Source organism: Methylobacterium sp. WL6 (assembly GCF_008040095.1).
Classification (GTDB): domain Bacteria; phylum Pseudomonadota; class Alphaproteobacteria; order Rhizobiales; family Beijerinckiaceae; genus Methylobacterium.
On sequence record NZ_VRVH01000016.1, the window covers coordinates 1 to 43,784 of the forward strand.

39 protein-coding genes, 1 tRNA gene and 1 pseudogene are annotated in these 43,784 nt (G+C 68.2%); 28 read left to right on the plus strand and 13 right to left on the minus strand.

All coding sequences use genetic code 11. The features are described from left to right. Positions 1-186: 186 nt before the first annotated feature. A complete protein-coding gene (locus FV230_RS04295) occupies positions 187-399 on the minus strand; it encodes a hypothetical protein (protein WP_147841400.1) in 213 nt (70 codons plus the stop codon). Between the two features lie 464 nt (positions 400-863). Between FV230_RS04295 and FV230_RS04300 the strand changes: the two genes are divergently transcribed. The 3 genes from FV230_RS04300 to FV230_RS04310 are packed head-to-tail and all read left to right on the plus strand — an operon-like array spanning position 864 to position 3,825. Continuing rightward, positions 864-1,808, plus strand: coding sequence for an ABC-three component system protein (locus FV230_RS04300; protein ID WP_147841401.1), 945 nt, complete (start codon positions 864-866; stop codon positions 1,806-1,808). Further along, entirely contained in the window at positions 1,805-2,050 is a 246-nt protein-coding gene (locus FV230_RS04305) for an ABC-three component system middle component 6 (protein WP_147841402.1), read from the plus strand. Before FV230_RS04300 ends, FV230_RS04305 begins: the two co-directional genes overlap by 4 nt. An 8-nt stretch (positions 2,051-2,058) precedes the next feature. Next, positions 2,059-3,825 (plus strand): DUF2326 domain-containing protein, encoded by a 1,767-nt coding sequence (locus FV230_RS04310; RefSeq protein ID WP_147841403.1) that lies wholly within the window; start codon positions 2,059-2,061, stop codon positions 3,823-3,825. 237 nt (positions 3,826-4,062) lie between these two features. Here the strand turns inward: FV230_RS04310 and FV230_RS04315 are convergent, their stop codons facing one another. The 3 genes from FV230_RS04315 to FV230_RS04325 form a co-directional block, all read right to left on the minus strand. Continuing rightward, positions 4,063-5,229, minus strand: coding sequence for a DUF2235 domain-containing protein (locus FV230_RS04315; protein ID WP_246694729.1), 1,167 nt, complete (start codon positions 5,227-5,229; stop codon positions 4,063-4,065). A 55-nt stretch (positions 5,230-5,284) separates the two neighbouring features. Beyond that, positions 5,285-6,508 (minus strand): DUF4062 domain-containing protein, encoded by a 1,224-nt coding sequence (locus FV230_RS04320; RefSeq protein ID WP_281408250.1) that lies wholly within the window; start codon positions 6,506-6,508, stop codon positions 5,285-5,287. 118 nt (positions 6,509-6,626) lie between these two features. Beyond that, on the minus strand, positions 6,627-6,806 hold the full coding sequence (locus tag FV230_RS04325; protein WP_348642121.1) for a hypothetical protein: 180 nt from the start codon (positions 6,804-6,806) through the stop codon (positions 6,627-6,629). Positions 6,807-7,335: 529 nt separating this feature from the next. Between FV230_RS04325 and FV230_RS04335 the strand changes: the two genes are divergently transcribed. The 3 genes from FV230_RS04335 (at position 7,336) to FV230_RS04345 (ending at position 10,409) form a co-directional block, all read left to right on the plus strand. Then, positions 7,336-8,418: a catalase family protein gene (locus FV230_RS04335; RefSeq protein ID WP_147841405.1), complete on the plus strand. Its 1,083-nt coding sequence runs from the start codon at positions 7,336-7,338 to the stop codon at positions 8,416-8,418. Between the two features lie 102 nt (positions 8,419-8,520). Then, on the plus strand, positions 8,521-9,327 hold the full coding sequence (locus tag FV230_RS04340) for an SDR family oxidoreductase (RefSeq protein ID WP_147841406.1): 807 nt from the start codon (positions 8,521-8,523) through the stop codon (positions 9,325-9,327). A 527-nt stretch (positions 9,328-9,854) separates the two neighbouring features. Beyond that, positions 9,855-10,409 carry a metallophosphoesterase gene (locus FV230_RS04345; RefSeq protein WP_147841407.1) on the plus strand — a complete coding sequence of 185 codons (555 nt, stop codon included), beginning with the start codon at positions 9,855-9,857 and terminating at the stop codon, positions 10,407-10,409. Positions 10,410-10,493: 84 nt separating this feature from the next. Here FV230_RS04345 and FV230_RS04350 read toward each other — a convergent pair whose 3' ends face one another. From FV230_RS04350 to FV230_RS04365, 4 genes are all read right to left on the minus strand, one after another. Further along, positions 10,494-13,226 carry a PAS domain-containing protein gene (locus FV230_RS04350; protein WP_147841408.1) on the minus strand — a complete coding sequence of 911 codons (2,733 nt, stop codon included), beginning with the start codon at positions 13,224-13,226 and terminating at the stop codon, positions 10,494-10,496. Positions 13,227-13,395: 169 nt separating this feature from the next. Next, positions 13,396-15,138, minus strand: coding sequence for an HWE histidine kinase domain-containing protein (locus tag FV230_RS04355; protein ID WP_147841409.1), 1,743 nt, complete (start codon positions 15,136-15,138; stop codon positions 13,396-13,398). Positions 15,139-15,256: 118 nt separating this feature from the next. Then, the gene (locus FV230_RS04360) at positions 15,257-18,598 is read right to left on the minus strand and encodes a PAS domain S-box protein (protein ID WP_246694730.1); all 3,342 of its coding nucleotides are present in this window, start codon (positions 18,596-18,598) and stop codon (positions 15,257-15,259) included. Further along, the gene (locus FV230_RS04365) at positions 18,595-19,419 is read right to left on the minus strand and encodes a Crp/Fnr family transcriptional regulator (protein WP_147841410.1); all 825 of its coding nucleotides are present in this window, start codon (positions 19,417-19,419) and stop codon (positions 18,595-18,597) included. The genes FV230_RS04360 and FV230_RS04365 overlap by 4 nt, the downstream gene beginning before the upstream one ends. 323 nt (positions 19,420-19,742) lie before the next feature. Between FV230_RS04365 and FV230_RS04370 the strand changes: the two genes are divergently transcribed. Further along, positions 19,743-20,237 carry a hypothetical protein gene (locus FV230_RS04370; RefSeq protein ID WP_147841411.1) on the plus strand — a complete coding sequence of 165 codons (495 nt, stop codon included), beginning with the start codon at positions 19,743-19,745 and terminating at the stop codon, positions 20,235-20,237. A 254-nt stretch (positions 20,238-20,491) separates the two neighbouring features. Here the strand turns inward: FV230_RS04370 and arsH are convergent, their stop codons facing one another. Then, on the minus strand, positions 20,492-21,238 hold the full coding sequence (gene arsH / locus FV230_RS04375; protein ID WP_147841412.1) for an arsenical resistance protein ArsH: 747 nt from the start codon (positions 21,236-21,238) through the stop codon (positions 20,492-20,494). Positions 21,239-21,285: 47 nt separating this feature from the next. On the opposite strand from arsH, the gene FV230_RS04380 reads away from it, so the two are divergent. The 18 genes and pseudogenes from FV230_RS04380 to FV230_RS04465 all read left to right on the plus strand — a co-directional run bounded on the left by FV230_RS04380 (position 21,286) and on the right by FV230_RS04465 (position 39,964). Further along, complete coding sequence (locus tag FV230_RS04380) at positions 21,286-21,633, plus strand: metalloregulator ArsR/SmtB family transcription factor (RefSeq protein WP_147841413.1); 348 nt, start codon at positions 21,286-21,288, stop codon at positions 21,631-21,633. After that, entirely contained in the window at positions 21,633-22,058 is a 426-nt protein-coding gene (gene arsC / locus FV230_RS04385; RefSeq protein ID WP_147841414.1) for an arsenate reductase (glutaredoxin), read from the plus strand. The genes FV230_RS04380 and arsC overlap by 1 nt, the downstream gene beginning before the upstream one ends. 36 nt (positions 22,059-22,094) lie before the next feature. Further along, positions 22,095-23,390: an arsenic transporter gene (locus FV230_RS04390; RefSeq protein ID WP_147841415.1), complete on the plus strand. Its 1,296-nt coding sequence runs from the start codon at positions 22,095-22,097 to the stop codon at positions 23,388-23,390. 7 nt (positions 23,391-23,397) lie between these two features. Continuing rightward, positions 23,398-24,561: an MFS transporter gene (locus tag FV230_RS04395; protein ID WP_147841416.1), complete on the plus strand. Its 1,164-nt coding sequence runs from the start codon at positions 23,398-23,400 to the stop codon at positions 24,559-24,561. A 168-nt stretch (positions 24,562-24,729) separates the two neighbouring features. Then, on the plus strand, positions 24,730-25,245 hold the full coding sequence (locus FV230_RS04400; protein ID WP_147841417.1) for a hypothetical protein: 516 nt from the start codon (positions 24,730-24,732) through the stop codon (positions 25,243-25,245). Between the two features lie 4 nt (positions 25,246-25,249). Next, positions 25,250-26,122 (plus strand): Kiwa anti-phage protein KwaB-like domain-containing protein, encoded by an 873-nt coding sequence (locus tag FV230_RS04405; RefSeq protein WP_147841418.1) that lies wholly within the window; start codon positions 25,250-25,252, stop codon positions 26,120-26,122. Between the two features lie 504 nt (positions 26,123-26,626). Next, positions 26,627-26,767: pseudogene (locus tag FV230_RS04410) on the plus strand (thioredoxin-disulfide reductase); the annotation flags it as partial. Between the two features lie 288 nt (positions 26,768-27,055). Further along, positions 27,056-27,946 carry a LysR family transcriptional regulator gene (locus FV230_RS04415; protein ID WP_147727817.1) on the plus strand — a complete coding sequence of 297 codons (891 nt, stop codon included), beginning with the start codon at positions 27,056-27,058 and terminating at the stop codon, positions 27,944-27,946. Between the two features lie 290 nt (positions 27,947-28,236). Further along, positions 28,237-29,661, plus strand: coding sequence for a cytochrome ubiquinol oxidase subunit I (locus tag FV230_RS04420; protein WP_147841420.1), 1,425 nt, complete (start codon positions 28,237-28,239; stop codon positions 29,659-29,661). A 5-nt stretch (positions 29,662-29,666) separates the two neighbouring features. Further along, the gene (cydB, locus tag FV230_RS04425; RefSeq protein WP_147841421.1) at positions 29,667-30,674 is read left to right on the plus strand and encodes a cytochrome d ubiquinol oxidase subunit II; all 1,008 of its coding nucleotides are present in this window, start codon (positions 29,667-29,669) and stop codon (positions 30,672-30,674) included. 8 nt (positions 30,675-30,682) lie between these two features. Next, positions 30,683-30,790: a DUF2474 domain-containing protein gene (locus tag FV230_RS04430; protein ID WP_147727815.1), complete on the plus strand. Its 108-nt coding sequence runs from the start codon at positions 30,683-30,685 to the stop codon at positions 30,788-30,790. 6 nt (positions 30,791-30,796) lie between these two features. Then, positions 30,797-31,369 (plus strand): GbsR/MarR family transcriptional regulator, encoded by a 573-nt coding sequence (locus FV230_RS04435; protein WP_147841422.1) that lies wholly within the window; start codon positions 30,797-30,799, stop codon positions 31,367-31,369. A gap of 257 nt (positions 31,370-31,626) precedes the next feature. Continuing rightward, positions 31,627-32,904, plus strand: coding sequence for a glycosyltransferase family 1 protein (locus FV230_RS04440; RefSeq protein WP_147841423.1), 1,278 nt, complete (start codon positions 31,627-31,629; stop codon positions 32,902-32,904). A 102-nt stretch (positions 32,905-33,006) separates the two neighbouring features. Beyond that, positions 33,007-33,327 carry a rhodanese-like domain-containing protein gene (locus tag FV230_RS04445; RefSeq protein ID WP_147841424.1) on the plus strand — a complete coding sequence of 107 codons (321 nt, stop codon included), beginning with the start codon at positions 33,007-33,009 and terminating at the stop codon, positions 33,325-33,327. A gap of 118 nt (positions 33,328-33,445) precedes the next feature. Further along, on the plus strand, positions 33,446-34,579 hold the full coding sequence (locus tag FV230_RS04450; RefSeq protein ID WP_147728428.1) for an efflux RND transporter periplasmic adaptor subunit: 1,134 nt from the start codon (positions 33,446-33,448) through the stop codon (positions 34,577-34,579). A gap of 110 nt (positions 34,580-34,689) precedes the next feature. Then, the gene (locus tag FV230_RS04455; protein ID WP_147841425.1) at positions 34,690-37,899 is read left to right on the plus strand and encodes a multidrug efflux RND transporter permease subunit; all 3,210 of its coding nucleotides are present in this window, start codon (positions 34,690-34,692) and stop codon (positions 37,897-37,899) included. A 120-nt stretch (positions 37,900-38,019) separates the two neighbouring features. Continuing rightward, positions 38,020-39,030 (plus strand): SDR family oxidoreductase, encoded by a 1,011-nt coding sequence (locus FV230_RS04460; RefSeq protein ID WP_147841426.1) that lies wholly within the window; start codon positions 38,020-38,022, stop codon positions 39,028-39,030. 67 nt (positions 39,031-39,097) lie between these two features. Continuing rightward, a complete protein-coding gene (locus FV230_RS04465) occupies positions 39,098-39,964 on the plus strand; it encodes an MBL fold metallo-hydrolase (RefSeq protein WP_147841427.1) in 867 nt (288 codons plus the stop codon). Between the two features lie 42 nt (positions 39,965-40,006). Here FV230_RS04465 and FV230_RS04470 read toward each other — a convergent pair whose 3' ends face one another. Then, positions 40,007-40,711: a glutathione S-transferase N-terminal domain-containing protein gene (locus FV230_RS04470; RefSeq protein WP_147726072.1), complete on the minus strand. Its 705-nt coding sequence runs from the start codon at positions 40,709-40,711 to the stop codon at positions 40,007-40,009. A gap of 260 nt (positions 40,712-40,971) precedes the next feature. On the opposite strand from FV230_RS04470, the gene FV230_RS04475 reads away from it, so the two are divergent. The 3 genes from FV230_RS04475 (at position 40,972) to FV230_RS04485 (ending at position 41,683) form a co-directional block, all read left to right on the plus strand. Then, entirely contained in the window at positions 40,972-41,205 is a 234-nt protein-coding gene (locus FV230_RS04475) for a hypothetical protein (protein WP_147841428.1), read from the plus strand. Between the two features lie 61 nt (positions 41,206-41,266). Then, a tRNA-Pro gene (locus FV230_RS04480) sits at positions 41,267-41,343 on the plus strand. A 28-nt stretch (positions 41,344-41,371) separates the two neighbouring features. Continuing rightward, positions 41,372-41,683: an ETC complex I subunit gene (locus tag FV230_RS04485; RefSeq protein ID WP_147841429.1), complete on the plus strand. Its 312-nt coding sequence runs from the start codon at positions 41,372-41,374 to the stop codon at positions 41,681-41,683. 24 nt (positions 41,684-41,707) lie between these two features. On the opposite strand, the gene FV230_RS04490 is transcribed toward FV230_RS04485, so the two are convergent. The 3 genes from FV230_RS04490 to FV230_RS04500 form a co-directional block, all read right to left on the minus strand. Then, positions 41,708-42,172, minus strand: coding sequence for a nucleoside deaminase (locus FV230_RS04490; protein ID WP_147726082.1), 465 nt, complete (start codon positions 42,170-42,172; stop codon positions 41,708-41,710). Between the two features lie 65 nt (positions 42,173-42,237). Then, positions 42,238-43,305, minus strand: a complete 1,068-nt coding sequence (locus FV230_RS04495) for a spore photoproduct lyase family protein (protein WP_147726083.1) — start codon at positions 43,303-43,305, stop codon at positions 42,238-42,240. 52 nt (positions 43,306-43,357) lie between these two features. After that, on the minus strand, positions 43,358-43,784 hold a 427-nt coding region (locus FV230_RS04500; protein ID WP_147841430.1), incomplete at its 5' end, for an SHOCT domain-containing protein.

Consider the following 43,784-nt stretch of genomic DNA (forward strand, 5'->3'; position numbering starts at 1 on the left):
GATCCGCATCCATGCGGCGGTGACGGGCTCGGCTTTTTTTTTTTTTGATACGGCGAGCTCCGTGTTCTTCACGTAAGGTGTCGTGGGGAGCGTCAGATGTGTATTAGAGTCTGGTTTGGTTTTCGCGGTTTCATCGGGGGTCGCCGGATAAGGGGGCCGTCATGTTGGGGAGGGTTTTCGCGGTCGTCAGCGCGTGGGCTTGTTGGCCGCGGTCATGCGGTGATCCAGTGTCGCGAGGACGGCCTGCAGAGCGCCGGCGAGGCCATCCTCGTGGCGTGCGCCGACCTCGAACAGCCGTCGAACCACCCTGCCGAGCAGGGCGTCGGTGCAGACCGCGCGCGGGGGCGGGTCCTCGAACGAGGGGTAGGTACGAACGGGTCGATTTGGGATGTCGGGCATGACGGTCGCCTCGGGACGGAGGCGAGCGGGCGCAGGGGCGCCGGTCAGGCCTCGTCGACGGAGAAGTGAAGCGGGTGGCTGCCCAGGGCGGGCACGCGCGTCATGGCTATGAGGCGACGGTCGGTATGCATGATCTCGTCCTCCTCCATACATTTCGTCGACTGGGCGCCGACGAGCTTGATGACGGGAACGACATAAGAACGTCCAAGTGTTCAAGCAAGCTTAAATCGATCTGCCACGGTCCAAAAAAGCGAAGGCTGTGGATCCGGTGGAGATATCGCCCCGGTGTCGTTCATGGACGCGACCGTTCGGCCGCTCGCCGCGGACCCGAGAGCGGTTGATCCGTCGCGCTGTCCTGGATCTTGTCGCCTGGGCCTTTCGGGCATCGATGCTAGGGTTCACTCAGGCTCGTCCGGCAGAAGACGTAAGCTGGCTTCGACGGACGGCGCGCAAAGGGGGGCAAATTGGGACTGACGGCACCGAAGCGGAGGGCGTTCCTGAACACACTGGAACTCAGGTTGCGGCGGAGCTATGGCGCCGACCTGCAGAGGTTTTTCGGCGCGTTGATGTCCAGGGTGCATAGAGAAAACTTTGAGGCGGCCGGCACTGATTACTCGCGCGGCGACCTCCAGTGCGATGGCCGCCTCGTGGACCCCGAGACGATCTTTGCTTGCTACGGTCCCGCGAACGCCGGAGCGAACGCGACCGAGGCTTCCATGAGGACCGCGGTGGCGAAGGTCCGATCCGATTTCGAGGGTGCCATGAGGAACTGGCCGGGCATGACGGCCTGGGTTTTCGTGACGAACTACCTCGAAACCCCGGCGCAGATGCTCAAGGAGGTCGCCGCGCTGCGGGACGCGTTTCCCGCGATCAAGATCACGACGTTCGCGAAGGACTCGTTCGAACGTGTCCTCCTGAGCCTCGAAATCGATGAGATCGAGGACCTCTTCCTGGGGGATATGACCGACGAGGATTTCCGCAACATCGAGGCCAGGGACATCATGGCGGTGGTGAGGGACGTGATGGCGAACGTCGGCGTTCGCCATGAGCTCGACGAGCCGCCCAAGCCGGTCCCTGAGGGAAAGCTGGAATTCAACGAGCTCTCGTCGCTGACCCGGGACCGCATCGCGAAGGGCTTCGCGGGCGTCCCGATGGTCAAGCGGCTGTTCGCCGATTATCCGGACCCGTTAGTCCCGCCCGATCTCGCCGCCGCCTATCGCTCGAAGTACCAGGAGCTTGAGCTGCAGGGGTTGGCGCCGGGCGACATCATGGACGGGCTCTACTTGTTCACGATCAACGGACATCCCGCGACGACGTCGCGCGAGGCCGCGGTGTGGACGGTCATCGCGTATTTCTTCGAGGCCTGCACCATCTTCAGGGAACCCCCCGTCGCGGAGAAGGCGGCGTGATCCTCCCCGGCAAGCACCTGCGTCCCGACCGCGCCCTGCTTTCGGTGGGTGGGGACATCCTGTCCGTGCTCTCGGCGCCCGCCCCGGTCTCCGAGATCTGGGAACGTGTGCTGGCGGAGCGGGCGACGCGCGAGAACGCGTCGCCGTTGCCGTTCGACTGGTTCGTGCTGGCGATGTCGCTGCTCTATGCGATCAAGGCCGTCGATCTCGTGGATGGGCTCGTCGTGAGGGCAGGTCCATGATCAGGGCCGTGACCTCGACCATACCGACCTTCAAGTCGCTGGCGTTCCATCAGGGCCTGAACGTCCTCCTTGCGGACGTCACGCCCGCATCGACCGACAAGCAGACGCGCAACTCGGTCGGCAAGACGAGCCTCGTAGAGGTGATCCATTTCCTCCTGGGCAGCAACGCCGACAAGTCCTCCACCTTCAAGAAGCCCGGCATCGTGGAGCATTCCTTCACGGGCGTGATCACCGTGCGGGGACGCGATCTGCGCGTGACGCGATCCTGCGGCGAGGACCGGAACGTCAGGTTGAGAGACGTTACGGACCTGCCGCTCGCCGAGGCTGTCTCCGATGACTACGACGGGCCCTCGCGGGTGGTCGCGCTCGAACAATGGCGGACGGAACTCGGGCAGGGCTGGTTCGGGCCCCCGTCCAATGGATCGAACCGTGGGTTCGAAAGCGGCTTTTCGCCCACCTTCCGGTCGATGATCGGGTATTTCATCCGGCGACGGAAATCCGGCGGCTTCAACGCCGTCGAGAAACAGAACTTCGATCAGCAGCCCTGGGACTGGCAGGTGAACCTGTCGTACCTCCTCGGCCTGGGCTGGGAAGTCTCTCGCGAGTTCCAGGAGTTGCGATCGCGCAAGAAGCTGACGGGTACGCTGAGGCAGGCGATCAAGGAGGGCGAGCTCGGGTCGCTGTTCGGAACGGTGGGCGAGATCAGGCCCGAGCTCGCCAGGACCCAGGAGCAGATCTCGAAGCTCAAGGTGCAGGTCGACACGTTCCGGGTGCACGAGAGCTACCGGGAGCTGGCCGACCGCGCCGGGCAGTTGAAGGACGCGATGTCCGATGCGGCCGTCGAGCTCGCGTCGCTTGAGGAGACCGTCACCTTCCTTCGGTCGGCCATGCTGGTGGAGACCCCGCCGGCCCACTCCTCCGTCGAAAGGTTGTACGGGGCGGTCGGGATCGAGCTGCCGGGCGTCGCCCTGCGGCGGTTCGACGAGGTCGAGAGGTTCCAGGCCTCGGTGACCGAGAACCGTCGCCATCATCTCTCGGGCCAGGTCGAGGAGGCCTCAGCGCGGAAGGTTGCGGTCGATGCCGCCCTGGGCCGGTACGACGAGGAGCGGTCGGAGATACTGAGAACGCTGGAGGGCAAGGGCGCGTTCGAGGACCTGATGCGGTTGCGCGAGGATCTTGGTCGGCTGACGAGCCGTGAGGAGACGCTGTCGAGCAAGCTGCAGCACGCCCTGATGCTGGAGAACAGCGTGAGCCAGCACAAGCTGGAAAGCGCCGCGCTGGAGCTGCGTCTGCAGGACGACCTGGCGCGGCACGAGGCCGTGATCCGGAAGGCGATGCTCCTGGTCGATGAATGCATCGGTGCGCTCTACGACGATCACAAGGGCAACCTGATCGTATCGGCCTCGAAGACCGGGCCGAAGCTGGAGGTCACGATCTCGGGCGGGGGCAACCTCGGCGGCATCGACATGATGAAGATCTTCTGCTTCGACATGATGCTGTTCCAAGTCGCATCCGCACGCTTTGCCGGCGGACCCGGGTTCGTCTTCCACGACAGCCATCTCTTCGACGGCGTCGATGCCCGGCAGGTGAAGGCGGCCATCAAGTTCGGTGCTACCGTCGCCGGCCGGGTCAGGGGCCAGTACCTGGTCGCGATGAACAGCGACGAGTTCAACCGCACCGGCCTCCAGAACGACCCTGCGGTCGCGAGCGCGATCCTGCCGGTTCGCCTGACGGATCACGAGACGGGTGGCCTCTACGGCTTCCGGTTCGATTAGGTACCTCGGACTGCCGCGAGCGGCTTCGGAGGCGCATGCAATGCGACTCCATGGAAAGCGGAAAGCGGTAAGCGCTTCCCCTCGTCCGCATTCCCGAAATTAAGGAGTCCTTGACCATGATTCCGCATGGCTCCCGTGATCGGCAGGGAACCAGGAAGCCATCGGAGCATCGCCTCAGGCACCGAATGCTTGCCGGGGCGTCGAGCGCGGTACCCATCTACACGGGCACCTGCTCCCCTACATTATGGCGGCAACGGGCGAACCCGTGCCACCGTCGATCCGCGTACCATCCCATGCCCGGACGGGCTCCTTGAGGGACGCCGGATCGATCTTCAGTCGCTCGGCCCAAGCCATCAGGCCCGGGGGCCGGTATGACGGGTTCTGCCGCCACCGGTCGAACACCGACCCATCGATGGTCTCGTTGATCCGCGCGGTCGTGAACTTGGTGCCGGTCCAGGGAGGCGGCCCCACCGGCCGATGGAACCGCTTGCTGATCGGACGAAGCCACCAGGGCGTGAAATTCGCGTAGGAGTCGGCGATCTCAGACTCCGGGTTTGTCGGGTCCGTCCCGAAGCCGGATCGGAACGCCAGCCCGTGGAGGGCGGCCTTCTCCATGAGCCAACGAAGGGGCGCCTGGGCGAGGATGTCGCTGGCGTACCCCCCGCCGACGTTCGCGTGCGCCCCGACGAACCAGCGCTGCTCGACCGCGTCGAGGGACCGGCCGGATGTGGCGGGCGCTCCTTTCTCGGTGGTGACCGTCCAGAAGGTCGGCTCGAACGTTGCCCGGTGCTCGTCGAGGGCGACGGCGTGGAAGGCGTGGAGGTTGGACTTGCGCAGGTGGGTATCCAGGAAGCGATACTTGGCCACCTTCGACCGCATGCTCGCCACGGGATTGCCGATTGAACCGACAGTGTCCCAGACGCCGACGAACTTGATGTCCGCCGCCACTGCGTGCGCGATCAGCCAGCGTTCCTCGATGTCCTTCGGAGGACCGCCATCGCCGGCCCGAAGGTCCCGTATGGTCCGGTCCTTGGCCCGGCGGTAGCGGGCGTAGAGCTGCTCGATGGACAAGGGCGCCCCCGGCCTCAGCACCCCGCACTTCGCGATCAGGCCAGAGAGGCTTCGCGCGGCGTAGGCCCCTCGGCTGAACCCGAAGATGAAGATTTCGTCGCCCTCGTCGTAAGCCTGGGCGAGCCAGGCGTAGGCGTCGATGATCTCGTTATCGAGCCCGTAGCCGCCAAGGCCGCCGCGCGCCTTCTCGCCGAAACGGGTGCCGACGCCTTGCCCGTAGTAGACCATCTGGTCCTTAGCCAAGGGATCGCACAGCGACTTCAGGCGCCAGACATTCGTGTTGTTGCCGAGCGTGTTCCAGGTCCCGTCGAGGAAGATGGCGAGGCGCTTCAAGTTCGATTTCCCTCCAAAGGCCCACCATCACGGAGGCCGCCGCGCGTCCGGGGCGTCAGTTCGCGTTGCTGCGGTATTCCCGGCGCAGCAGCGTGATGAAGTCCTCGACGAGGTCGACGGCGTCGTGGGTGAGGGCCGAACGGGTCCGTAGGGCCGGCGTCAGCCTCACGGGTCCAGGCTCGTCCCGACCCATGCCGTAGCTCATGCTGCCGCGATTGCGCGACGCTTCCGCCCGGGTCTGCCAGGCCAGCATCTGCGCGTCGCCGATGGACGCGACCGGCACGACGTGGGTGATCTTTTGGGTGGGGTCCACCCTGTCGAGCACGGACACGGCGAACCGAAGCGCCTGACGCAGGAGGTCCGCGATATCTTCCTCGATCACGCCGCCCATCATGTCGTCCGCCCGCGGGATCGGAAGCGCGAACAACAGGTCGGCCTGAGGTGTAAGGGTGAAGGAGGTCTCTCGCTCCTGGCGGATGACGAGCGATCCGTCCTCGACCGCTTCCTTGACGCCTTTGGTCCGGTCGAGGATGCGCAGGGGACCGAACATGGCGGCCTGCGACAGCTCCTCGGCGAGCGTGCGGTCCTCGATCCGGCTCGGGCGAAGGATCGCCTGGGTGGGCCCGCAGGCGAAGGCGACGTTCAGGTTTCGGCCCATCGACGAGTAGCCGCGCCGTTCCTGGGGCAACATGGACAGCGCCCGTTCGACGAGGCTGCCCTCGTTCACCGGCCCCGCGGCGCGGGAGAGCATGACCTCGTGGATCGCGCGCCCGATCTTGGCCTGGAGTTCCTCCGGGGTCGTGAAGCCCCCGCGAAAAAGGCCGCCGACCCATTCCTGCGCCTCGGTCACGAATGCCGCCTCGTCGGCATCGCGGTCGACGCCATCCTGGACGAACGCGATCACCGGGCGGGACTGGCGGGCTTCCCGGTATTCCTCGTGGGTCGCCGAGAGGCCGGAGGGCTGCTTGGCCCCGTAATCCTTGCCGAGGATCAGCACGACGATGCCGGCCTGCCTGATGCCTTCGAGGCAAGCGACCTGCGGCGAGGTCGGCATGGCCCCGAAGTCCTCGGCCATGATGACCTCGTGACCGAGGCCGACGACGGCGGCCCGCGCCGCGGTCCGTATCGGACCCATGCCACCGATCAGCGAACTGATGAATACCTTCAAGGATGCCCCCTGCAACGATCCGGAGCAGAAGCTCCAGCTGGGTGGGCCGTCGATCAAGTCGACGTGGACACGGGCCAAAGCCGAACCTGGGCGCGCAGGCCCTCGGCGCACCGCTAAGCCAACGTGCCCGCCTAATGGACGTTCCTAATCTGTTCCAAACGAGTCGGTTGGGAGTTGCGCCTAGAGCATCGAGCCTTCCCCGCGCGAATGGCGGACAGACAAAGCTGGATCAGGCGGTTCCCTCGATCAGGCTTCGGATACGGCTCGCGAGGGCCTCCAGGGCGAAGGGCTTCACCAGGATCTCCATGCCGGGGGCGAGGTGGCCGTGGTTGAGCGCGGCGTTCTCGGCGTAGCCGGTGATGAACAGCACACGCAGGCTCGGGCGCGAGACCTTGGCGGCGTCGGCCATCTCGTCGTGACCTCGGGGCGCCAGCGTTTCGCCGACGGGGAAATCCCGGACCACGGCCTGTTCGTGCCCAAGCCCTACAGCGCGGACCAAGTCATCGACGCGATCCACGACGCCGTCTGAGCGACGTCCGGGTCCTTCGTCCGCTGGTGGCCAATCATCGAGATCCGATCGGTGGCAGCCGCCGCGAACGCCCGTGACGGGTGGTTATGCGTTCGGACGCTTTCGAATGACGAGACATCGAAGCGGACACCGTCGTCGTACCAGCCGATAGCCCAGCGGTTGTGCGGGACTTTCCTGCGTCTGGGCTCGTGTTCCATTCGGTCGTCCGTGAAAGGTCCGTCGGGAAAGACCGAACCGTCCGGGGGGTGTCAGAGAACCGATCTGCCTGAGTCGCATTCACGACAGTAAGGCCCAGCCAACGTCCGAGGAGCGCTTGCTTCCGGGCGGGTCCGGCATCGGGAGACGGCTGGGCGGCAGCCTGACTCAGCGAGTGACCAAGCACGGTCGAGGCTACAACCGAAGGATAAGCATGACCTACCTGCGCTACGCCCCCGACATCGAGCAGCCCGCTCCGGACGAGCAGGAGACCATCGACGGCATCATCAAGGGCATGACCCAGCAGTCGGAGACGGTCGAGAAGCGCGAGCACCACGCGGTCCGCGCCAGCCACGCCAAAAGCTCGGCTTGCGTCACGGGCGAGCTGACGGTCGCTGCCGGCCTGCCGCCGGAACTGGCGCAAGGGCTGTTCGCCACGCCTGGTAGCCATCCCGTCGCGGTACGCTTCGCGCAGGGCCCGGGCGAGACGCTGGGCGACCGGGTGTCGACCCATCGCGGCATGTCCATCAAGGTCTTCGACGTTCCCGGAGAGAAGCTCCCCGGCCATTCCGTCGACACCCAGGACTTCGTGCTCGCAACCGGCACGACCTTCCCGTCCGGCACGGCGGCCGGCTTCCTGCGCGACGGCACGGTCATCGGCAAGTCGACCGGCCTGCCGGAGGGCGTGAAGAGCGCGGTCTCCTCCACCATGCGCAACCTCAACAAGGCGCTCCATGCCTTCGGCACCGAGAGCGCGCTCGCCGACTTCTTCGGGCACCCCTACAGTCACCCTCTGGCGGACAGCTACTTCAGCCAGGCGCCGGTGCGGTACGGCGATTACGTGGCCAAGCTCGCGGCCGTTCCCACGGCCGAGGCCCAGCGCGCGCTGTCCGAGTGGAGGCTCGATCCGCACCAGGACGAGGACGGCTTCCGGCACGCGACGGTCGCCTTCTTCCGAGAGAACGAGGTGGTGTTCGAGCTGAGGGCGCAGCTCTGGGCGGATGCCGAGCGGCAGCCCATCGAGGACGCCTCGGTCGACTGGCCGGTCTCGGTCAGCCCCTACCGGACGGTGGCGACGCTCCGCCTTCCGCGCCAGGACGCCTACTCACCGGAGCGGGTGCGCTACTTCGACGAGGTGATGACCTTCCGCCCCGCGCACAGCCTCGCTGCGCACCGGCCGCTCGGATCGGTGATGCGGGCGCGGTTGCGGGTCTATCGGGCACTGAGCGACTTCCGTCACCGCGAGAATGGCGTGGCGGCCGAGGACACCGCCGGCATCGACCGCATCCCAGCTTGAGGAACGGCGCGATCAGCGCATCCACAAAAGCCGTGCAGTTCAGAGTGGAAGCCCCAGCGCTCGGTGCTGGTCATCCTCACACCACTTCCTCCGGAGGCATTTATGGATCTCGGCATCAAGGGGCGGGTCGCCGTCGTCACGGGGGGCAAGTCGGGCATGGGCCGCTCGACCGCCGAGCACCTGTTGCGGGAGGGCGTTCACGTCGTCCTGACTGACAAGGAAGGCCCGGAGTTGGAGGCGACCGCCGCGGAGCTGTCCGCGCTGGGACAGGTTCGCGCCGTCCAGGCCGACCTCAGCGAGGCCAAGGGCATCGAGGTGCTCGCCGCCTTCGCCAACATGGCCTTCGACGACAAGCCGACCATCCTCGTCTGCGCCGCCGGCATCACCGGGGCATCCGGGGATTTCCTCGAACTCACGGACGACGACTGGCTGGAGGCGATCCAGACCGACCTGATGGCCGGCGTGCGTGCGACCAGGGCCTTCATCCCGCACATGCGCAAAGCCGGCTGGGGCCGCGTCGTGCTGTTCTCGTCGGAAGACGCGGTCCAGCCCTACGTCGAGGAGCTTCCTTATGCGGCCGCGAAGGCGGGCGTCCTGAACCTCGCCAAGGGTTTGTCCAAGGCCTACGGGCCGGACGGCGTACTCGTGAACGCGGTCGGGCCGGCCTTCATCGCCACGCCGATGACCGACGCCCAGATGGAGAAGAAGTCGAAGGAGAAGGGCATCTCCTTCGACGAGGCTGTCCAGAAGACGCTGGATGAGGAACGTCCCGGCATCGTCGCCAAGCGGCGCGGCAAAGCCGAGGAAGTCGCCGCAGCCGTGACGTTCCTCTGCTCCGAGCAAGCCAGTTTCATTACCGGCGAGTTCCTGCGGGTCGATGGGGGGTCGGTGATGACCATGGGAGCCTGAGACGCCGGACGGTAACTCATCCCAAGTCAGGGGAGCTCAGGCGTCGCCAAGGTCGCCTGACGATCGCGATGCCGGGGCGGCGTTTGGCATCCCCGGCGCTCAACCGGTCCCAACCGCCATGGCGGGCGGACCGACAGGCGATGGCGAGGGCTAGGTCTGGAACGGGACCGGTCGGTCACGAGCGGATCTTCGTCCTCGCAGGCAGGGTCGTTCTCGACTCCGAGGGAAGCGGGACGCGGGATGCGCTTCCCGTTGCTCATTTCTGGAATCAAGGATTCCTTAACCATGAACGGCTGCACCTCGTCGAGGCTGCCCTTGAGGAGGCGGTGATCGTGCGAAGGTCCGCTCGGAGACAGACTTTGCCGGTGGATCCCGTTCGCCTGCCGCTTGCGGCAGGGACGGAAGCGATGCGATCGACACGTCACACAAGGAGCGCGCGACCGATGAAAGCCAGGGACCACAATCCGATCCCCTGACCCCGGAGCGCCGCGCATAGCGAGAAAGCCTCCGTCATTCCGGAGGCCCAAATGCCCAGAACCCTCTTCTCCGCCGACACCCATTTCGGCCATCGCAGCATGCTCAGTCCACGCATGCCTCGACCCCGTCCGTTCGAGACCATCGAGGCCCACGACGAGGCCCTGGTCGCCGCCTGGAACAAGGCTGTCAGACCGGACGACATCGTCTGGCATCTCGGTGACTTCGCCTACAAGTGCGGCCTGAGTTACGCCGCATCCATCAAGGCGCGCCTGCACGGCCGCATCCACCTAATCCGGGGCAACCACGATTTCGGACTTGGTGACCGCCTCGAATGGGCGGGACCCGTCGTCGACGTGCAACGGGTTTTCGTCCAGGACCCGGGCATGCCCGAACGCGTCGCCCTTTGGGCCAGCCACTACGCGCACGTGACGTGGCCCAATGCCTGGCACGGCGACCTCCACGTCTACGGCCATTCGCACGGCGGCATTCCGGCCACCCGGACGAGCCTCGACGTCGGCGTCGATTGCTGGGAATGGCGTCCCGTGACGTTGGGAGAGATCATGGCGAGGATGGCGGAAGCCCCTTCCCCCGACCCGTCGCGTTGAGGCCGTTGCTGCGATGCCCGTGAGCCGGCAGCGCTCACAGCCCGATTTTGAACCATGACGCCGAGACCATGGGCGGGGCTGGTTTCAGGGAGCCGGCGTATCCTCGGCCTGCAGTCCCCTGAGGGGCGCATCAATGGTGCAGGCGACGCCGGTTACCGGATAGGACAGGTCGACCTCGCCGCCGAAATTCCCGGCCAGGCCCCGTCCGATCAGCCGCGTCCCGAACCCGGTGCGTGTCGGCGGTACCACGGCAGGCCCGCCCTCCTCCAACCAGCGCAGAACGCAGTGGGGCTCGCCTTCCACGTCTCGAAGTCGCCAAGTGATCGATACCTGACCGTTCGCCGTTGAGAGCGCTCCGTACTTGGCGGCGTTGGTCGCGAGCTCGTGGAGCATGAGCGACAGCGACATCGCCGCCTTGGCCCCGACCGTGAACGTCGGTCCCTCAAGGACGAACCGCTCCGGATTGTCCTCGTGGGTTTGCAGGGCGCTCCTGATCAGGATTTCGACCGGGGCTGCGCCGACCGCGCCGCCGAGCAGCAGGTCATGCGACTTGCTCAGAGCGATCAGGCGGCCTGCCAGGACCTCCTTGGCGGTATCCAGGTCGGTGGCCGTACGCATGGTCTGGGTCGCGATGGACTGGACCATGGCCAGCATGTTCTTCATGCGGTGGCTGAGTTCCAGGTTCAGCGTCCGCTGCCGCTCCTCCGCCTCGATCCGGGCCAGGGCCGCGCGGGTCCGGTCCGCGACGTTGTTGGCGAAGCTGATTTCCTCGGGCTTCCAGGCGTAGGGGACATCCTTGAGGGCGTAGAGCATGGCGACGAACCGGCCGTGCTCCATCAGCGGCAGGTTGAGGAGCGAGCGCACGTGGAGGGCCGCCAGGGCCCCGGCATCGGTGGCAGTCCGAGGATCGTCGGTGACATCGTCGATGATCACGGCGTGACCGCCCTTCAGGGCGTCGATGTACGAGCCGTAGTCCCGGAAGCCGTGAACGCCCCCGATGCCGGGAATACCCGCGGCCGTCCATCCCTCGCCGATGGCGATGCTCTCCCTGTCGTGGTCGACCGTCCCGTAGCCGGCGTGGGACAGACCCAGCGTCCGACCGAGGATCTCGGCTGCGAGCCTCGCAATCTCGGCCGGATCGTTCGTGTTGCGCAGCCGATCGCCGAGTTCGACGAGGGCCGTGCGGCGCGCATCCGCCCATTTGCGGTCGGAGACGTCGATGAACATCGCGGCGAAGCGTCGTTCCGTCTCGCGGTAGGCGCGGACCTCGAACACGCGTCCGAGCTCGGGCACCGCGATCTCGAAGACCTCCGGCATCCCGGTCTCGACCACCCGTGCGTAGGTCTCAATCGGCCAGTTGGGGATGTCCGGGATGAACTCGCGGATAGTGCGCCCCACGGTCTCCACGGGCAGGCCGGACTGCGCGGCGAAGGCCGGATTGATCTCGACGAAGCGGTAATCGAATGGTTGGCCCGCCTCGTCGCGGATGATCTCGCCGCTGAAGAAGCCCTCCTGCATGCCCTCGAAAAGGCCACGCCAGCGCTTCTCGCTGTCGGCGATCAACTGGTCGGAGGCGCGTTGGACTGTGACGTCGCGCGAGACCACGAGCAGACGCTCGGGCCGTCCATCGGCGTCGCGGATCGGCGTGACCTGTACGTCCCACCACTTCGGGGTGCCCTTCAGCGTGTCGGCCTGGCCCTGGAAGTGGCCCGTCCCGCCGGCCAGCGCCGACCACAAGGCGGTCTTGGCGTCCGCCCGAGCCTGACCCTGCCAGAACGCGGTCCAATCGCGGCCCATCAGCTGGTCGAAGTTGTCGGCCTCCATCACGGCGAGGCCGCCCTCGTTCATGAAGGTCAACCTGGCGTCGGGATCGAGCACCTTGATGCAGTCTGCCGAGGAGGACAGCACGCCGCGCATGAACGCGGCGTCGGCCTGCTCCTTGGCGGCGGCGTTCCTCTGCTGCGTGCGGTCGCGCAGGATCTTGAGGAAGCCCTCGTGCCGGCCTTCCTCGTCCTTGAGCGGCATCATCTCGCCGTTGGCCCAGAACAGGGCGCCGTCCTTGCGCAGGTGCCAGCGCTCGTCGGTGCCACGTCCTTGCATCAGGGCCGAAGCCATCTCCTGCTCGGGGATGCCCTTCGCGACGTCCTCGTCGGTGAAGAACACGTGGGCGGGCTTGCCGCGCATCTCGGACTCGTCCCACCCGAGGATGCGCTCGGCCCCGGGTGACCAGCTCGTTACCATGCCCTCCATGTCCATCGAGACGATGGCATAGTCGACCGCGCTCTCAAGGATGGCCTTGTTGCGGCGGTCGCCCTCCTTGCGCAGCCGAAGCGAGCGCCGCAGTTCCAGGGTGGTGACGACCTGATGCGCCAACGTCCGCAGCACGAACGCCTGCGCTGGCGTGAGCCTGTTGGGCTTGGTGTCGAGGACGCACAGCGCACCGAGGGCCACGCCGTCCGGGGTCTTGAGTGGGGCGCCGGCGTAGAACCGGACCTGGGGCCCCTCGGTCACCAGGGGATTGGCTGCCGTTCGTTCGTCCAGGGTCAGGTCCTCGATCTCGAAGACGTCGTCCTGTTGCACGGCGTAGGCGCAGATCGACTGGGACAGGGGTGTCTCGGACTGGCCGAAGCCCGTCTCGGCCTTGAACCATTGCCGGTCGCCGTCGAGGAGCGAGATCAGCGACACCGGCATGCCGCAGGCATCGGACGCGACCTTCACGATGTCGTCGAACTCGGACTCCGCAGGCGTGTCGAGAATGGCGTAGCTGGCCATCTCGGCCTGCCTACGCTTTTCGACCTGCTCGTCCCGACCGAACATCAGCCCGCCCATCGTTCCCTTAGTGCCACTCCGGATACGAGGCCGGCTTAGGAGGGGTTTGCCCGCATTCGTCAGAGCCTACAATGGCATGCCGTCCACCAGCCCGGCCGGATCCCCATTTCATGGGACCGGACCGCGGCACGCCTCCGGTGGAAAGACCTTCGTGCGGTCAGGCGGTACCGACAGTTCGGGCGCCGTCGGCCTCGTTGAACGAGGTGAAGCGGTCCGATCCGTCGAGGGGGACGTCGAGGCTGCAGCGTAGCCCTTCCGCGGCGAAGTCGAGCCGGACCTTGCCGTCGAGCTCCCGGCTGACCCCACCCGTGATGAGGCGGGTGCCGAACCCACGCTTGCCTGGCTCCTGCACCGGCGGCCCCCCGCTCTCCCGCCACTCCAAAAGGAGGCGCTTGGCCCCGCTTTCCCCGGTGACGACGTTCCAGGAAACGTCGACGCGCCCAGCCTGGGTCGAGAGCGCCCCGTACTTGGCCGCGTTGGTGGTCAGCTCGTGCACCGTCATGCCGAGCGCCAGGACGTAGCGCGGCGGCAGGTCGAGGTCGGTCCCCTCCAGGTCGAAGCGGTGGTCCTGGTCGTCCCGGAAGGGGGAGAGCTCGTTCTCCAGCACCGTGCGCAGCGAGGCGCCGCCCCAATCGTCGCGCGAGAGCAGGTCGTGGGTCTTGGACAGGGAGAGGATGCGCCCCTCCAGCCGCTCGCCCCGGTCGTCGTCGCGGCGGGTCTGCCGCGCCAGCGACTGCACGGTCGTAAGGGTGTTGCGGACGCGGTGGTTCAGCTCGTGCAGCATCATCGTCTGCCGCTCCTGCAGGACGTGGCTGCGGGCCACCTCCTCGCGCAACTCGCCCTCGTGGCGTTGCAGCGAGGCAGCCATGGCGTCGAAGGCCTCGCCGAGCTGACCGAACTCGCCGGGTCCGGAGATCCCGGTCCGGGTCCCCAACTCGCCGGCACGCCAGGCACTGGCCGCGGCGAGCAGGCGGCGGACGGGCCGACGGATGAAGGCCCGACCTGCCATGAGCGCGGCCACGACCGCCAGGATCGCACCGAGGCCGATCAGCACGATCCCGCGCCGGGTCGCGGCATCGATGTCAGCGAAGGCCGTGACCGGCGACAGGCCAACCGCCACCGTCAGGGAGTCGAGATCCTCCGGCGAGGCTGGGGCTACCGCCGTGATGCGGGTGTCGCCGAGCAGGCCGGGCAGATCGGCGACGCCGCCGCGGTGGTCCGTCAGCGCCTCCCATAGGCTCGGGGGAAGCGGCTTGCCCGCCCACGCCTCGTGGTCCGGCAGTCGCACCAGGATCGTGCCATTTCGGTCCGCGACCGTGAGTGCGGCATTGGGCGGCAGCCCGGCGGTGGCCTGTCGCGCCGCGAGGTAGGATAGGTCGACGCTCGTGATGACGACGCCGTCCGGGAGACCGTCGCCGTCGTTGTCGGCAATAGCCTGCGCGAACTGGATGGTCGGCCGGCGGGTGACCCGGCCCATCACCACGTCCCCCGTGGCGAACCCGCCCGTGCGCATCGCATCCTTGAAGTACGAACGGTCCGCGACCGTGTAGGCACCCACGGGAGATCCGAGGGTGTTGCATCGGATGCGTCCGTCCGCATCGATGACCCCAAAGAAGATCGAACCGGGCACCTGCCCGACCACCGTGGCGAGGTAGGCCGTGCAGGCCTGTGCATCCTTGCCGCGGATCTCCGAAAGGCCGGCAAGGATGCCGAGCACCTGCCGCGCCCCGCGGCCGAACTGCCCGAGGTCGGCCGCGACGCTCCGGGCCGCACGCATCGCCTCGTTCCGGACGGCCTCGGCGCGGGCGGCGCGCAGCGCGTACTCGTTGTAGCCCTGGACGGCCAATGCCGGGATGAGGGCCAGGACGACCAGGCCCACGATCCGCTTCGTCAATGACATCGAGAGCTTCGTCCTGAGCCTAGGTACCCCCGTCGCGCGTCTCGGGATCTGCCCATTGAAGTAGGCAGGGCTCCCGGGATGGCCATGGCGATCCTGCCGATCCGTGAAGGACGCGGCCTCACGTGCGCTCCGCCGGCTCCTTGCGCCCCTCGATCATCGAGCGGATGCGGGCGGCCATAGCCTCTATCGGGAACGGCTTGGTCAGGACTGCCATGCCGGGTGCGAGTTGCCCGTTCCCGAGGATCGCGTTCTCGGCGTAGCCGGTGATGAACAGGACCTTCAGGTCGGGCCGCGACACCCGGGCGGCATCGGCCATCTGCCGGCCGTTCATCCCGCCGGGCAGGCCGACGTCGGTCACCAGCAGGTCGATGCGCACGTTGGACTGCAGCACCTTGAGCCCCGCCGCGCTGTCGCCCGCCTCGATGGCGGTGTAGCCGAGCTCCTCCAGGATGTCGGTCACAAGCATCCGCACGGTGGGCTCGTCATCGACCACCAGGACGGTCTCGCCCTGCTCCGAGCGGGGCAGCGGGTCGATCCCGGCAGAGCCTTCCTCGTCCTCGACCTCGCCATAGTGGCGGGGGAGGTAGATGCAAACGGTCGTACCCTGGCCTACCTCGGAGTAGATCCGCACCTGTCCGCCCGACTGCTGCGCGAACCCGTAGATCATCGAAAGCCCGAGCCCCGTGCCCTCGCCGATGGGCTTGGTGGTGAAGAACGGCTCGAACACCCGTGCGATCACCTCCGGCGACATGCCGGTGCCGGTGTCGGTGACGGAGAGCGACAGGTACTGCCCCGCCGGGATGTCCTGCTTCCTGGCGGCCTGCTCGTCGAGCCACTTGTTGGCGGTCTCGACCGTGATGCGCCCGCCGTCCGGCATCGCGTCGCGGGCGTTGATGCACAGGTTGAGCAGGGCGTTCTCAAGCTGCGACGGATCCACCAAGGTCGGCCATAGGCTGGACGCCCCCACCACCTCGACGGGAATGCCGGGGCCGACGGTGCGCTGGACCATCTCCTGCATGCCGGCGACGAGCTTATTCACGTCGGTCGGCTTGGGGTCGAGGGTCTGGCGGCGCGAGAAGGCGAGCAGGCGGTGGGTCAGGGCCGCGGCGCGCTTCGAGGCGCCCTGGGCGGCGGCCATGTAGCGTTCGATGTCGGTGAAGCGCCCCTGCTGCATGCGGTTCTGCATCATCTCCAGGGAGCCGCAGATGCCGGCGAGAAGGTTGTTGAAGTCGTGCGCCAAGCCGCCGGTCAACTGGCCGACCGCCTCCATCTTCTGGGATTGCCGCAGCCTCTCCTCGGTCTCGACCAGGACGGCCGACCGCTCGGCGACCCGCTGTTCGAGCGTATCGTTCAGGCTCCGCAATGCGGCGAGGGCGCGGTCGCGCTCCGCCTCGACCGTGCGGCGCGTCTCGACGTCGAGGAGGACGCCCGGGAAGCTCTGGGGCGTGCCGTCCGGTGCGTGCTCGACGCGCCCGTTCGCCTCCAGCCAGTAGTATTTTCCGTCTGTGCGCCGGACCCGGTACTGGTGGGCGTAGGCGCCGCCCCGGGCGATGACCTCGTCGATGGCTTCGGCGAGGCCCGCCTGGTCGTCGGGGTGGACGGTTGCCACGATCTGCGCCAGCGGGATGCCGTCCCTGCCGAGCGCCGGGTCGAGACCGAAGGCCTCGGCGAACGCCTCGTCCACCGTGAAGCGGTCCGTCGTGAGGTCCCAGTTCCAGGTTCCGATGATGGCGCCCGCCGCGAGTGCGAGTTGGACCCGCTGGATGTTCTGCCGGGCCAAGGCCTCGCTGGCGCGCAGGCGTTCCTCGGCCGTACGACGCTCGGTGACGTCGTTGAAGATGATCGCGATCTGCCGGTCGGCCGCGTCCCCGACCGGGACGGCCCGGACGTCGAACCAGCGTCCGAACGCCTTGGCGTAGCTCTCGAAGTTCTCGGGCACCCGGGTCCTGGCGACGCGGCCGTAGGTCTCGAACCAGAAGCGCTCCAGGTCGGGGGCGAACTCGGTGACCCACTTGCCGCGCAGGTTGACCCCGGCCTCGCGCTCGAAGGCGGGATTGGCCTCAACGAACAGGTAATCCACCGGCACGTCGTCGGCATCGAACTTGACCTGCACGATGGCGAAGGCGGCCTGCACGGTGTCGATGATCGTCCGGAAGCGCTCCTCGCCCTTCCGTAGCGCGTCCTCGACCCGTCGCCGCTCGGTTTCGTCCCGGGCGATCTTCAGAAAGCCCAGCTCCCTTCCGTCCGCGTCGCGCAGCACCCGCAACGACCCGTTGAGGAAGACCCTGCCGCCGTCCTTGCGAGCGTGCCAGCGGACGTCCGGCGACTGGCCGTCCATGCGCGCGCGGACCAATTCCTTGGCCGGTTGGCCCGCCAGGATATCCTCCGGCGTGAACAGCACGTCGGCGCTCCGCCCCATGATCTCCCCGGCGTCGTAGCCGAAGATCTCCGCGGCACCGGCCGACCAGCTCGTGACGGCCCGCTCGCCGTCGAGGGTCAGGATGGCATAGTCGGTGGCCGCCTCGACGATGAGGCTCAGGCGCTGCTCGCGCTCGCGCAGTTCCTCGGTTGCCGCGTGCATCTCGGTGACGTCGTTGCCCTCGACGAAGATGCCGGTGACGTCACCAGCCCCGTCGCGGATCGGCTGGTAGATGAAGTCGATGATCCGGCGCTCGCTCGGCCCCCCGGGCGTACGCTCCAGCCAGATCTCGACGCCGCGTCCGATGAACGGCTCCCCGGTCGTGTAGACCCGGTCGAGCAGGTCGAAGAACGGCTGGCCGTCGATGTCCTTGAGGGCTTCCCGAACGGTGAGGCCGATCACGTCGCGGTCGCCGATCAGGCGCCGGTAGGCGTCGTTGGTCAGATCGAAGCGATGGCTCGGCTCGCGCACCACCGCCATGAAGCTCGGGGCCTGCTCGAACATCTCGCGCAGGCGGTCCCCCTCGGCCCTGAGGGAAACGTTGATCCCTCGCAAGCTGCCCTCCAGCGCCTTGCGCTTCGTGGTCTCGGTCAGGATCGAGATGACCCCGCCTATACCATTCGATGCGGTGTCGTCGTCGATGGGGCTGAAGCCATAGGTCCAGTAGGCGTCCTCAAGCCGACCCTGGCGCAGGATCGGCACGTGCTGGTCCTCGTACCAGGTGTGACCGCCGCCCTCGCGGACCTTGTCGACCTCGGAACCGATGACGGGCCAGATCTCGCCCCAACTCTCGGCAGCCGGCCGCCCGAGGGAGGAGGGATGGCGCTCCGGACCGGCCGAGGGCACGAATCCGTCGTTGTAGAAAAAGATCGCCTCCGGGCCCCAGAAGATCTGCATGGGGTGGTGGCTGTTCAGCAGCAGCCGAACCGCGGTCCGCAGGCCAGCGGGCCAACCCTCCGGGCTGCCGAGCAAGGTCGTCGTCCAGTCGAAGGCACGCATCCGCGTCGCCATCTCACCGGGGCCGCTGAGGAAGGACATCATCGGCCCGTTCCCCGGGCTTCGGGCAGGATGGCATCCGGCCGTGCCTTCGGCGGCGTGCCGGGTTCGGTCGCCTCGACGGCAACGATCTTGCCGTCCTTCGCGTAGGTCGCTCCGAGAACGGTCCGGAAATGCCTACGCACCCGGGCATGGCAATCGCAGGCGGCGGCCTCGGTCCGGGCCCTGTCGAGCATGTGGATGCGGCCATGCCCGAGATGGATCAGTCCCTGGCGTTGGAGCTCGGCGAGGACCGCGGCGATGTGCGAGCGCCCGACCCCCAGCATGCTGCCCACGACGACCTGCGTGACCGGCAGTGCATCGGTCCCGAGCCGGTCCTGAAGGCCCAAGAGCCAGCGCAGCACCCGCTGCTCGATGGGATGGCCGGCGTTGCAGGCCACCGACTGCAGGACTTGGGCAAGCATGCAGTCGGCGTAGCGCACGAACAGGTCGTTCAGCGTCGGCGATGCCTCCTTGGCCTCGCGGAGGCGATCGGCATCCATGCGGAGGGCCGAGCCCTCGACCAGGACGACGCAACGGGTGAAGGCCGGCAGGTACCCCTGGCTGACCACCCCGCCGATGGCGCCTTCGTGCCCGACCGTGGCGGTCTCGACGGTGCGGTCCCCGCCCATCCGAACGACAAGGGTCGCCACGGTCTGGTCGAGGGGGAACGTGACGTGCGAGACGTCCTCGTCCACCTCGAAAAGCGTCTCACCACGTGAATGGTCGCATCGCACGACATGCGGTTCGAGCAGCGCCGTGTCCGGGGCGCCGAGCGCCGACAGGAGCAGGTTTCCCTCGAAGAGATGAGTTGGATGGCTCGACATGCGGCTTGGTGTTCGTAGCCGGCCCATGCGCGTCCGGTGGACGGCGTATGCCACGCCAATCGACTGTCCACAATCGGACGATTGCCTGCTTTCGTGAACGTGATGCTATTTCTGCCATTGTCACGCGTTCGACGGTTGGACGCTTGGCTGCGTAAGCCGAAACCGGCCCCCAGGGACCACGCACTTTGCGGACGGCGTTTCGCTTCATCATCACCGGGATATCGCAGCCACCTTCGAGACGTCCGGCTGGATCTGGTCGGAACACGCGGAGGCACCGCCGCCTTGCCCCGGTGGGGCAAGTCTCAAGCGCAAGGGCATCCAGGATGCAGGGCTACGTAACTTCTTTCGGTCTGGGCTTCGTTGCGGGGATGCGCAACATGACGGCATGCGCTGCCTTGGCCTGGGCCGCCTCCGAGGGTCGTACGCGCGGTAATCTCATCCCTGCCGGTCCCGGTGCCCGCATGCTCGCAACGGGGGCGGCAATCGCCGAGATGGCTGGGGACAAGATGCCGTTCGCTCCGGATCGGCGCATCCCGCCGTCCTTCGCGTTACGGATCGCCGTCGGCGCGTTCGGTGGGTGGGCGTTGGCCGGGCAGCGTTCGTCCCCCGAGGTCGGGGCCTTGGCCGGCATTGCCGGTGCTGTCGCCGGAACGCTCCTCGGACGCGCCGCCCGGGGCCCCGACTCCCGCACGACGCCCGGCCGCGCCAAGGGCCTCGCCGAAGATGCCGCCGCCGTCGGACTTGCCGTCCTGGTGATCTCCTCGGCCGGGCGCCAACCCCGGACGACCGATGCGATATTCCGAGCCCGCGGCACCTAGGACCACCGTGCCTTGCGTGCTGGCGCATGCCCCTCATCGTGGAGGGCGGACGCTACCGTGTCAGGTCGCCGAGGATAGACGCCTCGCACGGTTCGAGACGAGCGAGGCGACCAATGGCATTGGGTCGCCTCGTTTTACGCTAGGTCGATTACGCACGAAACCTTAGGTTGGCTTTAAGGGGGGTGGAGCCTTCGGTAAGCCTGCGTCCGTTGGCGTAGGGACCGTTAAACATTCGCCCGCCGATGGGCGATGGATCATCGCCTGACGAACCCGATGTCGACGGCGACCTCCCTGAGCCGCTCGGGCTGCCGTTCCTTGCGCTCGGAATATCGGTCGACGAGGTAATCGGATCGCTCTCGCGTCAGAAGCGTGAACCTGAACAGTTCCTCGCAGACGTCGACCACCCGGTCGTAGAGCGGTCCCGGCCTCATCCTGCCGGCTTCGTCGAACTCCTTGTAGGCCATCGGGACCGAGGACTGGTTGGGGATGGTGATCATCCGCATCCAGCGCCCGAGCACGCGCAGGCCGTTGACCGCGTTGAACGACTGCGAACCGCCCGAGACCTGCATCACCGCCAGGGTCCGCCCCTGCGTCGGGCGCACCGACCCTTCCGACAGGGGAAGCCAGTCGATCTGGCTCTTGATGACCCCGGTCATGGCGCCGTGGCGCTCCGGGCTGACCCAGACGTGCCCCTCCGACCAGATCGAGAGGTTCCGGAGTTCCTGGACCTTCGGGTGATCGGCCGCGGCGTCGTCGGGCAGCGGCAGGCCGTGCGCGTCGTAGATCCGCACCTCGCCTCCCATCGCTTCAAGCAGGCGCGCGACCTCGTAGGCGAGGAAGCGGCTGAACGAGCGCTCCCGGAGCGAGCCGTACAGGATCAGGAAGCGCGGGGCGTGGGTGAACGGCGTCGCCACCTGCAGGTCGGCTGCCGTCGGGACCACGAAATGCCCTTGGCTGAGGTTGGGCAATCCATCGGCGAAGGGCTGTCGGGGCTTGTCCAAGGAACGTCTATCCTCTACGTTTCAACAATGGTTGAGATATTGACAGTATGATGGACGAACGGCAAGCCGTCGCTGCCTTCGCGGCCCTCGGCCAGGAGCATCGGCTGCGCATCGTGCGCCGGCTCGTCACCGCGGGGCCTGACGGGATGGCGGCCGGCATGCTGGCCGAGGCGGTCGGCGTGTCCGGCACCAACCTGTCGTTCCACCTGAAGGAACTCAGCCATTCCGGCCTGGTCACCTCCCGGCGCGAGGGCCGGTCGATCATCTACAGCGCCGCCTACCCGGACCTCTCGGAGCTCATCCAGTTCCTGATGCGCAATTGCTGCCAGGGCCGCCCGGAGGTCTGCGCCCCGGCCGTCGCCGCCCTATCCGCCTGCTGCGAGGAAACCGCCTGATGGACGTCGTGATCTACCACAACCCGGATTGCGGCACGTCCCGCAACACCCTGGCCCTGATCCGCAACGCCGGCATCGAGCCGCACGTGATCGAGTACCTGAAGACGCCGCCGAACCGCATCCTAGTCCGCCAGCTCGCCGAGCGCGCCGGCATCACCGTGCGCGACCTGCTGCGGGAGAAGGGCACACCCTATGCCGAGCTCGGCCTCGGCGACGGGGCGCTCACGGATGACCAACTTCTCGATGCCGTCGCCAAGCATCCGATCCTGTTGAACCGCCCCCTGGTGGTGAGCCCGAAAGGCGTCGCCCTGTGCCGCCCATCCGAGGCGGTGCTCGACCTCCTGCCGGCCCAGCAGGGCGAGTTCGTCAAGGAGGACGGAGAGCGCGTCGTCGACGAGCACGGGCGCCGCGTCGCCACCGCCTGATCCGTCCCGAGCTTCCAAGAACAAGAAACGGTCCCGATGCTCGCGCTCGCCATCTTCGTGGTTACCCTCGTCTTCGTCATTTGGCAGCCGAAGGGTTTTGGGATCGGATGGAGCGCCTTGATCGGGGCCGCCGTGGCGCTGGCCACCGGGGTGATCCATCCCGGGGACATCCCGGTGGTCTGGCACATCGTCTGGGACGCCACCTTCACCTTCGTGGCGCTGATCATCATCTCGCTGCTCCTTGACGAGGCCGGCTTCTTCCACTGGGCGGCGCTGCACATCGCCCGCTGGGGTGGGGGTCGGGGACGGCTGCTGTTCCCGCTGGTGATCCTGCTGGGGGCGGCCATCGCGGCCGTGTTCGCCAACGACGGCGCGGCACTGCTGCTCACCCCCATTGTGCTGGCGATCCTGCTGCGGCTGGACTTCAAGCCGGCGGCGGCCCTGGCCTTCATCGTCGCCTGCGGGTTCGTTGCGGACTCGACGAGCCTGCCGCTAGTGATCTCGAACCTCGTCAACATCGTCTCGGCGAACTTCTTCGACATCTCCTTCAGCCGCTACGCCGCCGTGATGGTGCCGGTGAACCTCGTCTCGCTGGCCGCGACCCTGGTGGTGCTGTGGCTGTTTTACCGGCGCGACCTGCCCACCAGCTACCCGGTGGCCGAGTTGGAAGAGCCCCGCCGCGCGATCAAGGACCCGCTCGTCTTCAAGGCGGCATTCCCGCTCCTGGCCCTGCTGCTCGTTGCCTACTTCGTGACGGCACAGTTCGGCGTACCGGTTTCGGTGGTCACCTGCGCCGGCGCCCTCGTGCTCCTGGCGTTGGCCAATCGCAGCCGGGTCATCCCCATCCGCAAGGTGCTCGCCGGCGCTCCCTGGCAGATCGTGTTGTTCAGCCTCGGCATGTACCTCGTGGTCTACGGCCTGAAGAACGCCGGCCTGACCGACTACCTGGCGCAGGGGCTCGTCTGGCTCTCGGGCCACGGACCGTTCGTCGCCACCATCGGTACCGGGTTCGCCGCCGCCATCCTTTCTTCGGTGATGAACAACATGCCGAGCGTGCTGGTGGGCGCGCTGTCGATCCAGCAGGCCCCGGACCTATCACCGCTGATGCGCGAGCTCATGGTCTACGCCAACGTCATCGGCTGCGACCTCGGGCCTAAGTTCACCCCCATCGGGAGTCTGGCGACCCTGCTCTGGCTGCACGTCCTCGACACCAAGGGCCAGCGCATCACCTGGGGCCAGTACATGCGGGTCGGCCTGGTCATCACCCCGCCGGTCCTCCTCGTGACCCTCGCGGCCCTGGCGCTCTGGCTCCCCGCACTCGGTGTCGGGTAGCCAGGCGGTGGCCCAGCTCCGCCGCTGGCCCGTGATCTCGGCCCTGGGCGTGATCCAGATCCTGACCTGGGGCTCCTCATTCTACTTGCTGTCGGCTTTGGCCGCCCCGATGTCGGCGGATACGGGGTGGCCCTTGGGATGGGTCATCGTGGGCCTCTCCCTCGGCCTCCTCGTCGCGGGCTTGGCCTCGCCGCGGGTAGGTGCCCTCATCGGAGAGCATGGCGGGCGGCCGGTGCTGGCTTTCGCGGCCATCATCTTGTCCGTGGGCCTCGCCGTGCTCGGCCTGGCGCCGAACCTGCCGACCTACCTGGGGGGCTGGCTCCTCCTCGGTCTCGGCATGGGCACCGGCCTGTACGATCCCGCCTTCGCCACCCTCGGCCGTCTCTACGGGGCCGAGGCGCGGTCCGCCATCACCACGCTGACCCTGTGGGGCGGTTTCGCGAGCACGGTCTGCTGGCCCCTTTCGGCCTTCCTCGTCGAGCGGATCGGCTGGCGCGGGACCTGCCTCGCCTACGCCGGACTACATCTCGCGATCACGCTTCCCCTCGTCCTCCTGGTGATCCCCCGGCCGCCCGTACGTTCCGTCGGCCGATCCGTAGACGCGGCCCCGAGCGTCCGGCTCGATGGTCGGGAACGCCGTGCCTTACTCCTCATGGCGGGGGTGCTGACCCTCGGGGGCACGGTGATGGCCATGGTCTCGGTGCACCTCATCGCCCTGCTCCAGGCCCGTGGGGTGGCACTCTCCTCGGCCGTGGCCTACGGCGCCCTGATCGGCCCCTCCCAGGTCGGCGCCCGCATCGTCGAGATGGCCGGCAATGGACGGCATCATCCCCTCTGGACCCTCACGGCCGCGATGGTGCTGGTCGCCATAGGGGTCGCGATGCTTGCCGCAGGACTGCCCGTGGTCTGGCTGGCGTTGGTCATCTACGGCGCCGGCAACGGGATCTACTCGATTGCCCGGGGGACAGTGCCGCTGGCGCTGTTCGGACCGGAGCGCTACGCCCCGCTCGTGGGCAGGCTCGCAAGGCCGGGACTGGTGGCCCAGGCCTTCGCCCCATCGCTGGGCGCGCTCGTCCTTACCCGCTGGGGCGCCGATGCGACCTACCTGCTGCTCATGGTGCTCGCCGTCGCCAACGTCGGGCTGGCCCTTACGCTCTGGCGAGTGCGGTAGTCGAAACCGTTTGGGACCCACCCAATGGACATTGGTCCATATGAGGGATTGCGGTCCTGCCCGAAACGTTGCCGATATCCGGGCTGCGGTCTACATTCACTCTTTGTTCTCGTGGTCTGATGGTCGGCACGCGGAGCGAGGGGAGGGGTCGGACATGAAGCGGGGCGGATGAGGAACTGGCTCAAGACGGCCCTGTTCGTATCGGCATTGTCGCCCTCGCTCATCAGCGTGGCGCTGGCACGCGTGTGGGACAAGGGCGGGCTGACGTGGGACGCGCTTTGGTACGCGGTCCCCGGCTTCGCGGGCATCCTCGTCGTCCGCTACATCGTTGATGCTCTTCGCTGGAACGGCGAGACCTTCCCGATCACCCTGAAGAAGGTCGAGGCCAACGATACCCTGATGCTGGGCATCGTCGCGACCTACTTCGTGCCCTTCATCGGCAAGGCGATCGACATCACCGTCGGCGCCGTCCTGGCGATGCTGGCGCTTGGCGCCGTCGTCCTCTGGATGATGAGCGCGATCCCGGCCAACCCCGTCATGCGGGTGCTCGGCTACCGCTTCTACAAGGCCGAGGCAGCCAACGGGGTGGTCTACACCCTCATCACCCAAAGGGACCTGCTCGACCCGAAGCAGGTCAGGACCGTCAAGCGCATCTCCGGGTCGATGCTCCTGGAGGTCGTCTGAGCCCATGAACCTGTTCGCGCTGACCCAGGAGCCCGCCCGACGGGTGCTTCGCATCCCGCTCGCCCAGAACGTCCAGACCGAGGTCGAGGCGCTGTTCCGGCAGCAGGAACGCGACTTCACCGGATCGGTCGAGGTCGAGCACGCCTTCGACGGGAAGTACAAGCCCGATGCCGGGGAGTGCCTCGTCATCGCCGACTACGACGACATCGAGAACATCCACGAGGCCATCGAGCACCCCTTGGGGATAGCGGAGATCTCGCCGGACCCGGCCGAGTTCGCCACCGTCAGGGCGCTGTTCGCGGGGTACCGGTCCGACGCCGGCGAGCGGATCGCGCTGATACAGGGCTTCGACCGCCGCAAGATCATCTCGGCGGCCGGGATCTCCCTGTTCCATTCCGCCAACGTCTACCGCAAGGTCGATGGCGTCGGCCTGACCCTGGACACCCGCCTGGCGGCGATGCTGGTGGGAACCGGCCTAAAGTTCTTCAGCTTCCACGTCCTCCGGCAGGTCTTCGACCTGAGCGCCTACTACGTCGAGGCGACGACCACGGACCTGCAGGCGTTCGCCGCGACGGCCGGCGTCCATTTCGCGGACCCGCAGGCCTTCGTGACGGACGCGGACTCGTGGATCAGGCGCAAGGTCACCCTCATCAGCCAGAGCCAGATCCTCGACAACGTCGATGCGGAGACCATCCAGCGGGTGGCGCGCACGTTCGGCATCGAGGTGCGGACCGTCGAGGTCGACGGGCGGCAGGCGATAGCCATGCCGGGGACCAAGGCCGAGCTGAAGAAGATCCTGCGCTTCCTCGACGAAGACTACTACCAGTCGGCGCTCCAGAGCCGGAACTTCGTCACGAACTCAAAGCGCCCCGCCTGATACCATGGCCGGGGCACGGCCCTCCCAGCGACCGACGAGGCAGGCGGCGGCGTTCGCCACCGGCGGGTCCGCTAAGGGTGGGATCTTCGCCTACTCGCTCACGCTCTCGCCGTAGGTCGGCAAGCTCGGCACGTATCCCCTGTAACGCCGGGGAGACGCTACGGACCGCGACGCCTACCAAAATCCTTCGCGGCAACGGCGATGCCCGGGTGCGCGAGACCCTGGACCGTCGGGATGTGACATGCGCTGATGCAACCTACCTTCTGCTGACGTTCTTTGTCATGGCCAACGTCGGATTTCGGATGGCGCTCACGCTGTTCCGATGTTTGGACCCAAACGCAGGGTCATGCGGCACCCCTAACGGTCAGATTTGAATTTGCTATGACGGCCGAGGGCCTTCTCAGTCGGAGCTGAATGCCTAAGTGTCGGAGGAAGAACAGCCTTTTTTGGCGCCCGAAAGGATCGGAGGCGTTTTGAATGTGCATCTCTTTTTGGTTTAGAGAAGCGGCCGGCGACGTCACCGACGACGTCTACCGCCAGGCGATCACCGCGGCCGGCATGGGCTGCATGGCTGCGCTGGAAGCGGAGAAGTACCTCGCCAACCTCGACATCGGCGAGAGCCCGCGACAGGCCGCCGCCGAGTAAGCGCGAGCTCGTCCACCGGCCCGAATCCCCGTTCGGGCGGGTGAGGACTGCGCGGTTCGGCCCCGCGCCGAGGATCTGTCAACATTTTCTTTTTGCGGCGCCTTGCGCGCGACCATGCTCAGGACGCATGAGTGGCGGGCGTCGCGACGAGGCCGGGCCCGTTCGACCGCAGCCGGGTCCGATGCGTCGCAGCGGGGCCGGGAAACGCCCGCGTCGGTCGACGGCGCGGGTGGCCGGAATGGGGCGCGCGTGCCTCGGCGTCGTCTGGGTGCGTGAGGGAGTCTCGCCGTGGATTGGGACAAGATCCGGATCTTCCTCAACGTCGCGGAAGCCGGCAGCTTCACCCGTGCCGGCGACGACATCGGCCTGAGCCAATCCGCGGTGAGCCGCCAGATCAGCGCCCTGGAGCGCGAGCTGAAGGCGCCCCTGTTCCACCGCCACGCCCGCGGCCTGATCCTGACCGAGCAGGGCGACCTTCTGTTCCGCGCCGCGCGCGACATGAAGCTCCGGCTGGAGAACACCCGCGCCCGCCTCGTCGAGACCAGCGAGCGGCCGTCGGGCGACCTCAAGGTGACCACCACCGTGGGGCTGGGCACCGCGTGGCTCGCCCAGCGCGTCGCCGAATTCCTCGACCTCTACCCGGACGTGCGGATCGAGTTGATCCTGACCAACGAGGAGCTCGACCTCGCCATGCGCGAGGCCGACGTCGCGATCCGCATGCGCCGGCCGGCCCAGCCCGACCTGATCCAGCGCCGGCTGTTCACGGTGCACTACCACGCCTTCGCCAGCCAGGATTACGTCAAGCGCTTCGGCGAGCCCAAGACCGTCGAGGACCTCGACGAGCACCGCCTCGTCTCCTTCGGCGGCAACGAGCCGTCCTACCTGCTGGCGGCGCACTGGCTCGCCAATGTCGGCCGCGAGGGCCGCGAGCGCCGCCCGGTCGCCTTCACCGTCAACAACATCGGCGCGCTGCAGCGCGCGATGGAGACCGGCGCCGGCATCGGCATCCTGCCGGACTACGCGGTCGACGGCGACGACCACCTCGTCCAGGTGCTGCGCGACAGCGAGATGCCGACGCTGGAGAGCTATCTCGTCTACGCCGAAGAGATGCGCACGGTCGCCCGCGTCCAGGCGTTCCGCGACTTCCTCGTCTCAAAGGCGCAGCGCTGGACGTACTGAAGCGCTGGCCGCCACCGCCCTTCCGAGGCGGCTCGGCGGCGCCCGTCGTCGAACGGGCTCCGAAGCGACCCTCGAAGCCAGCCGGATTGGCCGAGGCCGGCGGGTCGGGGCTTCGTCATCGGATCGCGGGGTCGGCGATGGCGCGTACCTCCGGCGCCCGCCTGCAGGCCCGTGGTCCCGGCGGCATCCGTTGATGCGACATCCGACCTATCCTTGTGCGTCGTCTAGGCTTGCATTCTTATCGTCATTTCGGTAATTCCTGAAATGACGAGATTGACGAGGCCGCGGGCATGTCTCTCCTATCCGAGATCGACGCGCTGACGCTTGCGCGGGCGCAGTTCGGGTTCACCGTCGCCTTCCACATCGTCTACCCGGCCTTCTCGATCGGGCTGGCGAGCTACCTCGCGGTGCTCGAAGGTCTGTGGCTGGCGACCGGCCGCGAGGTGTTCATCAATCTCTTCCACTACTGGCTCAAGATCTTCGCCATCGCTTTCGCGATGGGCGTCGTCTCCGGCCTGGTGATGAGCTATCAGTTCGGCACCAACTGGTCGGTCTATTCCGACAGGACCGGCCCGGTGCTCGGGCCGTTGATGGCCTACGAGGTCATGTCGGCCTTCTTCCTGGAGGCCGGCTTTCTCGGCGTGATGCTGTTCGGCATGAAGAAGGTCGGCCGCGGCCTGCACATGCTGGCGACCCTGATGGTGGCGGTCGGCACCGGCTTCTCGGCGTTCTGGATCGTATCCGTCAATTCCTGGATGCAGACGCCGGCCGGGTATGGCACGAATGCGCAAGGTCAGTTCGTGCCCCTCGATTGGTGGGCGATCGTCTTCAACCCGTCGTTCCCGTATCGGCTCGTGCACATGGTGCTGGCCGCCTACCTGACGACGGCGCTCGTGGTCGGCGGCGTGGGCGCCTGGCACCTGCTGCGGGACCGCGCCAATGCGGGCGCCCGCACCATGTTCTCCATGGCGATGTGGATGCTGGCCTGCGTCGCGCCGCTCCAGATCCTCGCGGGCGATGCCCACGGCCTGAACACGCTCGCGCATCAACCGGCCAAGGTCATGGCGATGGAGGGCCACTTCCGGGGGCATCCGGACGGGGCTCCGCTCATCCTGTTCGGCCTGCCGGACCAGGACGCGGCGACCGTCCGCTACGCGCTGGAGGTGCCCAAGCTCTCGTCGCTGATCCTGAAGCATTCGCTCGACGCAGCCCTCGATGGGCTCGACAGCGTCCCGCGCGCGAATTGGCCGCCGGTGCCGATCGTGTTCTGGTCGTTCCGCATCATGGTCGGGCTCGGCGTCGCGATGCTGGGCGTCGGCCTGTGGAGCCTGTGGGCGCGGTGGCGCGGGCGCCTCTACGAGACGACCTGGCTGCACCGCGTCGCGGTGACGATGGGGCCCGCGGGCTTCGTGGCGGTGCTGGCCGGCTGGATCACGACGGAGGTGGGCCGCCAGCCCTTCACGGTCTACGGCCTGCTGCGCACCGCGCAATCCGCGTCTCCGCTGCAGGTGCCGGCCGTCGCGAGCTCGCTGCTCGCCTTCGTCGTGATCTACCTTTCGGTCTTCGGCATGGGGATCCTCTACATCCTGCGGCTGATGGCGCATGCGCCCCATCGCGGCGAGGAAGGCCCCGAGGTCGGCCTGCCGATCCGCGCCGCCGGCCTCACGCCCGCGCCCGCCGTCGATCCCGATCGCCATCTGCAGCCGGCGGAGTAGGAGCCATGAACGCCGCCTTCGATCTCTCCACGGTCTGGGCCTTCGTGATCGCGTTCGCGGTCTTCGCCTACGTGGTGATGGACGGCTTCGATCTCGGCGTCGGGCTGCTGTTTCCCAGCCTCCGGGCCGGGGAGGAACGCAACGTCGCCATGAACTCGATCGCGCCCGTCTGGGATGGCAACGAGACGTGGCTGGTGCTCGGCGGCGGCGGCCTCTTCGCTGCGTTCCCGCTCGCCTACGCGATCATCCTGCCCGCCCTCTACGCACCGATCGTCGCCATGCTGCTGGGCCTGGTCTTCCGAGGCGTGGCCTTCGAATTCCGCTGGCGCGATCCCCGCCATCGCGCCTTCTGGGACGTCGCCTTCGCGGGCGGCTCGCTGGTCGCCGCCCTGGCGCAGGGCATCGCCCTGGGCGCTCTCCTCCAGGGCATCGCCGTCACCGGGCGCGGCTACGGCGGCGGGCGGTGGGACTGGCTGACGCCGTTCAGCCTGTTCACCGGGATCAGCCTCGTGCTGGGCTACGCGCTCTTGGGCGCCACGTGGCTCGTGATGCGGACCGAGGGAACGACGCGCGAACTTGGCCGACGCATGGCGCTCCGGTTCGGGATCGCCACCATCGCCTGCATCGCGGCCGTGAGCGCGGCGACCCCGCTGCTCGACGCCGCCTTCGCCGCCCGCTGGTTCGCCTGGCCGAACGTGTTGCTGACGGCTCAGGTGCCCTTGCTGGTCGTGCTCGGCAGCGTCCTGTTCTTCCGGACGCTCATGCGCGGGGCCGAGCGGGCGCCGTTCCTGCTGGCGCTCGGGCTGTTCGGCCTGTCGTATGTCGGTCTGGGAATCAGCATCTATCCCGACATCGTCCCCGGCCGGGTGACGATCTGGGAGGCGGCCTCGCCGAGATCCTCGCAGATCTTCATGCTGGTCGGCGCGGGCGTCCTCATCCCGGTCATCCTGGCCTACACCGCCTACGCGTACTGGGTCTTCCGGGGCAAGGTCGGCGCGGACGGCTACCATTGAGCGGGCTGATGCCGCGTTGGGCCGGCCGGCTCGGCTGGTTCGTGGCCCTCTGGATCGGCGGGGTCGTCGTCGTCGGCGGGATCGCCTTCGTGCTGCGCCTCTGGCTCAAGGCATAGCGGGCGATGCAGCTTCCTCCCCTCGTGCAAGCCTTCGTGCTGCATTTCGGCGAGATGGGCTCCCGCTGGGGCATCAATCGCACGGTCGGCCAGATCTACGCGCTGCTGTTCGTGTCGCCGCAGGGGCTCAATGCCGAGGAGATCGTGGACAAGCTCGGCCTGTCCCGCTCGAACGTGAGCATGGGGCTCAAGGAGCTGCAGGCCTGGAGCCTCGTCCGCCTTCAGCACAGGCCCGGCGACCGCCGCGACTACTTCTCGACGCCGGAGGACATCTGGCAGATCGTCCGGACCCTGGTGGAGGAGCGCAAGAAGCGCGAGATCGACCCGACGCTGACGCTGCTGCGCGAGCTGCTGATGGAGGCGCCGAGCGATGACGACGAACGCTACGCCCAGCAACGCCTGACCGAGATGCGCGATCTCTTCGAGTTGTTCGCCGACTGGTACGGCGACGTGCGCCGCCTCGACACGCAACGCCTCGTGCAGCTTCTGACGCTCGGGGCCCAGGTGCAGAAGGTGCTGGAGATGAAGGAGCGTTTCCTGCCGGGACGGGCGGCACGAGGAAAGGCGTCGATCGGCTGACGGCTGCCTGGAGCCGGGCGCGCAACCCGGCGGTCGGTCCGTCGCGTGCCGCGAGAGCCGTCATCCGTCGCCGGCGGCGGGCGGCGGCCGCCCCCGGCGCAGGCTCCCGTTCCTCGTCGTCCGGCTTTCGATATGCCGACCGCGACGGTTCCCGATCGGCCAACGGTTCGAACCCGAGGCATCGCACCGGCTGGCCCTCCGCGCCTCGGCCCGGTAACACCCGGCCGGCCCGCATGGGGGCCGCAATCCGGAGCATCATGTCGACACGGCCGATCGCCTTCGACCTCACCCGCCTCGTCACCCGCCTGCGCCATGCGAGCCCGTCCGGGATCGACCGGGTCGACCTCGCCTATGCCCGCCACGTGCTCGACGGCGCCGGCGCGCGCTTCGGGCTGGTCTCCACCGGCCTCGGGCCGCGCATCCTCGAGCGGGACCACGCGTCCCGCATCGTCGACGCGGTCGCGGACGGCTGGACCGAGGACGTGGTGGCCGAATCCGATCCGGTCTACCGCCGCCTCGAGGCACGGCTCACCGGCCGCCCGGCGGAGGCCGTCGCCGGGCGCGACCAGCGGTCCGGCACGATCCGCCGGCGGCGCATCCAGGCCGAGACCGTGCTCGGGATCCTGCGCGCCGCGCCGATCTCGGCCCTGCCGGAGGGCAGCCTCTACCTGCACACCTCGCACCTGCGCCTCGACAAGCCGGAGCGCTTCGACTGGCTCTACACCCGCACCGACGTGCGGCCGGTGTTCTTCGTCCACGACCTGATCCCGATCACCCATCCCGAATACGGCCGGCCCGGCGAGGCCGAGCGCCACCGCCAGCGCCTGCGGACCATCGGCCGGCACGCGGCCGCCATCGTCGTGAATTCCGCCGATACCGGCGAGCGGACGCTGGCGCACCTCGCCGCCGACGGGTTCGGGCGTCCGCCGCTCGCGGTCGGGCATCTCGGCGTCGAGCCGGCCTTCGGGCGCGACGGCCCGCGCCTCATGCCCGACCGGCCGACCTTCCTCGTCTGCGGCACGATCGAGCCGCGCAAGAACCATCTGCTGCTGCTCCATCTCTGGCGGGAGCTCGCCGAGCGCCACGGCCCGGCCACGCCCCGGCTCGTGCTGGTCGGGCGCCGCGGCTGGGAGGCCGAGAACGTCGTCGACCTGCTGGAGCGCTGCGAGGCGATCCGCCCGCACGTCGTCGAGGTCTCCGGGCTCTCGACCCACGGCCTCGCCGCGCTCACGCGGAGCTGCACGGCGCTGCTGATGCCGTCCTTCACCGAAGGCTACGGCATCCCGATCGTCGAGGCGGCGGCGTCCGGCGTGCCGGTGGTCGCCTCCGGCATTCCGGTCCACCGCGAGATCGCCGAGGGCTTCGCCGCCTTCCTCGATCCCCTCGACGGCCTCGGCTGGGGGCGGGCGGTCGAGGATCTGAGCCGGCCGGGCTCCGGGCTTCGCGAGACGCTGGCCCAGCGTCTCGACGGCTACGCCGCACCGACCTGGGCGGCGCATTTCGAGCAGGCCGACGCGCTGCTCGATGCGCTCTGATCCGCAGCGCGCCTTCGGCGGCGTGTTGCACCGTGGACGGCTGACGAATAAGGAAAAGCGTCAGCCCGCGCGGCCGGCCTCTCTCTCCCAGGGAATCGTTCGATGCGTGTTGTCGACCTCGACCGCGATGCGATCAAGCAGGGTCTCGCCGACGGGTCGATGCTGGTGATCGACGTGCGCGAGCCGCACGAATACGAGAACGGCCACATCCCCGGAGCGGTGATGCACCCGCTCTCGAGCTTCGATCCGGCGGCGGTGGCCGCTCTGATCGAGGCGGACGGGCGCCGCGCGGTCTTCTCCTGCGGCTCCGGCGTGCGCTCGGTCCACGCGCTCAACGCGATGCAGCAGACCGGGCTCGGCCTCACGGAACACTACAAGGGCGGCTATCGCGACTGGTCGTCGGCCGGTGAAGCGATTGAGTAGACCCGTCGAAGCACGGCCGCATGCGCGTCGCCCGGTCGGTCGCGGCGAAGCCATGTGCGGTGTCGCACAACCTGTGCGCGCTGCGGGGAATAGGTGGCGGGCTGCTGGGGAACCATCCATGTACAAGCGTCGGCTCGCAAGCCTCATCGTGATCGCCGCGGCGCTCGCCGCGCCGCAGGCCCGTGCCCAGGCGCCGGGCGGCCCGCCGCCGAAGGTGACGGTCGCCAAGCCCGTGGTCCGCGAGATCATCGAGCAGGACCAGTATACCGGCCGCTTCGACCCGATCGAGTTCGTCGAGGTCCGCGCGCGGGTGACGGGCTACCTTGAGAAGATCAACTTCACGGACGGCGCCACGGTGAAGAAGGGCGACGTGCTCTTCGTCATCGACCGGCGGCCCTACAAGGCGGCCCTGGAGCAGGCGCAGGCCTCGCTGACCTCGGCCAAGGCCCGCCTCTCGTTCTCGCAGACCGACCTGGAGCGCGCGCAGACCCTGTCGAAGGGCGGCAACATCTCCGAGCAGGTCACCGACCAGCGCCGCCAGGCCTCGCAGACCGCGCAGGCCGACGTCGACAGCGCCGAGGCGGCGCTCCGCAACGCCCAGTTGAACTTCGACTTCTCGGAAGTGAAGTCGCCGATCAACGGGCGGATCAGCCAGCGCCTCGTGACCGAGGGCAACATCGTCATCACCGACCAGACGATGCTGACCACCATCGTCTCGCTCGATCCGATCTACTTCTCCTTCACCGTCGACGAGAAGTCGTTCCTGAAGTACCAGGGCTCGCTCGGCATCGGCATGGGCCAGACCCAGCGCGGCAAGGGCGTCCCGATCCTGATCGCCCTGTCGGGCGAGGCCAAGCCGACCCGCAAGGGCACCCTCGACTTCGTCGACAACCGCGTCGACAACTCCACCGGCACGATCCTCCTGCGCGCCACGGTCGAGAACGCCGACGGCTTCATCAAGCCGGGCCTGTTCGGCATCGTCTCGATGCCCGCGACGAAGCCGTTCCAGGGCGTCATGATCCCGGACGAGGCGGTCGCCGCCAACCAGGACAAGCGCATCGTCTACCTCGTCGGCGAGGACGGGACGGTGACGGCCAAGGACGTGAAGCTCGGGCCCAAGGTCGACGGCTACCGCGTGATCCGCGACGGCCTGAAGGGGGACGAGACCATCGTGGTCAACGGCACCTCCCGCGTGCGCCCCGGCGCCAAGGTCTCGCCGGAATCGATCACGCTGCCGCCGAGCAAGACCTGAGGCCGTCCGCGGTCTCGAGCGTACGAGCGGCACCGGTCCCGACCGGTGCGGCGCCATCGACGACGCCGGTCGCCGGCTCCGCGAGGGGCGGCGACCCAGAGGTTTGACCGATGCGTTTTGCCCACTTCTTCGTCGATCGGCCGATCTTCGCGTCGGTCACGTCGATCATCTTCCTGCTCCTCGGCTTCGTCGCCTACGAGAGCTTGCCGGTCTCGCAATATCCCGAGATCGTCCCGCCCACGGTCACCGTGCGCGCGAGCTTCCCCGGCGCCAACGCCGAGACGGTGGCCGCGACGATCGCGACGCCGATCGAGCAGGAGGTGAACGGCGTCGACAACATGCTCTACATGACGTCGCTGTCGACCAACGACGGCAACATGCTGCTGACCGTCACCTTCAAGGTCGGCACCAACCTCGATATCGCCAACGTGCTGGTGCAGAACCGGCTCTCGGTGGCGCAGCCGCGCCTGCCGCCGGACGTGCGCAACCTCGGCGTCACCGTGCGCAAGGCCTCGCCCGACCTGATGCTGGTCGTGCACCTGCTCTCGCCGAACAAGACCTACGACCAGAACTACCTGGCCAACTACATCTACCTGAACATCCGTGACGAGATGCTGCGCCTGGACGGCGTCGGCGACATCACGATCTTCGGCGGCAACGAGTACGCCGAGCGCATCTGGCTCGACCCGAACAAGCTCGCCGCCTACGGGCTCTCCACCACCGACGTGACCACGGCGCTGCAGGAGCAGAACGTGCAGGTCGCCGCCGGCGCGCTCAACGCGCCGCCCGCCCAGACCGGCGAGGCGTTCCAGCTCGTGGTGCAGTCGCAGGGACGATTCCAGACGCCGGAGGAGTTCGCCGACGTCATCGTGAAGGCGACCAACGGCCGCCTGGTGCGGGTGAAGGACGTCGCCCGCACCGAGATGGGCCAGAAGGACTACACCACCAACTCCTTCCTGAACGCGACGCCGGCGGTGGGCATCGGCGCGTTCCAGCGCCCGGGCACCAACGCGCTCGACGCCGCAGCCTCCGTCAAGAAGGTGATGGAGAACCTGAAGAAGAACTTCCCGCCCGACGTCGAGTACCGCATCGCCTACAACCCGACCGAGTTCATCGAGGAGTCGATCCAGGAGGTCTACAAGACCCTGTTCGAGGCCGTCGGCCTCGTGGTGATCGTGATCCTGGTCTTCCTCCAGAGCTGGCGCACGGCGCTGATCCCGGTGATCGCGATCCCCGTCTCGCTCGTCGGCACCTTTGCGGCGATGTCGGCCTTCGGGTTCTCGCTGAACAACCTCACCCTGTTCGGGCTGGTGCTCGCCATCGGCATCGTCGTCGACGACGCGATCGTCGTGGTCGAGAACGTCGAGCGCAACATGGAGGAGGGGCTGTCGCCGGGCGAGGCCGCGCACAAGACCATGGACGAGGTCGGCTCGGCCGTCGTCGCCATCGCGCTCGTGCTGGCCGCGGTGTTCATCCCGACCGCCTTCATCCCCGGCATCTCGGGCCAGTTCTACAAGCAGTTCGCGCTGACGATCGCCGCCTCGACGATCATCTCCGCCTTCAACTCGCTGACCCTGTCGCCGGCACTCTGCAAGCTGCTGCTGGTGCCCCACCACGCCCGCAAGCAGCCGAAGTTCTTCCTCACGCGGTTCATCGCCTGGCTCGCCGACCTGTTCAACCGCGGCTTCGAGGCGCTCTCGAACGGCTACGCTCGGGTCGTCGGCCTGTTCACCGGCTACAGCGTCGGCATCGTCGCCGTGATGGTGTTCTACGGCTTCGTCATCTTCGGCACGATCCACCTCGTGCAGACGACGCCGACGGGCTTCATCCCCGACCAGGACCAGGGCTACCTCATCGGCGTGGTCCAGCTGCCGGCCGGCGCCTCGCTCGACCGCACCACCGAGACGGTGAACCGGGCGGCCGCGGAAGCGCGCAAGATCGACGGCGTGACCAACACCGTCATCATCGCCGGCTTCGACGGCGCGACCTTCACCAACACCACCAACTCCGGCGTGATGTTCATCACGCTGGCCGGCGCCAAGGAGCGCGCCACCCACGGGCGCAGCGCGGCGGTGATCACCGGCGAGGTGCTGAAGGCCACCGCCAACATCCAGGAGGCGCGGGTCATCGTCATCCCGCCGCCGCCGGTGCGCGGCCTCGGCAACGGCGGCGGCTTCAAGATGCAGGTCGAGAGCCGGCAATCCTCGGAGACCGGGCCGCTGCTGGCCGCCGCCGGCGAGCTGATCGGCCAGGCCAACCAGAGCAGCGACGTGCAGCGGGTGTTCACCACCTTCGGCAACGACACGCCGCAGCTCTACCTCGACATCGACCGCACGATCGCGCGGATGCTGAACGTGCCGCTGGCCAACGTCTTCGCCTCGGTGCAGGCGGACCTGGGCGGCGCCTACGTCAACGACTTCAACACGCTCGGCCGCATCTACCAGGTGCGCCTGCAATCCGATGCCGCCTACCGGACCTCGCAGCAGGACATCTCGCAGATCAAGGTCCGCTCCTCCACCGGCGCGCTGGTGCCGCTGGGGACCTTGGCCTCGCTGCGCACCGTCGCCGGCCCGCAGATCGTGCAGCGGTTCAACCTGTACTACTCGGTGCCGGTGCAGGGCGTGGCCAAGCCCGGCGTCTCGACCGGACAGGCGCTCACCGCCATGGAGGAGATCGCCGCCAAGGCGCTGCCCGAGGGCTACGCCTACGACTGGACCGAGATCGCCTACCAGCAGAAGGCCACCGGCAACACGGCGGTCTACGTGTTCGCGCTGGGCATCCTGCTAGTGTTCCTGGTGCTCGCCGCGCAGTACGAGAGCTGGGCGCTGCCGATCTCGATCCTGATGGTGGTGCCGACCGGGGTGCTGGCCGCCTTGTTCGGCGTGCAGCTGCGGGGGCAGGACAACAACATCCTGACCCAGATCGGCCTGATCGTGCTGATCGGTCTCGCGGCGAAGAACGCCATCCTGATCGTCGAGTTCGCGCACGACATCGAGGAGGCGGAGCACAAAGGCCCCGTCGCCGCCGCGATCCAGGCCTGCCGCCTGCGCCTGCGCCCGATCCTGATGACCGCCTTCGCCTTCATCCTCGGCGTGCTGCCGCTGGTGATCGCCACCGGCCCCGGCGCCGAGATGCGCCAGGCGCTGGGCACCGCGGTGTTCTTCGGAATGATCGGCGCGACCTTCTTCGGCCTGTTCCTGACGCCGGTCTTCTACGTGATGATCCGGAACATCGTGATCTGGGTGGGCAAGAAGCGCGGCAAGAGCACCGACGACGGCCACGGCGGCGCCCCGGCGCACGCGGCGCCCGCGCATACCTGATCCGGCCCGGCGCCGGCGACCTTCGCGGCCCGCAGGGCGTGTCCATTGGGCACGGCCTGCGGGCCGCAACCGTTTGCGCCGCAATTGCTTGTCGCTGCGGTACGTCGGGGGAAGTCGCGCATGGCACGGGTCGCAGTCGTCACAGAGGGCACCGCCGGGATCGGCCTGGCCACCGCCCACCTGTTCGCGTCCCGCGGCTGGTCGGTGGCGGTAATCGCCCGCGATGAAGGCCGGCTGCGCGCGACCGCCGCCGCCCTCGCGGCTTACGGCCGCCCGGTGCTGACGATCCCGGCCGACGTGTCGGATGCCGAGGCGGTCGACGCCGCCGCCGCCCGGATCGAAGCCGAGCTCGGGCCGGTCCGCGCCTGGGTCAACAATGCGATGTCGACGGTGGTGAGCCGGGCCGACCGGATCACGCCGGCCGAGTACCGCCGCGTCACGGAGACGACCTATCTCAGCCAGGTCTACGGCACGCTCGCCGCCCTGCGCTTCATGAAGCCGCGCGATCGCGGGGCGATCATCCAGGTCTCGTCCGGGCTGGGCTACCGCGCCGCGGCGCTGCAGGCGCCGTACTGCGCGGCCAAGTTCGCCGTCTCGGGCTTCACCGACTCGCTGCGCTGCGAGCTGATCCACGACAAGTCCGCGGTCTCGCTCAGCGTGATCTACCTGCCGGCGGTCAACACCCCGCAATACCGCTGGACCCGCAACCGGACCGGCCGCGACCAGAATGCGCCGGACCCGGTCTACGATTCGCGCCTGTGCGCCGAGGCCATCGTCTACGCCGCCGAGCATCCGCGCCGCGAGGTCTGGGTCGGCCGCAGCACGGTGATGATGGCGGCGGCCCAGGCCCTGGTCCCGGGCTATGCCGACCGGAAGGCCGCCGAGATGTGGCCCAAGCAGATGGCCGACGAGGACCTGCCGTACCGGGCCGGCAACCTCGACGCCCCGGTGCCGGGCGACGTCGGCATCGACGGGCGCTTCGGCGCCCGGACCAAGCGCACCCGTTCCGCGTTCTGGACCAGCCGGGAGCGCGACCTGCTCATGGCGGGCCTGGCCGGAAACGCCCTGGCGGGGCTCGCGAGCGCCGCGGCGGTGGCGCGTTCCCCGCGGCGGCTGCTGCCGCGGCCCTGACGGGCTCCCGTTCCGGCGGGGCGCCTGATAGGAACCCCGCACCATCCCCACTGCCACGAGGCGACGCGTGCCCGGATACCTGCCCTTTGCCGGCGCCCTCGATCTGCCGGCCTACGTTTGCGACAATTGCGGCTTCTGGCAGCGCCACTTCGAGACCCCGCCGGCCTGCCCGATGTGCCTCGACGCCCGCCACGTCGTGCCGCAGGACGGCTGGCGCTTCTGGACGAAGCGCGAGGCGCAGGCGCGCTTTCCCTGCCATTGGCAGGAGCTTGAGCCGGGCGTCTGGCGGTTCTGGAACGAGCCGGTCTCGGGCATCGGCCCGTCGAGCTACCTGATCTGCACGGAGGCCGGCAACATGGGCTTCGAGGGCTGCCCGGTCTTCAGCGAGGCGGCGCTCGACCACATCGCCGCTTTGGGCGGCATGCAGGTGCTTTCGGCCTCGCACCCACACGCCTACGGGGCGCTGGTGCAGCTGCAGGACCGGTTCGACCCGGAGCTGTGCCTGCCCGCCGCCGACTTCACCTGGAGCGCCGCGCTGCAGGTCTCGTGGCCCTACGACGACTTCCTCGAGCCGCTGCCGGGCCTCGAGCTCCACCGCACCGCCGGCCACTTCGACGGCCACGCCGTGCTGTTCGATCGCCAGCGGAAGATCTGCTTCTGCGGCGACGCTTTGAAGTTCGAGCTGGACCCGGAGGATTTCCGCCGCGCCGTGACGATCTCGGCGCACAAGGCCTTCGTGCGCGGCGTGCCGCTGACGACGAACGAACTTCGCCATTACCGCGACGTGTTCGCCCGCCTCGACTTCACCCAGACCTGGACCCCGTTCGAGCCCGCCGCCAATTGCGGGCGTGCCGAGGTCCTGGCGCTGATCGACGAGATGCTGGCGACGCGGCCGCACGCGGCGCCGGTGCGGTTGGACGGCCTACGGCGGTAACGCCGCTTTCCTCCCCCCGCAAAGGGGGGAGGGAGGTGCGCGTCAGCGCTTGGTGTTCCCCGCCGTCTGCCCGAACATCACCTTCTTGGCGTCCTCGCTCATGGTCTTGCCGTGGTCGGGGTTGACCTCCGGGGCGCGGGCGTAGGCGGCCTTGGTGGCGGGGCGCTCGGCGATGGCGTGGAACCAGCGCTTCAGGTTCGGGTGATCGTCGAGGGTCTGGCCCTGCTTCTCCCACGGGACGATCCAAGGATAGGCCGCCATGTCGGCGATGCCGTAATCGCCGGCGACGAAGTCGCGGTCGGCGAGCCGTCGGTCGAGGACGCCGTAGAGCCGGTTGGTCTCGTTGACGTAGCGGTTGATCGCGTAGGGGATCTTCTCGGGGGCGTATTGCGAGAAGTGGTGGTTCTGGCCGAGCATCGGACCGAGGCCCCCCATCTGCCAGAACAGCCATTGCAGCGCCTCCTGCCGGCCGCGGAGGTCCGTGGCCAGGAACCGGCCGGTCTTCTCGGCGAGGTAGAGCAGGATCGCGCCCGACTCGAACAGCGTGATCGGCGCGCCGCCGTCGGCCGGCGCGTGGTCGACGATCGCCGGCATGCGGTTGTTCGGCGCGATCTTCAGGAAGCCGGGATCGAACTGCTCGCCCTTGCCGATGTTGACCGGCTTGATCGTGTAGGGGAGGCCGACCTCCTCGAGGAACATCGTCACCTTGTGACCGTTCGGGGTCGGCCAGTAGTAGAGATCGATCATCGAAACATCCTCAGGTGACGTGGACCGTCGCGCCCTCGATGCCGCAGGTGGGTCGGATGGGCCGCGGATCAAGCGGAGTACGGCACAGGGCGCCTCTGGGACCGCCTGCGCATCGGTCGTACCGCAGGGACCACGTTGGCCGTCGGCCTTTCGCAATCGTACCTTCGTCTTCACGCCGCCATCGATCAAATGCGCGGCAATCCTCGGCCGTTTCCTTCAGGCCCGCCATGGTTTGAGTCGCGTCATCGGGGAGGCGGGTCATGATCAGCGCGACGTCGATCAGCAGTGCCGGCCTTGCTGCCGCGTCGCAGAGGTTCGAGTCGACCGCCACGCGCGTGGCCGAGATCGGGACGAGCCTTCCGAGCGCGGCCCAGGTCGACCTGTCGAGCACGGCCGTCCAGCTGATCGAGGACAAGGCCGCCTTCGCGGCCAACGCGGCGGTCCTGCGCGCGTCCGACGCGATGGAGCGGACAGTCCTCGACATCCGCGTCTAGGGCCGCGACACCGATCGAACCTTGCCCGCGCCCCGGCGACCCCGTAAGACCGATGGCATGTCGGGGTGTAGCGCAGTCTGGTAGCGCACCTGGTTTGGGACCAGGGGGTCGTAGGTTCGAATCCTATCGCCCCGACCATCGATTTCCGGAGCGGTGTCTGAAGGCCATGTCGAGCGCCCGCATCTTCCAGCCGTCGAAGGACGCGTCCCAGTCGGGGACGGCCCGGACCAAGGTCTGGCACCTCGAGTTCGACCAGACCGCGCCGCGCGAGACCGACCCGCTGATGGGCTGGACCGGCTCGGGCGACATGCTGCAGCAGGTCCACCTCAAGTTCGAGTCCCTCGAGGATGCGGTCGCCTACGCCAAGAAGGCCGGCATCGCCTACCGCGTCGAGGAGCCGAAGACGGCCCCCCCGCGCAAGGGGCTGTCCTACTCCGACAATTTCAAGTTCAACCGCACGGCGCCCTGGACGCACTGACCGGGACACGCCGAGCCGATCGGCTCAGGCCTCGTCCTTGCGCGCCTTCCAGGCCGCGTAGGGCGCGGTCGCGTCCGGCACGTCGAGGTGCTTCAGCCGCATCGGCTGCGCGTCGAGCGGGCGGCACAGCTCGGCGTAGATCTCGGCGCCGAGCAGCCCGAACTCGCCGGCCGTGGCGGCGGCGTTGGCGAAGTAGCCCTCGCGGATGCCCGACAGCCGCATCGCGGCGTGGCACATCGGGCAGGGCTGGCCGCTGGCGTACATCACGCTGCCGGACAGGTCGCGGCTGTTGAGGCGCCGGCTCGCCTCGCGCAGCGCCACCATCTCGGCATGCCCGGTCGGGTCGTTGGTGGTGTGGACGTTGTTGGCGACCCGGGCCAGGACCTCGTCGCCGCGCACCAGGACGGCGCCGTAGGGCGTGCCGCCGTCGCAGACGTTGTCGGCGGCCAGCTGCACCGCCTCGCTCAGGTACCGTGCGTGATCGCTCATGATGGTCGGTCCTCCCGGATGCGGTCGGGAACGCCCAGGGGCGGAGAACGGTTCGATCCCGCCGCTCAGAACGCGTAGCGCACGGTGCAGTACGGCATCGTCTCCGCGAGCACCGCCTTGAAGCGCGTGAGCCAGCGGCCCTTCCAGCCGGCGCGGTAGCGGACGTTGGCGCCGCCGCCTTCGGAGACCTTGGCCTCCTGGATATCGGGCCGCCACAGCAGCTCCTCGGCGCGCGGATGCCAGCCGAGATTGACCGCGTGCAGGCCGGCATTGTGGGTCAGCAGGATGATCTCGCACTTGAGCTGGGCCTTGGCGGCGTCCGACAGCGTGCCGTCGATCTCGGCGAACAAGGCCCGCCAATCCGCCTCCCAGCCCTCGTAGAGGATGACCGGCGAGAAGTTGACGTGGACCTCGTAGCCCGCGGCCACGAAGTCGTCGATCGCCGCGATCCGCTCCGCGATCGGCGTCGTGCGCACGTCGACCACCTTGGCGATCCGTGCCGGCATCAGCGAGAATCGGATGCGGGTGCGCCCCTGCGGGTCGTAGGCGAGCAGGTCGCGGTTCACCGCCTTGGTCGCGAACGAGCCCTTGGCGTTGGGCAGGGTGCGGAACAGCGCGACGAGGTCGCGGACGTTGTCGCAGATCGCCGCGTCGACCGAGAGGTCGCCGTTCTCGCCGATGTCGTAGACCCAGGCGGCGGGATCGATGGTGTCGGGCTCCGGCAGCGCGCCCTGCTTCCGGGCATGCCGCGCGATCGCCGCGCAGGCGGCCTCGACGTTCACGAACAGCGAGATCGGGTTGGAAAACCCCTTGCGCCGCGGCACGTAGCAGTAGGCGCAGGCCATGGCGCAGCCGTTCGAGGTCGAGGGCGCGATGAAGTGGGCGCTGCGGCCGTTGGGCCGCATCGTCAGCCCCTTCTTCACCCCGAGCACCAGCGTCGAGCGCTTGATCCGGACCCAGTCCTCGACCGAGCCCTCGTTGCCGTGGAGCGCCGGGATGTTCCAGTGCGAGGGCACCGGGATGCGCGTCGCGTCCGGGTAGCGCGCCAGGATCTCGCGCCCGCGCGGAAACGTCTCCACCGCGGGCTCGTGATAGATCGTGGAGATGTCGAGGAGGTCGCCGATCGAGGCCATGCGGGGTCCGGCGGCCCGGAACGCGGCCGCCCCTGCAATATGGGGCGCCGGCTCAGAGCCGCGAGAGCAGGTCGGCCTTCTTCTCGGCGAACTCGGCCTCGGTCAGCACCCCGCGGCCGTGAAGCTCGGCGAGCCGCTCGATCTTCGTGAACACGTCCCCGTCGCCCGACGAGTCCGGCGGCGCGGCAGGGATGGAAGCGGGGGCGGGGGCCGAAGCGGGAGAAGCGTCGCGCGCGGGTGTCGGCGCGTCCGGCGCGAGGCGGCGCAGCGTATCGAGGGCGATGCTGCCCTGCGGCCCGGTGAAGCGCAGGGCGCCGTCGGACTGGGAGACCCCCGAGATCTGGTGCTCGCCGGTGTCGTAGAGCGCGACCCCGGCGTCGGACTCGATCGCCAGGCGCCGCGTGTCCGGGAAGTAGGCATAGCGCAGGCCGTTCTGGGCGCCCGCGCTCGACGGCTGGCCGAGGCCCGCCGGCCACCAC

What these genes read in the sequence shown, in the direction of transcription:
- FV230_RS04295 (WP_147841400.1), bottom strand. Translation starts at nt 399, where the DNA reads ATGCCCGACATCCCAAATCGACCCGTTCGTACCTACCCCTCGTTCGAG.
- FV230_RS04325 (WP_348642121.1), bottom strand. Translation starts at nt 6,806, where the DNA reads ATGGCCGACGCCGCCAAGGTCTCGCGCCCGAGCCTGCGTGTGCTGTTC.
- FV230_RS04335 (WP_147841405.1), top strand. Translation starts at nt 7,336, where the DNA reads ATGACCTACCTGCGCTACGCCCCCGACATCGAGCAGCCCGCTCCGGAC.
- FV230_RS04340 (WP_147841406.1), top strand. Translation starts at nt 8,521, where the DNA reads ATGGATCTCGGCATCAAGGGGCGGGTCGCCGTCGTCACGGGGGGCAAG.
- FV230_RS04345 (WP_147841407.1), top strand. Translation starts at nt 9,855, where the DNA reads ATGCCCAGAACCCTCTTCTCCGCCGACACCCATTTCGGCCATCGCAGC.
- FV230_RS04350 (WP_147841408.1), bottom strand. Translation starts at nt 13,226, where the DNA reads ATGTTCGGTCGGGACGAGCAGGTCGAAAAGCGTAGGCAGGCCGAGATG.
- FV230_RS04355 (WP_147841409.1), bottom strand. Translation starts at nt 15,138, where the DNA reads ATGTCATTGACGAAGCGGATCGTGGGCCTGGTCGTCCTGGCCCTCATC.
- FV230_RS04360 (WP_246694730.1), bottom strand. Translation starts at nt 18,598, where the DNA reads ATGATGTCCTTCCTCAGCGGCCCCGGTGAGATGGCGACGCGGATGCGT.
- FV230_RS04365 (WP_147841410.1), bottom strand. Translation starts at nt 19,419, where the DNA reads ATGTCGAGCCATCCAACTCATCTCTTCGAGGGAAACCTGCTCCTGTCG.
- FV230_RS04370 (WP_147841411.1), top strand. Translation starts at nt 19,743, where the DNA reads ATGCAGGGCTACGTAACTTCTTTCGGTCTGGGCTTCGTTGCGGGGATG.
- FV230_RS04380 (WP_147841413.1), top strand. Translation starts at nt 21,286, where the DNA reads ATGATGGACGAACGGCAAGCCGTCGCTGCCTTCGCGGCCCTCGGCCAG.
- arsC (WP_147841414.1), top strand. Translation starts at nt 21,633, where the DNA reads ATGGACGTCGTGATCTACCACAACCCGGATTGCGGCACGTCCCGCAAC.
- FV230_RS04390 (WP_147841415.1), top strand. Translation starts at nt 22,095, where the DNA reads ATGCTCGCGCTCGCCATCTTCGTGGTTACCCTCGTCTTCGTCATTTGG.
- FV230_RS04400 (WP_147841417.1), top strand. Translation starts at nt 24,730, where the DNA reads ATGAGGAACTGGCTCAAGACGGCCCTGTTCGTATCGGCATTGTCGCCC.
- FV230_RS04405 (WP_147841418.1), top strand. Translation starts at nt 25,250, where the DNA reads ATGAACCTGTTCGCGCTGACCCAGGAGCCCGCCCGACGGGTGCTTCGC.
- FV230_RS04420 (WP_147841420.1), top strand. Translation starts at nt 28,237, where the DNA reads ATGTCTCTCCTATCCGAGATCGACGCGCTGACGCTTGCGCGGGCGCAG.
- cydB (WP_147841421.1), top strand. Translation starts at nt 29,667, where the DNA reads ATGAACGCCGCCTTCGATCTCTCCACGGTCTGGGCCTTCGTGATCGCG.
- FV230_RS04430 (WP_147727815.1), top strand. Translation starts at nt 30,683, where the DNA reads ATGCCGCGTTGGGCCGGCCGGCTCGGCTGGTTCGTGGCCCTCTGGATC.
- FV230_RS04435 (WP_147841422.1), top strand. Translation starts at nt 30,797, where the DNA reads ATGCAGCTTCCTCCCCTCGTGCAAGCCTTCGTGCTGCATTTCGGCGAG.
- FV230_RS04440 (WP_147841423.1), top strand. Translation starts at nt 31,627, where the DNA reads ATGTCGACACGGCCGATCGCCTTCGACCTCACCCGCCTCGTCACCCGC.
- FV230_RS04445 (WP_147841424.1), top strand. Translation starts at nt 33,007, where the DNA reads ATGCGTGTTGTCGACCTCGACCGCGATGCGATCAAGCAGGGTCTCGCC.
- FV230_RS04450 (WP_147728428.1), top strand. Translation starts at nt 33,446, where the DNA reads ATGTACAAGCGTCGGCTCGCAAGCCTCATCGTGATCGCCGCGGCGCTC.
- FV230_RS04455 (WP_147841425.1), top strand. Translation starts at nt 34,690, where the DNA reads ATGCGTTTTGCCCACTTCTTCGTCGATCGGCCGATCTTCGCGTCGGTC.
- FV230_RS04460 (WP_147841426.1), top strand. Translation starts at nt 38,020, where the DNA reads ATGGCACGGGTCGCAGTCGTCACAGAGGGCACCGCCGGGATCGGCCTG.
- FV230_RS04470 (WP_147726072.1), bottom strand. Translation starts at nt 40,711, where the DNA reads ATGATCGATCTCTACTACTGGCCGACCCCGAACGGTCACAAGGTGACG.
- FV230_RS04475 (WP_147841428.1), top strand. Translation starts at nt 40,972, where the DNA reads ATGATCAGCGCGACGTCGATCAGCAGTGCCGGCCTTGCTGCCGCGTCG.
- FV230_RS04485 (WP_147841429.1), top strand. Translation starts at nt 41,372, where the DNA reads ATGTCGAGCGCCCGCATCTTCCAGCCGTCGAAGGACGCGTCCCAGTCG.
- FV230_RS04490 (WP_147726082.1), bottom strand. Translation starts at nt 42,172, where the DNA reads ATGAGCGATCACGCACGGTACCTGAGCGAGGCGGTGCAGCTGGCCGCC.
- FV230_RS04495 (WP_147726083.1), bottom strand. Translation starts at nt 43,305, where the DNA reads ATGGCCTCGATCGGCGACCTCCTCGACATCTCCACGATCTATCACGAG.